This window comes from Streptomyces sp. NPDC031049, from assembly GCF_055571015.1.
Map to the genome: position 1 here is coordinate 244,926 of NZ_JBVIGC010000006.1, position 57,671 is coordinate 302,596.

Sequence of the window (57,671 nt, forward strand, 5' to 3'; positions counted from 1 at the left end):
CGACCTCGGGCCGCTGCGGGCCGCCCGGCGCGCGGACCTGCTCGCCCTCGGACTGACCGACCGGCGCAGCGGCTACCCCTTGCAGATGGTGGTGCGCGCCGCCGACGCGGGCTGGCGGGTCGCCGAGCACGACGTTGCGTATCTGGCGCGCACCGGGGCCTCCAAGGTGACCGGCACCTGGCGCGGCACCTGGCACGCGGTGCGGGACATGCGCCGGGTGCTGGCGGAGCCGCCCGCGGGGAGCACGCGGGAAGGAGCCGGGCGGTGACCGGGCCGGCCGGCCCGCCGGTGACGACGCTCCTCGTGATCGCGAAGGAGCCGCGGCCGGGCCGGGTGAAGACCCGGCTGACACCGCCGTTCACCCCCGAGGAGGCGGCGGCGCTCGCGGCGGCGGCCCTCGAGGACACCCTGGACGCCGTGGCGCGCACGCCCGCGCGACGCCGGGTGCTGGTCCTGGACGGGGCGCCCGGCCCCTGGCTGCCGGCCGGCTTCGACGTCGTGCCGCAGTGCGCGGGCGGCCTCGACGAGCGGCTGGCCGCCGCGTTCGCCGGCTGCGACGGCCCCGCGCTGCTGATCGGCATGGACACCCCGCAGGTCACACCCGAGCTGCTCACGGTCGACTTCGCGGACTGCGACGCCTGTCTGGGGCCCGCCGAGGACGGCGGGTTCTGGGCGCTGGGGCTGGCCGAACCGGACCCGGCGCGGCTGCGCGGCGTGCCGATGTCGACGCCCCGCACCGGTGCGGCGCAACGCGCCCGGCTGGCCGGGCTGCGGGTCGGGGAGCTGCCGCCGCTGCGGGACGTGGACACGGCGGCCGACGCCCGGCTGGTCGCCGCCCGGGCGCCCGGCGGCCGGTTCGCGGCACGGCTGGCCGAGATCACGGCGGCGCGCCGGTGAACGGGGTACGGCAGGCCACGGCACCCGTCGGCCGGCAACGCGGCCCCCGGCCCGCACCGGACACCGACGACCCGGCCCCGGACACCGCCCACCATCCCGCACCGCACGCCGACCCCGCACCGGACGCCAAAGACCGCACGACAGACACCCACGACCGCACGACCGCGGCCGGCCCTCCAGGGACCGGCACCCGCCCACCCCGACGGAACCCCGGCCGCCCGACCACGGCGGCCGAGGCGCCGGGGACCGGCACGGACCGGCGGGCCCCGGGCGGGGGCCGCCTCGGCCGGGAGCCAGCCGGCGCGCGGCTCGCCTGGTCCGCCGACGTGTACGACCGTGCGCTGCGCGCCGGACGGGGACCGCTGTTCCTGCGGCGGGCCGACGGATGGCTGCTGCCGCTGGACGTGGAGCGCTGGTGCGCGGAGGCGGACGACGCCGACCTGGAGGTGCTGCGGCGCTGCGAGGGCGCGGTGCTCGACGTCGGCTGCGGCCCGGGACGGCTGGTGGCGGCCCTGGGCGCACGGGGCCGTCGCGTCCTGGGCGTCGACGTCAGCGAGGCCGCCGTGGCCCGCACGATCCGCCTGGGCGGCCGGGCCCTGCGCCGCTCCGTCTTCGAACCGCTGCCCGGCGAGGGCGGCTGGGGCACCGCCCTGCTCATGGACGGAAACCTGGGCATCGGCGGCGACGTCGACGCCCTGCTCGCCCGGATGTCCCGGCTCCTGGCGCCCGGCGGCCTGCTGATCGCCGAGACGGTTCCGCATCCGGACGTCGACGAGCGGGTGCAGGTCCACGTCATCGACGCGCACGGCGCGGCCGGCAGCCCGTTCCCGTGGGCGCGGCTGGGCACGCCGGCCCTGCTGCGGCACGCGCGGCGCACGGGCTGGCGTGCCGAGGCTCAGTGGTCGGTCGCCGGACGCTGCTTCGCCGCCCTGCGCAGCCGCAGGACGAACAGCAGCGCCGAGCCGCCGAACAGGGCGGCGGTGACCAGCAGCCAGCGGGCGGCGAAGCCGCTCCCGGAGAGGCCCGCGACCCCTTCGTAGCGGTCCGCGACCCGCCCGCTGATCAGCGGGAACCACACGAGCAGCAGCAGCCCGGACAGGGCGGCCGGGACCCGGACGTACCCGATGTGGTCCCGGTGGCGGCCCAGCCCCCGGGCCAGGGCGCGGTCGGCCGCCGCGTACACCGGCACCAGCACCAGGTCGTGCACGAGGGCGGCGCCCACGAACCACAGCGCGACACCGAACCAGTCCCCGGCGAGCAGCCGCACGCCGGCGTACCCGGCGAGGGCGAACGAGCAGGCCGTCAGGAGCAGTTGCAGGGGGTTGCCGAGGGAAACGCGGACACGCATCACAGGTCTCCGAAGGTCATCCGGGCCACCCACTTGGTGTTCAGCACACCGGGTGCGGCGGGCACGATGATCCGCGCCGGGTAGCCGTGGTCCAGGGTCAGGTCCTCGCCGTTGACGGCGAGGGCGAGCAGCGAGCGCGGGTCGGCGACCTGGTTGGCCCGGAACGCGGCCCGGCGGAACGCCCCGCGCCGTTGCAGGGACTCCACGAGCAGGTCGGGCCGGTCGCCGCCGTCCACGTCGTATCCGGCGAGGTCCGCGAGGTCCCGCAGCCGTACGCCGCGCCACCACTGGTCGGAGGTCGACCAGCCCTCGACGCAGGCGATGGGCAGCGCGGCGCTGTGCAGGGGCAGCGCTCCCAGCTCGGCGCGGCTGAGGCGGACGGTGCCCGCCGGGCCGGTCAGGACCAGCCGCCAGGTGTCCGCCTCGGTCTCGCGGGCGTCGATCCCGACGTACGCGGCGGTCTTGTTGATCTGGAAGCCGCCCGGCCCGCTGCCCGGGTCCGCCCAGCCGTGCGGGGCGAGGAGGGCGGTGCGGCGCAGCGGGCCGTCGAAGCTGCGTCCGGCCGTGGTGGCGAACAGCAGCAGCGACGCGCCCCCGACCAGCCCGAAGGCCCCGCGCCGGGAGACGGTGGGCGGGTCGGGCCGCGGGGCCACCAGATCGTCGGTCTCCTCGCCCGTGCCCGCCCGCATCCGGCGCAGATTGCGCAGGGCCGTGGGCGTCTTCAGCGCGGCGTGGAGAACGAACGCGGCGAAGAACACCCAGGCGCCGTAGAAGTGCAGCGGGTAGAAGGAGCCGGGGAAGACGTAGTCGAGCTGGACGTTGAGGATGCCCGTCGCGAACTGGAAGAGCGCGCCGCCCACCACGAGCACCAGCGACAGCCGCTCCAGCGCGTGGGCCAGGGAGCGGGCCGGCGGCAGGGCGAACAGCCGGGGGACCACCGACCACAGCTTGGCCAGCAGCACCGGGACGAGCGTGATCCCGAGCGTGACGTGGACGCCCTGGGTGAGCCGGTACAGCCAGTGCGGCCCGGTCGGCCAGGAGAACAGGTAGAAGCCGAGGAGGCCCTTGTCCGGCGTCTTGTCGTTCACGGGTGACAGGTCGGGGTTGTAGGCGGCGTACGACAGCAGGCCCGTCACGAACAGCAGGGTGATGCCGCCGAGCAGGACGACACCGAGGACGGCGGTGAAGCGGGGGCCGCGCAGGGGGCTGCGCCAGAAGGCGGGCGAGAAGGGAGACCGTGCCATGGACCGACGGTAGGCACCCCAGCGCCCGGACGGGCGCCCCGAACGATGACGAAACGCTGACGTCCACGCACGTCGGGCGCCTGCGCCTGGCTGAACGGCCTAGCGTGCCGCACGTGAACCGCGCTCTCCTGAGGGACCTGTACGCCGTTGCCGCCGCCGCCGTCCTCGTACTGGCCGCCGTGCTGATCGGCACCGCCGTCCAGCGCCGCGACGGCACGCTGTTCGTCGGCTGGCCGCCCCTGGTGGGGCACTGGGAACCGCACGTCGGCCCCGGCACCCCGGCCGCCCTCGCGGTGGCCGTGGCGGTGGTGGCCTACGGCCCGGCGCTCGCGGCCCGGCTGCGCTGGCGCCCGCTGCTGGCGGCGGTCTGGGCGGCGGGGCTGGCCTGGACGTGGTCGCTGGCCCTGATCGACGGCTTCGAGCGGGGCGTGGTCGCCCGGCTCACCACCCGGCACGAATACCTCCAGGTCATCGACCGGTTCGCCGACATCCCGGCCGCGCTGCGGACCTTCACCGACCACATCCTGATCGACGCGCCGGACAACTGGCCCGCGCATGTCGCGGGGCATCCCCCGGGGGCCACCCTGTCCTTCGTGCTGCTGGACCGGGCCGGGCTCGGCGGCGGGGGCTGGGCGGGTGCCTGGTGCATCACGGCCGGGTCGACGGCGGCGGTGGCGATCCTCGTCACCGTCCGGGCGCTCGCCGACGAGACGCTCGCGCGGCGCGCCGCGCCGTTCCTGGTCCTGGCCCCGGCGGCGGTGTGGATGGGCGCGTCGCCCGACGCCTACTTCGCGGCGGTCACCGCGTGGGCGGTGGCGTTCCTCGCGCTGGCGGTGACGGGGCACCGGCCGGTGTGGACGGGTCTCGCCTCGGGTCTGCTGTTCGGCCTGACGGTCTATCTGTCCTACGGCCTGACGCTCTTCGCGGTGCCGGCCGCGGCCGTGCTGCTCCTCGGCCGGCGGCGGGTGCGGGCGCTGCCCTGGCTGCTGGCCGGCTTCGCCGTCCTGCCGGTGCTGTTCACGGCGCTCGGCTTCCACTGGTGGGAGGGGTACGACACGCTGGTCACCCGCTACCACCAGGGAGCCGGCGGCGTCCGCCCGTACGCCTACTGGGTGTGGGCGAACCTGGCGTGCACGGTGCTGCTGGTGGGCCCGGCGACGGTGGCCGGGCTGCGCCGGTCCGCCACGCTGCTGGGCCGGCCCGTCACTCCCCCACCCCGCCTGGTGCTGCTGGTGGCCGCCGCGCTGCTGGCCCTGCTGATCGCCGACCTGTCCGGGATGAGCAAGGCGGAGACGGAGCGGATCTGGCTGCCGTTCGCCCTGTGGCTGCTGCCGGCCTGCGCCTGGCTGCCCGGGGCGCGGGCGTGGCTGGCGGCGCAGGCGGCACTGGCGCTGCTGGTGAACCACCTGGTGCTCACCGGGTGGTGACCGCCCGGCGCGCGGCGGCCCGTGCCCGGCGGGACCACCCCGTCAGTCCCCGGCCTCGGCCGGCGTCAGCCGCAGCGAGACGGAGTTGATGCAGTAGCGCTCGTCGGTCGGCGTCGGGTAGCCCTCACCGCGGAACACGTGCCCCAGGTGGGAGCCGCAGCGGGCGCAGCGCACCTCGGTGCGGACCATGCCGTGGGACCGGTCCTCCAGCAGTTCCACGGCGTCGGAGTCCTTCGGGTCGAAGAAGCTCGGCCAGCCGCAGTGGGACTCGAACTTGGTCTGCGAGGTGAACAGCTCGGCGCCACAGGCACGGCAGGAGTAGACGCCCTCGGTCTTGGTGTCGGTGTACTCGCCGGTGAAGGCGGGCTCGGTGCCGGCCTGGCGCAGGACGGCGTACTCGGCCGGGGACAGCTCCGCGCGCCACTGCTCGTCCGGCTTCTCGACCTCGTACGGCATGGCCTTCAACCCCTCACTTCGACAGACGGTCCAGGATGCGCGGGCCCAGGTCGGTGACGTCGCCCGCGCCCATGGTGAGAACGAGATCACCGGCCTGCGCCATTCCCGCGATCACCTCGGGGACCTCCGCCTTGTCGTGCAGCGGCACGACGTCGGCGCCCGCGGCCCGGGCCGCCTCGATGATCAGGTCGCTGGTGACGCCGGGGACCGGGTCCTCGCGGGCCGGGTAGATGTCCAGGACCACGGAGGCGTCCGCCAGGGACAGGGCCTGGCCCATCTCCTTGCCGAGCTCCTGGGTGCGGGAGAACAGGTGCGGCTGGAAGACGACGAGGATACGGGCGTCGCCGGCCGCCGCGCGCATGGCCTCCAGGTCGGCGGTCATCTCGGTGGGGTGGTGGGCGTAGGAGTCGATCACCTGGACGCCGGCCGCCTCGCCCTTGAGCTGGAGGCGCCGCTTGACGCCGGTGTAGGCGCCCAGCGCCGGGGCCAGCTCGGCGGCGGGGACACCGAGGGCGGCCCCCGCCGCGAGGGCGGCCACGGCGTTGTGCGCGTAGTGGCGGCCGGGGACGGAGACGGTGAAGGTGAGCCGGGCACCGTCCAGGACCACGGTCACCTCGCTCTTCAGGCCCTGCGGGACGACGGAGAGGATGCGCACGTCGGCGTCCTCGGACTCGCCGTACGTCACCGTGCGCACCGACCCGGCAAGCCGCCGGGTCAGCTCCCGCGCGCCCTCCTGGTCGGCGGCGATCACCAGGGTGCCGCCGGGGACGATCTTCGCGGCGAACGTCTCGAAGGACTCGTAGATCTCGTCCATCGAGGCGTAGTTGGCGTGGTGGTCCAGCTCGACGTTGAGGACGACGGCGACCTCGGGGGCGTACTTGTGGAAGCTCCGGTCGCTCTCGTCCGCCTCGGCGACGAAGATCTCGCCGTCGCCGTGCAGGGCGTTGGAGCCGGGGGCGTCCAGGTCGCCGCCGATGGCGTACGAGGGGTTCAGGCCCAGCTCGGACAGGGAGACGGCGAGCATCGAGGTGGTCGTCGTCTTGCCGTGGGTGCCGGCCACCGCGATCGGGCGCAGGCCGTCCATCAGGGCGGCGAGGGCGTCGGAGCGGTGGACCACCGGGACGCCCCGCTCGGCCGCGCGGGCCAGCTCGGGGTTGTCCTGGCGGATCGCCGACGACACGACCACGCAGCTCGCGTCGTCGGCGAGGTGCTCCGCCGCGTGTCCGATGTGCACGGTGACGCCCAGCGCGCGCAGCGCCTCGGCGGTCGCGGAGTCCTTCGCGTCGCTGCCGGCCACCTTCGCGCCGCGCTGGGCGAGGATCTTGGCGATGCCCGACATTCCGGCGCCGCCGATCCCGATGAAGTGCGGTCGGTCCATGGCGGTGGGAAGGCCGGGTGCCATGCGCGTGTCTCCCTGTGCGTGCGGTGCGGGCGGTGGGTCCGCCGGCGCGGCGGACGTACAGCCGACCACCTTATGCCTTGCTGTGGGAGAACAGCTTCAGCACCGGGACGCCGACCTTGTGCCGGGCCCGGGAGGCCCAGTCCCGGTGGAAGAACTCCTCCACGTAGTGGGGGTCGGTCAGCACGATCACCTCGTCGGCGCCGACCTCCTCGACCAGGGTCTTCAGCGCGTCCAGGGGGTGGTCGTCGACCAGTCGGCCGGTGGCCTCGCTGCCGGCCGCGTGCAGGGCGGTGAGGGACACCTCCAGGGCTCTTTGCCCCACGCTCAGCGCCTCCTCGCCCTCGGGGGTCTCGCCCTCGCGGACGGCCTCGTCGAGTTCTCCGAGGGCCACGTCGTCGATGGCCCGCAGCAGGCGGTCGGCCTGTTCGCCGCGGGGCTGGAGCAGCAGATGGAAGGAGACCGGCTCGTCCCCGTGCAAGGTCGTGACGAACTCCACGTCGGCGGAGGTCATGGCCTTCTCGATCATCAGAACACTGGTGAACAACAGGCGCCCCTTCTGCTTCGAGGGCCCCCCGTGGGCCCACCTTCCGCATGGCCGAACCAGCCGTGCGGAAACCATCCTGCCCCGTGATCGCACGGGGACTGCCGGATTCAGTGTGCCCGGCGCGTGCTAAACGGAACGGAAGATTCCGCCGATTCCCGGAGGCGCGGTACCGCTCGTACAGGTGTCCGGTCTCGCGCCGTTCACGCCCTCGGTCCGGGGGTTCAGTCCCGTCGGTAGCGGCTGAAGAGGAAACCTTCCTCCTCCAACAGGGACGCCAGCGCGAAACGCCGCGGCACCGCGACCGACGGCCCGCCGGCGATCCGCTGGGCGTCACCCGCCGTGAGCATCGGCGAGACGGTCAGGCACAGCTCGTCCAGCACGCCCGCCGCGACGAACTGACCGAGCAGCCGGGGGCCGCCCTCGGTGAGCAGCCGGGTGTGGCCGAGCCCGGCCAGGGCCCGGACGGCACGCTCGGGGTCCACGCCGACCCCGTCGCCGGCGGTCACCACGCGGGCGCCCGCCCGCTCGGCGGCGGCGACCCGGTCCGGGGCCGCGGCGGCACCGGTGAGGATCAGGGTCGGCACCAGCGGCGACGTGAACAGCGGCAGGGTGAAGTCCAGCTCCAGGCCTGCGCTGACCACGGCGATCACCGGCGCCGGGCCCTGTCCGGCGGCCCGCCGCGCCTCGGCGAACTCGGCACGCGCGCGTGCCGGGCGGTACCCCTCCCGGCGCACCGTCTCGGCACCGACGACCACGACGTCCGCCAGTGCCCGCAGCGTGCCGAAGATCCGCATGTCGGCGGCGCTGGAGATGGGCTGCGAGCGGCCGTCGTGCTGCGCGGCGCCGTCGAGGCTGGCGACCATGTTGGCCCGCAGCCACGCGCCCGTGCCGCCCGGCTCGGGGTAGGCGTAGGCGTCGGCCAGCTCGGCGAGGCTCCACTCACGGTCGGTCACCGGATCGGGGCCCGAGTCGGCTGTCAGATGGGTCACAGGGAACAGGCGTCGCATGCCGTGCAGTGTTCCACGCGGGACGCCGCCCATCCCGTACGCCGTGAGCGGCCTGCTCCTGCCCCACCTGGGCCGTTGCCGGGCCGGCGGAACGGCCGGGGGCGGCGCGGCACGGCCCCGGCGACAGCCCGTCCCGGACCCGACGACGACTCGGACCCGACCGGGGGCCGGTCGGGGGCCGGTCGGGAGCCCGGCCGTGGCTCCGGGCCATCGGCCCCACCGGGGGCCCGGGTCATCGGCCCGGCCGGGTCATCGGCCCGACCGGGGCGGGGGCATCCGCCGACCGGGGCCCGGGCCACCGGCCCCACCGGGAGCCCGGGCCATCCGCCCGACCGGGGGCCCGGCGCGGACCCCGGCCAGGGCCCGGTCCGCGCCGGAGGAGCACCGGTCCGCCGCGCGGACCGCCCGGTCCGCGGAAGGCCCGCCCTTGTTGTGCCCGGCCCGTCGCCGGGGCGTCGCGTCCGTCGCCGGAACTTGCGGCGCGCACCGACGACGGCGGCCCGTCGCCCGAACGCCCGGTCCGCCACACCGCCACCCCGCCGCCCCGCCGACGCGCCGACCCACCGACCGTCCGGACCACCCATGCCACCCCTCACCAGGACCCGGCCCCACACCACCTACGCCCGCGCCCGTCGCCCCCCTGCCCGGCCGCCCGCACGCACCCTCACCCACCCCCACCAGGACCCGGCCGGTCGCCGTTCGCCGGTGGGGGGCCGAGGGCACCCCCCGGCAGGCCCTAACATGGGGAGGCGTGTCGTCCTCCTCCGCCGCCTCCGGTTCCGCCGCCACCGGGCCCAGCCCGATAACCGGCGCCGCCCCGCTGTCCCTGTGCGCCCGCGAGCCGCACGTACCCGCGGACCGGCTGGTGGCCGAGATGGTCCCGCCCCCGCGCTTCGACTCGGTCCGCTTCAGCACCTACATGCCGGACCCGAACCAGCCCAGCCAGAGCGAGGCCGTGCGGGTGCTGGAGGACTTCGCGGCGGGGCTGGACACGGCCCCCGCGAGCGGCGGCAGGCGCGGCCTGTTCGGCTTCGGCCGGAGCAAGGCGCCCAAGGCCCCCGCCGGCCCCCGCGGCGTCTATCTCGACGGCGGGTACGGCGTCGGCAAGACCCACCTGCTGGCCTCCCTGTGGCACGCCACCCCGGCCGACCCCGCCCGCAAGGCCTTCGGCACCTTCGTGGAGCTGACCAACCTGGTCGGCGCCCTCGGCTTCCAGCAGACCGTGCAGACCCTCTCCGGGCACCGGCTGCTGTGCATCGACGAGTTCGAGCTGGACGACCCCGGCGACACCGTCCTGGTGTCGACCCTGCTCGGACGCCTCGTGGACGCGGGCGTGGCGCTCGCCGCCACCTCCAACACGCTGCCCGGCAAGCTCGGCGAGGGCCGCTTCGCGGCGGCCGACTTCCTGCGGGAGATCCAAGGTCTGTCGGCCCACTTCCGCACCTTGCGCATCGACGGCGAGGACTACCGTCACCGAGGGCTGCCCGAGGCACCGGCGCCGCACTCCGACGCGCAGGTGACCCGGGCGGCGCAGGCCACCACGGGCGCCTCCCTGGACGCCTTCCCCGACCTGCTGGACCACCTCGCCCGCGTCCACCCCAGCCGCTACGGCGCCCTGACCGACGGCGTGCGGGCCGTGTGCCTCACCGGCGTACGCCCGGTGGAGGACCAGTCGACCGCCCTCAGGCTCGTGGTGCTCGCCGACCGGCTCTACGACCGCGAGGTGCCCGTCCTGGCCTCCGGTCTGCCCTTCGACCAGCTGTTCGGCGAGGACATGCTCAAGGGCGGCTACCGCAAGAAGTACTTCCGGGCCATCTCCCGCCTCACCGCGCTGGCCCGGGACGCGGCGCGCCTGGTCGATTCCTGACCACGCGCCTGGTCAAGTCCTGACGCGTTTCCCGCGCTCCCGCGGGAAACGGGCTCGACACCCCCGCGCGAGTGCAGAGTTCGCGCCACCGGAGGCACAATTTTCGGGCTCTCTTCGGCTCGTAACTCGTAGTTAACCCTGCAAACGCCGACGCCGGGTTACCGTATCTCTTGACCAAGCGTTGACCAAGCTTTGGTGTTCGCTTAACGTGCGCCACGCGTGCGCCGGACACGGAAAGCTGCTGAAGGAGCGACATGTTCGGAGGTACGGCGGTGCGGCGGACGAGATCACTCCTCGCCCCCGGCCCGGTCCACCCCCGCTCCCTTCACCGGCACCGGGTCCTTCGCACCCGCATATACACCGCGTAAATCCGTGGCCAACGTCGGCAGGTGCGGGGACCCGACCGGTCCCCCGCCCACGGACCCGTCCAGACCCTCGACGGACCGCGCCGACGGCACGTCAGGTCGATCGCTGCCGAGTGTCAGAGCAGCCCCCCACCTCTGTCCTGCCCATCCGACGCGCTCCCCACCGCGCGCCAGGAGGAAAACACCACGTCATGCAGCCCCTCATCGACAACGCCCGCTCGTTCGGACAGCGCCCTGAGGAGTTCGCCGGGTTCGCCGCGGGCCAGTCCCCCGACGTCCTGTTCATCACCTGTTCCGACTCCCGGGTCGTGCCTGCCCTGATCACCGGCGCCCGGCCCGGTGAACTCTTCGAACTGCGCACCGCCGGAAACGTCGTGCCGCCGTACGCCGCCGAGCGCCCGGCCGGCGAGGCGGCCACCATCGAGTACGCCGTGCAGGTGCTCGGCGTCGCCGACATCGTGGTCTGCGGCCACTCCCACTGCGGCGCCGTGGGCGCGATGGTGCGCGGCGACGACCTGTCCGCCGTCCCCGCGGTGCGCGACTGGCTCGCGTACGGCGCGGACCAGCCCAAGTGCTCCGACCCGGCCGACCCCACGGTCGCCGAGGCGGTGCAGAACCACGTGCTCGCGCAGATCCTCCGGCTGCGCTCCTACCCCTGCGTGGAGCGCCGCCTGACGGAGGGCCGGCTCCGGCTGCACGGCTGGTACTACGAGGTCCACACGGGCACCGTGCGCCAACACCGGGCGGACACCGACACGTTCGAGGTCCTGTGAGCGGCGCCGTGACCTCGATATCCAAACTCCCCCACCTGCGGCAGGACTTCGCCGCCTCCCTCGTCGTCTTCCTCGTCGCGGTCCCGCTGTGCGTGGGCGTGGCCGTGGCCTCCGGCGTCCCCGCGGAGCTGGGACTCGTCACCGGAATCGTCGGCGGCATCGTCACCGGCATGCTGCCCGGCAGCAGCCTCCAGGTCTCCGGGCCGGCCGCCGGTCTGACGGTGCTGGTATTCGAGGCGGTCGACACCTACGGCGTGCCCGCGCTCGGCGTGATCGTGCTGGCCGCGGGCCTGCTCCAGCTGGGCATGGGGGCGCTGAAGCTGGGGCGCTGGTTCCGGGCGATCTCCCTGTCGGTCGTCGAGGGCATGCTGGCCGGCATCGGCCTGGTGATCATCGCGGGCCAGTTGTACGCGGCGGCCGGTCTGGAGGCGCCGGCCTCCGGCATCGACAAGATCATCGGTCTGCCCGGCGCCTTCGCCGACATGCTGGGCAGCACCGACGCCCTGATCTCCCTCGCCGTCGGCGCGGGCACCGTCGCGGTGATGGTGCTGTGGACGAGACTCCCCGAGCGGGTGCGGACCGTGCCCGGCGCGCTGGCCGCCGTCGCCCTGGCGACACTGGTCACGGCCGCGTTCACGCTGCCGGTCGCGACCGTCGAGGTGAGCGGCCTGCTCCAGGCCGTGCAGCCGCCCGGCGGCGAGGCCTTCGGCGAGCTGGCGAGCATCGGCATCCTCGGCACCATCCTCGCGTTCACGCTCATCGCCTCCGCCGAGAGCCTGTTCAGCGCCGCTGCGGTCGACCGGATGCACGACGGCCCGCGCACCGAGTACAACAAGGAGCTGATGGCCCAGGGCGTGGGCAACACGGTGTGCGGCGCGCTCGGCGCCCTGCCGATGACCGCGGTCATCGTGCGCAGCTCCGCCAACGTCAACGCGGGCGCGCGGACCAAGGCCTCCCGGGTTCTGCACGGGGTGTGGCTGCTGCTGTTCGCCGCGCTGCTGCCGGCCGTGCTGGCCCTGATCCCGCTGCCCGCACTCGCCGGCATCCTGGTCCACGCCGGCTGGAAGCTGATCCCGTTCCGGCAGCTCGTGCCGCTGTGGCGGGCGCACCGGGGCGAGGCGCTGATCCTGGCGGTCACGGCCCTGTCGATCGTCGCCGTCAACATGTTCGAGGGCGTCCTGATCGGCATGGCCCTGTCGGTCGTCAAGACCGCCTGGGAGACCTCGCAGCTCAAGCTGGAGATCGTCGACAAGGGCGCCGGGCCCATCCAGGCCCATCTGTCGGGCAACGCGACCTTCCTGCGGCTGCCGAAAATAATGGAGAGCCTGGAGGCGCTGCCCAAGGACCGTCCGGTCGAGGTCGACCTGTCCGGGCTCCACCACCTGGACCACGCCTGCCGCACCGCGCTGGAGAGCTGGGCGGAACGGCACAGCGCCGTCGGCACGGACCCCGTGAAGGTCATGGACACCGGCCGGGCGGCGACACCCGCCTAGCCGCCCACGGCACCGGGACCGCCCGGCCGCACACGATCGGGCGCCTGGTCCGGGGCCGCGGGCATGGCCGCGGACCAGGCGCCTGGCCTATCGTGATATGAGGGATATCAGCGACATCGTGACGCGAGCGCACGAAACGGACCTCTGCGAAGGAGGTCGTCATGCTCGAGGAGCTCCTGACCGCGGCCGCCGGCGTCGGCACCGCCGGGGTGCTGTACGTCGCCTCGGCGGCGCGAATCGTCAAGCAGTACGAGCGCGGAGTGGTCCTCCGGCTCGGGCGGCTCGTCGGCGAGGTGCGGCAGCCCGGCTTCACCATGATCGTTCCGATCGTGGACCGGCTGCACAAGGTCAACATGCAGATCGTGACGATGCCGGTCCCCGCCCAGGAGGGCATCACCCGGGACAACGTGACCGTGCGCGTGGACGCGGTGGTGTACTTCAAGGTGGTCGACGCGGCCAGCGCGCTCATCCGGGTCGAGGACTACAAGTTCGCCGTCTCGCAGATGGCGCAGACGTCGCTGCGTTCGATCATCGGCAAGAGCGAGCTGGACGACCTGCTGTCCAACCGGGAGAAGCTGAACCAGGGTCTGGAGCTGATGATCGACAGCCCGGCCGTCGGCTGGGGCGTGCAGGTCGACCGCGTCGAGATCAAGGACGTGTCCCTGCCCGAGACGATGAAGCGGTCGATGGCCCGGCAGGCGGAGGCGGACCGGGAGCGGCGGGCCCGGGTGATCAACGCCGACGGCGAGCGGCAGGCCTCCAAGGTGCTCGCCGAGGCCGCCCGGGAGATGTCGGAGACCCCCGCCGCGCTCCAGCTGCGGCTGCTCCAGACGGTGGTGGCGGTGGCCGCCGAGAAGAACTCCACGCTCGTCCTGCCCTTCCCGGTGGAGCTGCTGCGGTTCCTGGAGAAGGCGCAGCCGGCACCCGAGCAGCCCGTGGACCGCACGGCCCGGACCCCGGAGCGGTCGGCGGGCACGTGACGCGTGTAGCACGCATGGTTCCCGCGGGCCTTGTCAGGTGATAGACACGGCGGGGTCACAGTTCCTGTCCGCCAGCAGGAAGGCTGCCCCATGCCCGAGTACGCGCTCGAGACCACGCCCGACACCGCGCCCGGGAGCACCGGCGCCACCACGACCGGGAGCACCGGCGCCACCCCGTCCGACGACGGCCGCGCGAGCAGACGTCAGCTCCTTGCCCGCACCGGCGCGTTGGGCGCCGGGATCGCCTTCGCCGGAAGCCTCTCCGAACTCTTCGCGGGCACCGCCGTCGCGCAGGACCGCCTCGGCCACGGCTCCGGCTACGGCCCGCTGGTCCCCGACCCGGACGGCCTGCTCGACCTGCCCCGGGGCTTCCGCTACCGCGTGCTGTCCCGCGAGGGCGACCGGCTCCGCTCCGGCGAGGGCCCGGTGCCGTCGAACCACGACGGCATGGCCGCCCTCCCCGCACGCGGTCACGGACGGCACGGCCGGGACCGCCGCGTCCACCTGGTCCGCAACCACGAGAACCGCACGGGCAGCCGGGTCCCCGTCCCGACCGTCGAGGGCCTGACCTACGACCCGGCCGGTGAGGGCGGCTGCACCGCCCTGACCCTGGACGCGCGCGACCACGTCCTGTCCGAGCGGGTCGCCATCGCCGGCACCGCCGTCAACTGCGCGGGTGGGCCCACCCCTTGGCACACGTGGCTGACCTGCGAGGAGACCGAGGACAAGGCCGGCACCAACGGCTACACCAAGGACCACGGCTTCATCTTCGAGGTCGACCCCGCCGACCCGCACCGCACCGGTGCCGTGCCGCTCACCGCCATGGGGCGCTTCCAGCACGAGGCGATCGCCGTCGACCCGCGCCGGGGTGTGGTGTACGAGACCGAGGACGCGTTCGAAAGGCCCTTCGGCCTGTTCTACCGGTTCCTGCCCGACAAGCCGCTGGGCGGCACGGGCTCGCTGCGCGCGGGGGGCCGGCTCCAGGCGATGCGGGTGCCCGGCGTGCCGGACCTGTCCTGCGTCCAGGAGACCGGGGCGGCCTTCGACGGCATCGAGTGGGTGGACGTACCCGACCCGCTGGCCAGGGAGACGGCCATCCGCCACCAGGACTTCGGGCGCGGGGGCATCACCCACGCGCAGAAGCTGGAGGGCTGCTACTGGGGCGGGCGCTGCGTGTACTTCGTGTCGTCCTTCGCCCGCAGCGCGGAGGGCTCGGCGGGCGACCACTACGGGCAGATCTGGCGGTACGACCCGGAGCGGCGCCGGCTGACGCTGGTGATCGTCTTCGGCCCGGACACCGACGTGCAGCTGCCCGGCGAGTCCCCGGACAACATCTGCCTGGCGGCCGGGGGCGGCCTGATGGTCTGCGAGGACGGCGGCGGCGCCCAGCACGTGTACGGCGTGACCCGGCGCGGCGAGGTGTACCCGATGGCCCGCGGCCGGCAGAACATCGGCACGCCCGAGGAACCGGAGTGGGGCGAGTTCGCCGGTGTCACCTTCTCCCCCGACGGCGACACCATGTACGTCAACTGCTACACGCCGGGGACGACCTTCGCGGTGACGGGCCCCTGGCGGAGGTAGTGGGGGCGTAGTCCGATCGGGCTGTCGGGGCCGGCCGGTCACTGAAGCCGCCCGGGTGGGGTACCCGGGGCCGCATGACGGAGAACGCGCACGTCAGCGGCTCGTACTGGCTCAGTACCGCACCGGGCGGCCCCCCGCGCCCGGCGCTCACCGACGACCTCGACGTCGATGTCGCCGTGATCGGCGGCGGCGTGGCCGGGCTGAGCACCGCTTACGAACTGGCCCGGGCAGGGCGCAGCGTGGCGGTGCTGGAGGCCGGGCGGATCGCCGCCGGCGTCACCGGGCACACCACGGCCAAGCTGAGCGTCCAGCACACGCTGATCTACGACCGGCTGCGCCGCACCCGCGACGCGGAGGCCGCCCGGCTGTACGCCCGTTCGCAGACGGAGGCGATCGAGCACGCCGCCGCCCTGGTGGCGGAGCTGGGCATCGACTGCGACTGGGAGACACGGGACTCCTACACCTACGTCCGCGACGCGGACCGGGTGGAGGAGGTGCGCGCCGAGGCGGCGGCCGCGCGGGAGGCGGGGCTGCCGGCCTCCTTCGTGACCGGGACGGGGCTGCCGTTCGACGTGGCGGGAGCGGTCCGGGTCACCGGGCAGGCGCAGTTCCATCCGCGCAAGTACCTGCTGGCGGTGGCCGAGGACCTTCAGGCGCGCGGCGGGCGGATCTTCGAGAACACCACGGTCCACGGCCTGGACGAGGGCGAGCCGTGCCGGGTGGCGACCGGCACCGGCGCGACGGTGACCGCCCGGGACGTGGTGGTCGCCACGCACTACCCGATCTTCGACCGGGCGCTGCTGTTCGCCCGTCTCTCCCCGCGCCGGGAACTGGTCGTGGCCGGCGCGATCGGCGCGGACCGCGACCCGGACGGCATGTACATCACGCCGGACGAGAACACCCGCTCGGTCCGTACGGCGCCCCTGACCGGCGACGGCGCCGACGGACAGCGGCTGCTGATCGTCACCGGGGAGCACTTCACGCCGGGCACGGTCGACACCCGGGAGCGGTTCGGCCGGCTGCGCGCCTGGGCCGGCGAGCACTTCCCCGGCGTCGACCTCACCCATTCCTGGGCCACGCAGGACATCGACCCGACGGACACGGTGCCGATGGTGGGGCCGCTGCACCCGGGCGCGAAGCACACCTACGTCGCCACCGGCTTCGGCGGATGGGGGCTGAGCGGCGGCATGATGGCGGGCCGGCTGCTCACCACGCAGATCACCGGCGGCAGCTGCGCGTGGAGCGGGCTGTACGACCCGCGCCGGCTGCGTACGGCGGTGCGCGAGGCCCCGCAGTTCCTGAAGACGCAGGCCGAGGTCGCCCGCCACTTCGTCGGCGACCGGCTGCGTCCCGTACCGCCCGTGGACGCCCTGCCGCCCGGTGAGGGCGCCGTCGTCCGGGCCGGCGGCGACCGGCTCGCCGTCTACCGGGACGACGCCGGCGCGCTGCACGCCGTCTCGGCCCGCTGCACCCACCTGGGCTGCCTGGTGGCGTTCAACGCGGCCGAGCGCGCCTGGGAGTGCCCCTGCCACGGCTCCCGTTTCGGCACGGACGGCACGGTGATCCAGGGCCCGGCGACGAAGCCGCTGGAGCGGCGGGACATCTGAGGCACCGGGCCGGACGGGTGACGCCCGGGTGCCATAACGGCACAAAGCACTCATAACGCCTGACACGCCCATACGTTCGTACGATGATCAGTCCTGCTCTCGTACGACGTGTGGCCGCCCTCTGTGTCCTGGGCGCCGCCCTCGCCGCCTGCGGCACCGCCCCGGCACCGCAGAAGGCGCAGCAGTCGCCCCGCCCGGCGCCGTCCCACTCCCCTTCCCCGTCCCGTCCGCCGACCCTCGCGCCCGGCCCCGCGGGTCTGACGCCGGTCTTCGCGCACGGGCCCCGCACCGGGCGGGACCGCACCGTCGCCCTGACCTTCGACGCCGACATGACCGCCGACCAGGGGCCGCGGGCGGCCGGCGGCGAGCGGTTCGACAATCCGGAGCTGATCGCGGCGCTGCGCGAACTGAAGGTGCCGGCGACGGTGTTCATGACCGGACGGTGGGCCGAGCAGTACCCGGAGCAGGCCCGGTCGATCGGCCGGGACCCGCTGTTCGAGGTCGCCAACCACTCCTACAGCCACTACGCCTTCACCGGTGACTGCTACGGGCTGCCGACCGTCTCCCGGGACCGGATGGCCGCCGACGTGGAGCGGGCCTACGCGGCGTTCCGCAAGGCGGGGGTGCCGGAGCCGATGCCGTACTTCCGCTTCCCCGGCGGCTGCTACGACCGCCCGGCGCTGAAGGAGCTGGCGGCGGCCGGTGTCACCGCCGTGCAGTGGGACGTGGTGGGCGGGGACGCGTTCGCCACGGACGCGGACGCGGTGGCCCGGCAGGTGCTGGACGGGGTGCGGCCGGGGTCGGTCGTGGTCCTGCACTGCACCCGCAGCGCCGCCCCGGCGACGGAGCGGGCGGTGCGGCAGGTCGTCCCCGAGCTGCGCCGGCAGGGGTACCGGTTCGTGAAGGTGTCCGAGCTGATCGGGGCCGCCGAAGGCCGGCGCTGAGCCGCCGGTGCGGGCCTACGCTGGACGTATGACCGACGAGGACTACTGCCTGATCGACGCGGCCAGGCCGCCGAAGGCCGCGGGCCCGCCGTACGCCGAGTGCGTGCTGTGCCGGGAGCCGACGGAGTACCCGGAGTCGTACAAGGGGATCACGCTCTGCCCGGCCTGCGAGTGGCGGGAGGCCGAACGCGGGGCCTGCGGCTGCTGACCGGCGGGGCGGACGCGCGGCCCGCGCGTGCCGGCCGGAGGGTGCACGCGCGGCCCGCGCCCGCCGGCCGGCAGGGCAGACTGGAGGGCATGAGCCCGGAGACCACCCCGCTGACGCACGACAGTCCCTTCCGCGCCGAGCCCGGCGACCGCGACCTGGCCCCGCAGTTCGTGCTGCCGCTGGTCGTCCGCATCGAGCGCGGCTCCCCGCCCGCCCGCACCGACGCGCTCCAGACCGCGGCCCGGGCGGTGCTGGTGATGCTCCAGGACGAGCGGTCCACCGGGGACGGCGAGTGGGCGCAGGCGATGCGGGACTGGCAGGACGCCCGGATCCGCAAGGTGGTGCGCCGGGCGCGCGGCGCGGAATGGCGCCGGGCCGAGGCGCTGCCCGGCATCACCGTCGCCGGTGAGACGGCCGAGGTCCGGGTCTTCCCGCCGGTCCCGCTGGACGGCTGGCCCAAGGACCTGGCCCGCCTCCAGGTCTCCGGCACGGACCTCGACGACCCGGAGCCGCCCGCGCCCGCCGACCCCGCCGGCCCCGTGCTGTGGCTCAATCCGGCCCTGGAGATGTCGGCGGGCAAGGCGATGGCCCAGGCGGGCCACGGCGCACAGCTTGCCTGGTGGGAGCTGCCCCCGCGGCAGCGCGCGGCCTGGCGCGACGCGGGCTTCCCGCTGGCGGTGCGCACGGCCGCCCCCGGCGCGTGGCAGGGCCTGACGGACAGTGGCCTCCCGGTGGTCCGCGACGCCGGTTACACGGAGATCGCCGCGGGCTCGTGCACGGTGGTCGCCGATCACCCGGCGCTGCGCTGAGGGCGGTCCGCCCCGGTGGCCGCCCGCGGCGTTCGTGACGCCGCCGGACCGCACCGTTGCCGGAGCGTTCACCTCCGCCGCGTATCCCTGGTGACAGGACCCGTCGGGGCACGAAGGGCGTGCGCACGGGGGATGGGGGAGGTCATGCAGCCACACGGAAAGGCCGCGCTCGTGGGGGCCGTGCTCGTCGGCGCGGTGGTGGTGACGGGGTGCACGAAACCCGACCGGAGCGAGATCGTCACCTGGACCGACCGGCACGGCCGGGCCTGCACCGGTGTGGCGGTGATCGACTCGGAGGACGGGGACCGCGAGGTCACCGGCATCGACTGCGACTACCCGCCGGAGGGCAGGCAGCCGGGCCTGGCGACCTCCGCCCCCTTGCCGGACTGACCGGCACCGATCGCCGGAGGGGCGGTTCGGGGCACCGGGCCGGCAACCTCAAATGTTGCTCTGAACGTGACCGCGACAAGATTGGGCCGCCCGGCTCCCGGCCATACCCCCCTCACGTCCGTGCACGGCGTGGCGAAGGAGGGGGAGGACCATGGAGCGACTGGGGACGGGGATCGGGTGGCGGCCGGAGATCTCGGACGTCGTGGAGCGGCTGCCCGGCATCGACTGGGTCGAGGTCGTCGCCGAGAACGTCTGCCCCGGGCACCTTCCCGACTCGCTGGTGCGGCTGCGCGAGCGCGGGGTCACCGTCGTGCCGCACGGCGTCTCCCTGGGCCTCGGGGACGCCGAACGGCCCGACCCGGCGCGGCTCGCGGCCCTCGCCGAGCGGGCCGAGGCGCTGGGCGCCCCGCTGGTCACCGAGCACATCGCGTTCGTCCGGGCGGGCGGCCCGCTGACCGCGTCGCCGCACCTGGAGGCGGGGCACCTGCTGCCGGTGCCGCGCACCCGGGACGCCCTCGACGTGCTCTGCGAGAACGTGCGCATCGCCCAGGACGCGCTGCCCGTGCCGCTCGCCGTGGAGAACATCGCCGCCCTGATCTCGTGGCCGGGCGAGGAGATGACGGAGGGACAGTTCCTGTACGACCTCGTCGACCGCACCGGCGTGCGGCTGCTGATCGACGTGGCCAATCTGCACACCAACCACGTCAACCGGGGCGAGGACCCCGCCGAGGCGCTGGCCGGACTGCCGCTGGAGGCCCTCGCCTACGTGCACGTCGCCGGCGGGTTCGAGCGGGACGGCGTCTGGCACGACAGCCACGCCCATCCCGTCCCCCCGGCCGTCCTGGACGTCCTCACCGACCTCGCCTCCCGGGTGGCGCCGCCGGGGGTGCTGCTGGAGCGCGACGAGGACTTCCCCGGGGCGGCCGAGCTGGAGGGGGAGCTGGACGCCGTGCGGGTCGCCGTGGAGAAGGGGCGGAGCGCGGCGGGTGCGGTGGGCGCCGGTGCGGCGCCCGAGGCGGAGCCGGAGTCCGGGGCGGAGGACGGGGGCGGAGGCGGTCGCGGCCGGGGGCGCGGTGGTCTCCGGCTGCTGCCGGACACCGGGCCCGCCCGGCAGCGGCTCGGGCTCGCGCAGACCGCACTGCTGTCCGCGCTCGTGGCCGGCACGCCCGTCCCCGAGGGGTTCGACCGCGTCCGGCTGGGCGTGCAGGCACGGGCGCTCGTCGCCAAGCGGGCGGGGGTGGTGGCCAAGGTGGCCCCCGAACTGCCGCGGATCCTCGGCGCGGAGTACCGGACCGCCTTTCACGCCTACGCCCGGAAGCGGCCGATGAGCGGCGGGTACCGGCGGGACGCGCTGGACTTCGCCCTCCACCTGCTGCGCTCCGGCGGGTTGGAGGACGACCGGGCGCGGCGGCGGGTGCACGAGTGGTGGCTGGAGCGGTCGGGCCCGGTGCCGCGGTCGCGGCAGCCGGTGGTGCGGCTGGCCCGGGCGACACGGCGGGCGCTGCTGCGGCGGTGACCTTCCCGGCGCACCCGGCCCAGGACCCGGCCCGCACGTCACCGCCGGCGGCACCGGCACCGACTCCGGCACCCACGGAACGTCACGGATGCACAACACCACGTCCCGGAATGTGAACAGGGCATGGCGCCGGTGAAAGCGCCTGGCATAGAAACACGGCATGTTCTGGGTACTGCTCCTGCTGCCGGCCTGGGCCGTAGCCGGTGTGGCGTGTCTGCGGCTGTGCCTGGCCGCCGTGCACGCGGCCGCCGTGGAGGCCCGCCCCGGCCGGACACGTGAGCTGACGCTCTACGAGGCCGCCTTCCTGTCCGGCGGGCCCCGGCGGGTCGCCGACCTCACGCTCGTCTCCATGGCGCACCAGCGGCGGCTGCTGCTGGCGCGCACCGGATGGGCGACCGTCGTCGACCCGTGCGGGCAGGACGAGATGGAGCGGACCGTGCTCGGGGCCATCGGGCCCGGGGGGCAGTCCAGGATCGCGCCGGTGCGGGCCGCGGCAGCGGCGGCGGACGCCGTGCGCGCGCTCGCCGACGGGCTGGTCGGGGCCGGTCTCGCGGTGCCGGACGGCGCCCGGAGCATAGCGGCCGGGGTCCGGCAGGTGCGGTACGCGGCGCTGGCCGTGTGCGCGCTGGGCGCGGTGGCGCTCACCCTGCCCGTCCCGGCGGACCTGCCCCGGCATCTGATCGCCGCGTGGTTCGCCCTGCCGCTGGCACTGACGCTGAGCTGTCTGGCCATCGCGCGGATGGAGGTGCACCCGTACTCGCCGTGGGCCTCCCCCGCCGGACAGCGGCTGCTCGGCGCCCTGGCCCGGCAGGCCGACGGGCGGCGCGGGGACGACCGTACGTTCCTGACCTCGGTCGCCGTACGAGGGATACAGGCGGTCGGCGAACCGGACCTGCGCGCGGCCTTCGCCCACCGCGAGCGGCAGCTGCGGGAGTTCCCGGACGGGGGCGGCCCGAGGGACCCGCGCGGCTGAACGCGCCGGGGGCGCACGGGGGCACCCGCGCCGACACCGGCCGACGGTGCTTGCCTTCCCTTCGCGGCGCGCCAAACATCCCATGCGTCGCCGCCGTGCCACGAAGGGATACGCGATGCGCGCTGCCGCCCTGTCCTCGGCCGCCGGGAGCCTGCTGCTCCTTTCGGGCCTCACCGCCGCCCCGGCCGGCGCCGTCCCGGACGCGCCCGGCGCGGACGTACCCGGCACGGACGTGCCCGGCACGGCCGAGCGGCGCGGCACGGCGGTGGCCGCACAGCGCGCGGCGGCGGCCGGCGTCGCGTTCGGCGACTGCCCGCGGGCGGAGGAGCTGCCGGGCGCCATCCGGTGCGGCACGGTGCGGGTCCCGCTGGACTACGCCCGCCCCGACGGCCGGCAGATCGAGCTGACGGTCAGCCGGGTGCCGGCCACGCGGAAGGACGCCGACGGCGGGCGGACGGTGCCCCGGCAGGGCGCCCTCGTGTACAACCCGGGCGGACCGGGCGCCTCGGGGCTGTACTTCCCGGTGATCGGCATGGTGCCGCAGTGGAAGCGGCTCGCGGCGGCCTACGACCTCGTCGGGTACGCCCCGCGCGGCGTGGCCCCGTCCTCGCCGCTGTCCTGCGTCGAGCCCGAGCGCTTCTTCAAGGGGCCGCGGCCGGCGCCGACGCAGCCGTCGGAGGCGTTCAAGCGGGAGCGGGTCGCCGAGGCCCGGGCGTACGCGCGCGGCTGCGCCGAGCGGGAGGGCGAGGCGCTGCGCCACTACCACTCACTCAACAACGCCCGGGACCTGGAGGTGCTGCGGGCGGCGCTCGGTGAGGACCGGCTGACGTTCATGGGGGCGTCGTACGGCACCTACTTCGGGGCGCTGTACGCCGAGATGTTCCCGTCGCGGGTGCGGCGGATGGTGTTCGACGCGGCGGTGAACCCGGACCCGGAGCAGATCTGGTACCGCAACAACCTCGACCAGTCGGCGGCGTTCGAGGACCGCTGGCGGGACTTCAAGAAATGGATCGCCGGCCACGACGGCGTGTACGGGCTCGGCGACACGGCACGGGAGGTGCAGAACAGCTACGAGCTGGCGAGCGCGCGGCTGGCGGCGGAACCGGCGGGCGGCACGGTGGGGCCGGCGCAGTTGCAGGGGCTGTTCCTGCGGGCGGGGTACTACGACGACTACTGGCCCGCCCGCGCCGAGGCGCTGTCGGCCTATCTGAAGGGCGATCCGCGGCAGCTGGTCGACCTGGCCGGGCCGCACCCCGAGGCGGCGGCCGAGGCGGAGAACTCGCACGCGGTCTACACGGCCGTCGAGTGCAACGACGCGCCGTGGCCGACGGACTTCGCGGTGTGGGACCGGGACAACACCCGGCTGGCGCGCCGGGCGCCGTTCGAGACCTGGGACAACGTGTGGACCAACCTGCCGTGCGCGTTCTGGCGGGCGCCCCGGCAGCGGCCCCTCGACGTGCGCACCGCGCCGGGTGAGCTGCCGCCGACGCTGATCCTGGCCGCCGAGGACGACGCGGCCACCCCGTACGAGGGGGCGCTGGAGCTGCGGCGGCGGCTGTCGGGCTCGGCGCTGGTGACCGAGCGGGACGCCGGGACGCACGGCATCGCGGGCGGCCCGAACGCGTGCGTCAACGGGCACCTGGAGGCGTATCTGCTGGAAGGCCGCCTCCCGGCGCAGGGCGCGGAGTGCGCCCCGCGCCCGGCACCCCGGCCGCGGCCGGCGGCGTGACCACGGCCGCGGGCCCGGCCGGGCCCGCGGCGCCCGCGGCCCCGCGCGTCAGGCCAGGCCGGCGATCAGCTCGCCGATGTCCTTGCGGCGCCCGGTGAAGAAGGGGACCTCCTCGCGGACGTGCATCCGGGCCTCCGAGGCGCGCAGGTGGCGCATGAGGTCGACGATGCGGTACAGCTCGTCGGCCTCGAAGGCGAGGATCCACTCGTAGTCGCCCAGGGAGAACGAGGCGACCGTGTTGGCGCGCACGTCCGGGTAGCCGCGGGCCATCTTGCCGTGGTCGGCGAGCATGCGGCGGCGGTCCTCGTCGGGCAGCAGGTACCAGTCGTAGCTGCGCACGAAGGGGTAGACGCTGATGTAGTCGCGCGGCGTCTCGTCGGCGAGGAAGGCCGGGATGTGCGAGCGGTTGAACTCGGCGGGGCGGTGCAGCGCCATGTTCGACCACACCGGCGTGAGGGCGCGGCCCAGCCGGGTGCGGCGGAAGAGGTTGTACGCCTCCTGGAGCTGGTCGCTGGTCTCGGCGTGCCACCAGATCATGAGGTCGGCGTCGGCCCGCAGACCGGACACGTCGTAGGTGCCGCGGACCGTGACGTCCTTCGCGGCGAGCTGGTCGAACAGCTCCTGCACCTCGTCGGCGTGGCCGGCCCGGTCCTCGGGGAGCACGTCCTTGAGCTTGAAGACGGACCAGAGCGTGTAGCGGATGACCTCGTTCAGGTCCTTGGCCAGCTTGCCCTTGTTCGGAATCCGCTCGGCGGCGGGGGTGGAGGCGTCGTCACTCATGGTCCCTATTCTCCCGCTCCGCCGTGCAGGCTCTGCACCGGGTGGGCGGTGAGCCGCCGCACCCCGCGCGGGTCGCCGCCGAGCTGGTCGGCCGCCGCGCGGGCGCTCGCGATGGACGCCGGGATGCCGACGCCGTCGTACGCCGCCCCGCAGACGGCGAGGCCGGGCAGCTCCGCCACGTGGGCGCGGACGCGGGCCACGCGCGCGTGGTGGCCGACCGGGTACTGGGGCAGGCCGTCCTGCCAGCGGGTGACGCGGGCGGCGACCGGCGCGGCGGTCAGGCCGGTGGCCTCCGCAAGGTCGTGCCGGGAGACGTCGATCAGGCCGGCGTCGTCGCGGCCGAGGATCTCCGTCTCGCCGTACCGTCCGACGGAGGTGCGCAGGACGACCAGGCCGGGGTCCTCGCGGTCGATCCAGCCCCACTTGCGGGAGGCGAACGTGGACGCCTTGATGGTGCGCCCGTCGACCGGCGGCACCAGGAAGCCGCTGCCCTCGGGGAGGGCGGCGGCGTCCGCGCGGCGGTAGGCGAGGGTGACGAGCGCCATGGAGGCGTACTCCACGGCGGCCAGCTCGGCCGCCGCGGCCGGCGCCTCGGCGCGCAGCAGGCGGGCGGCCGCCGGGGCGGGGACGGCGACGACGACCGCGTCGGCGTGCAGCTCGCGGCCGCCGGCGACGACGCGCCAGCCGGCGGGTGCCGTGCGGCGCAGCTCGGTGGCGGGCGTGCCGGTGAGGATCTCGCCGCCGCGCGCGCGGACCGCGTCGGCCACCGCCTGCGGCAGCGTGCCGACGCCGCCCTCCAGCCCCATGAAGACCGGGCCGGCGGCCTGCGGGGCCGTCGCCGTGCGCCCCTGGATCTCGCGGACGGCCTCCGTCAGGGAGGGGTGTCTGCGGGCGGCCTCGAAGAGCTGGGGGACGGCCGAGCGCATGGAGATGCGGTAGGCGTCGCCCGCGTACACCCCGCCCAGCAGCGGCTCGACCAGGCGGTCGACGACCTCCCGGCCCAGCCGGGCCGCCACGTACTCCCCGACCGCCACGTCGTCGCCGATGGGTGTGCGGGGCAGTCCGGCGTCGCGCTCGATGCGGGCGAGGCCCTCCTCGGACAGCACCCCGGACAGGGCGGCGGCGGTCCCGGGGACGCCCATGACGTGGCCCTTGGGCATGGGGCGCAGGGCGCCGCGGGTCCACAGCGCGGCCGTCGCGGTGGCCGGCGGCTGGAGCCGGCCGGCGAGACCGACCTCGCGGGCGAGGCCGACGGCCTCGGGGCGGCGGGCCAGCATCGACTCGGCGCCGAGGTCGACGCGGACGCCCGCGATCTCGCCGGGCAGCAGCTTGCCGCCGACGCGGTCCGACGCCTCCAGCACCGTCACCCGCGCACCGCGGTCCAGCAGCCGGTGAGCGGCGGCCAGTCCGGCGATGCCCGCTCCGATGACGACGACCTGCTCGGTGCCCGCAGGGGCCTGGCTTGCGCACATGTCCCCAGCCTCTCAGACCCCTCCGACAGCGGGCCCCGCGCCCCGTCGCGGCGGGCCGAGTCCGGACCGTGACCTCTTCGGAACCGTTCCGCGCCAACGCCGCGGGCGGTCCGGGCGTCGAAGGGACGTCAGCTGTCACACGACCCTCGGGGGACCGCATGCGCGCACGACCGTCCGTACGACCCGTTCCGGCCCTGGCCGCCGTTCTGCTGGCCGGGGCCCTCGCCCTCACCGGTTGCAGCGCCGGCGGCGACAGCGGCAGCGGTTCCGACAAGGCCGCCGCACAGGCCGACTCGCACGCCGGCGCGGACCGGGCCACCGGACACGGCGCCTCCGGCAGCGGCCCGGAGCAGGCCGGGCCGGCGGCGTCGGCGGGACCGGCGGGGTCGAAGGCGCCGCGGGCCTCGGCCGGGCACATCATCCGCACCGTCTCGCTCACCGTGCGGGTGAAGGACGTGCCCGAGGCGCTCGGTGAGGCCCGTACCTCCGTGGAGAACGCCGGCGGCTACGTCGGCGACGAGACGACCACCCGGGACGGGGAGGGCCACGAACGCACCCGGCTGGTGCTGCGGGTGCCCGTCGAGGAGTACGAGGAGGTCCTCGCCGCTCTGGAGGGCGCCGGGAAGCTCGTGGAACGCAAGGCGAAGGCCGAGGACGTCACCGACCAGGTCGTCGACGTGGAGAGCCGGATCGCCTCGCAGCGCGCCAGCGTGGCCCGGGTGCGCGAGCTGATGGACCGGGCCGACAAGCTCAGCGACGTGGTGACGCTGGAGGGCGAGCTGAGCAGCCGCCAGGCCGAGCTGGAGGCCCTGCTCGCCCGGCAGGCGTCCCTGAAGGACCGCACCGGCATGGCCACCATCACCCTCTCCCTGACCGAGGCGCCCGCGCGGGAGGCGGCCGAGGACGACGACCCGGGGTTCACGGACGCGCTGGCCGGGGGCTGGGACGCGTTCGTGACGATGCTGCGCTGGCTGGCGGTGGCGATCGGCGCGGTGCTGCCGTTCGCCGTGATGGCGGCGCTGCTGGTGCTGCTGTGGCTGAAGGCGGTACGGCCCCGGCTGCCGCGCCGGGAGCGGTCGCAGCCGCCGGCGCAGCCCCGACCGCAGCCGGCCGATCGGGACTGAACCCGTCCGGCCGCCGTAGCGTGTGCGCATGAGCATGAGCAGCGCGCGCGGTGCACGGGGGTCACGGGAACGCCTGGTGGTGATCGGCGGTGACGCCGCGGGGATGTCCGCGGCGTCGCAGGCGCGCCGGCTGAAGGGGCCGGACGAGCTGGAGATCGTGGCGTTCGAACGGGGCCACTTCACCTCGTTCTCGGCCTGCGGCATCCCCTACTGGGTGGGCGGCGACGTGCCCGACCGGGACCAGCTGATCGCCCGCACCCCCGAGGAGCACCGCGCCCGGGACATCGACCTGCGGATGCGGACCGAGGTCACGGAGATCGACGTGGCCGGGCGGCGGGTACGCGCGCGTGACGTCGATTCCGGGGCGGAGTCCTGGACGTCGTACGACAAGCTCGTGATCGCGACGGGGGCGCGGCCGATCCGCCCGGACCTGCCGGGCATCGACGCCCCCGGCGTGCACGGTGTGCAGACCCTGGACGACGGGCAGGCCCTGCTCGACTCGCTGGCCCGCACGCGTGGCCGGCGGGCCGTCGTCGTCGGCGCCGGCTACATCGGCGTGGAGATGGCGGAGGCGCTCATCAACCGCGGGTACGAGGTGACGGTCGTCAACCGCGGCCGGGAACCGATGTCCACGCTGGACGCGGACATGGGCCGCCTGGTGCACGAGGCCATGGAGGGCCTGGGCATCACCATGGTGAACGACGCGCCGGTCACCAAGGTGCTGACCGGCGACGACGGCCGGGTCCGTGCGGTGGCCACGGACGACGCCGAGTACCCCGCGGACGTCGTCGTGCTCGGCATCGGCGTGCGCCCGGAGACGTCGCTCGCCGCGGCGGCGGGGCTGCCGCTCGGCGAGCACGGCGGGCTGCTGACCGACCGGGCCATGCGGGTGCGCGGGCACGAGGACATCTGGGCCGGCGGGGACTGCGTGGAGGTGCTCGACCTGGTCTCCGGGCAGCAGCGGCACATTCCGCTGGGCACCCACGCCAACAAGCACGGCCAGGTCGTCGGCACCAACGCCGGCGGCGGATACGCCACGTTCCCCGGGGTGGTCGGCACGGCGGTCAGCAAGGTGTGCGACCTGGAGATCGCCCGCACCGGGCTCCGGGAGAAGGACGCGCGACGGGTGGGCCTGCGGTTCGTGACGGCCACCATCGAGTCGACCAGCCGCGCGGGCTACTACCCGAACGCCTCCCCCATGACCGTCAAGATGCTCGCCGAGCGGCGCACCGGCCGGCTGCTCGGGGTCCAGATCGTGGGCCGGGAGGGCGCGGGGAAGCGGGTGGACGTCGCGGCGGTGGCGCTCACCGCCGGCCTGACGGTGGAACAGATGACGGCGCTGGACCTGGGCTACGCCCCGCCGTTCTCCCCCGTGTGGGACCCGGTCCTGGTGGCGGCCCGCAAGGCGGCCAAGGCGGTGGAACGGGAGTCCTGACCGGGCGCGAGGGACGACGCGCCCGCCCTCCACGAGGGAACGGGCCACGGCCCGACGGCCCCTGCGGCACCGCGCCGCACGGCATCGGGGGACCCCGGGGAGGCCGGTCGGGTGCGGGTCGTCCAGGAGACCACCGGCCACGCGCGGCCCGCTCCCGGTGCGGCCCGCCCGCCCACGATCCGCGCGTGCGTCGTCATGCCGTTCCGTTGATCCGGTCGATGGCCTGCCGTGCCTGTTCCGCCGGCGGCCGGGACGGCAGCGACGACACCGGCGCCGGGGCGGGGACGGCCGGCGGCTGCTCCCCCGCCGGCTTGGCGTGCGCGGCGGCGGCCCGCGCACTGCGCAGCCGGTGGCTCACCGCCTCGTCCAGCGTCACCGGCCGCTGCCGCTGCGCGGCGAGCCGCCCGGCCTCCTGGCCGAGCCGGGCGACGTCCTCCCAGGGCAGGCGCACCACGAGGGCGATCTCGGCTTCCCCGTCGGGCAGGGCGTGCATCGCGGGAGCTACTCGGTCGTTCATCGCCTGTTCCTCACGTCGTCCCCGCGACGCGCCTTCCCCGTGCCGCGGGCGGTTGCGGATTCATACGCAACGGGGCCCGCCGGCGTTCAGCCGTCGCCGCACTCCTGGCGCCCGCGCGGTGAGCGGTCACCTGCCGAGACCGCCGACCAGGATGCGAGAAATTCCGCCGCCGTCTCATACCGGGCCGTACCGGCGACGAACACCAGTCAGGAACAGGAGCGCGCACGGCGGCACCCGAGGGAGTGCAGATGACGGGACAGCAGCTCCAGGTGGCGGCCCACGGCCCGGCGGACCACCCCTCTTCCCCCGACGGACCCGCGACCGCCACCGACCCCGGTACGGCACGGACACTGGCCCAGCTGCTCGCGGACGTCGCCCACGTGGAGGAGGTACCTCTCGACAGTCACTTCTTCACCGACCTGGGGGCCGACTCCCTGGTCATGGCGCACTTCTGCGCCCGGGTCAGAAAGCGGCCGGGGCTGCCGTCGGTGTCGATGCGCGACGTCTACCGGCATCCGACCATCGCCGCCCTGACGGCCGCGCTGACGGACGGCACCGGCCCGGCCGCCGGGCCCGCGGCGCCGAGGCCCGCCGGGGGCTCCGGCGCGTCCGAGAGCCCCGGTCCGTCCGAGGGCCCCGGTCCGTCCGAGGGCCCCGGTCCCTCCGGGGGCTCCAGTGCGTCCGAGAGCCCCGCAGCCTCCGCCGCCCGGCGAATGACCCGAGCCGAGACCTCCGACGACGGGCCGGCGTCCGCCCCCGCGCGCCCGGCCGGCGGCCGGCCCCGCATCCTGCTGTGCGGCACTCTGCAAGTGCTGGGCTTCCTCGGCTACGCCGTCCTCGTCGCCTTCATCGCCGCCCGCGGCTACGACTGGATCTCCGCCGCGCAGGGCCTGCTCGACGCCTACCTGCGCTCCGTGGTGTTCGGCGCCGCGCTGTTCGCCGTGCTGTGCGCCCTGCCCGTGCTCGCCAAGTGGCTGCTCATCGGCCGGTGGACGCCGCGGCGGTTCCCCGTATGGAGCCCGGCCTACCTACGGTTCTGGCTGGTCAAGACGCTGATCCGGTCCAGTCCGCTGGTCCTGTTCACCGGCTCACCGCTGTACCCGCTCTACCTCAGGGCCCTGGGCGCGCGGATCGGGCGGGGCGTGACGATCCTGTCCCGCAGCGCGCCCGTCTGCGCCGACCTGCTGACCATCGGCGCCGGGACGGTCGTACGCAAGGACTCGCTGATCAACTGCTACCACGCCCGCGCCGGGGTGATCGAGACCGGTCCGGTCACCCTGGGCCGCGACGCGGTCGTCAGTGAGGCGACGGTCCTGGACATCGGCACCCGCATGGGCGACGGCGCCCAGCTCGGCCACGCGTCGTCCCTGCACACCGGCCAGGCGGTCCCCGACGGCGAGCGCTGGCACGGGTCGCCGGCCCAGCCCGCCGACGCCGAGTTCCAGCCGGTGCCGCCCGCCCGCTGCGGCACCCTGCGGCGGGCCGGCCACGGAACGCTGCTGCTGCTCACCATCGTGCTGGTGTACGTGCCGCTGGCCGTCGGCTGCCTGGACGTGCTGCTCTCCCGGATGCTGGAGGGGTCCGGCGTGGGCGCGGCGGCATCGGCCGGCTCCGTGCTGTACGGCGGCGTCCTGGTGGTGACGTCCGTGACCTTCTTCGGCGGGCTGCTCGCCGTCCTCGCCGTGCTCGCCACCGTCCCCCGCCTGCTGGGCAGGTTCCTCGTCCCGGACCGCGTCTATCCGCTCTTCGGCTTCCACCACGCCGTGCACCGGGCGATCCTGCTGCTCACCAACCGGCGGTCGCTCACCCGCCTGTTCGGCGACAGCACCTGCATCGTCCCCTACCTGCGCTGGATCGGTTACCGGCTGACCCCCGTGGAGCAGACAGGCTCCAACTTCGGCACCCAGGTCAAGCACGAGAGCCCGTTCCTGAGCACGGTCGGCACCGGCACCATGGTCGCGGACGGCCTGTCCCTGATGAACGCCGACTACTCCAGCACCTCCTTCCGGGTGTCACGGACCGCCATCGGCGCGCGCAACTTCCTCGGGAACCGGGTCGCCTACCCCTCGCGCGGCCGGACGGGGGACAACTGCCTGCTGGCGACCAAGGTGATGGTTCCCGTCGACGGGCCGGTCCGGCACGACGTCGGGCTGCTGGGCTCCCCCTGCTTCGAGATCCCCCGGTCCGTCCAGCGGGACCGCACCTTCGACGCGCTCAAGGACGGCGACGGGCTGCGCCGGCGGCTGGCGGCCAAGAACCGGCACAACGCGCGGACGATGGCGTGGCACCTGCTCGCGGGCTGGCTGTACTTCTCCTGCGTCGCGCTGCTCTTCGCGTCCGCCGCGAGCCTGTACCCGCGGTGGGGCACGGTGGCGATAGCGCTGGCCAACGTCGTCGTCCTGCCGTTCAGCCTCCTGTACTTCGTCCTGGTCGAGCGGGCGGTCACGGCGCTGCGTCCCCCGGGGCCGCTGTTCTGCTCGATCTACGACCGGCGCTTCTGGGTCCGGGAGCGGTACTGGAAGGTCCCGTCGGAGACGTATCTGCACATCCTCGACGGCACCCCGTTCAAGCCCGTCGTCTGGCGCCTGCTCGGCGTCCGGATCGGCGCCCGCGTCTTCGACGACGGATGCAGCCTGACCGAGCGCCCCATGGTCGCCGTCGGGGACGGCTGCACGCTCAACGCCGGCAGTGTCCTCCAGTGCCACTCGCAGGAGGACGGCGCCTTCAAGTCGGACCGCATCGCGATCGGCGCCGGCTGCACCCTGGGCGTCGGCGCGTTCGTGCACTACGGCGTGACGGTCGGCGACGGGGCCGAACTGGCGGCGGACTCCTTCCTGATGAAGGGCGAGTCCGTCGCCGAGCACTCCCGCTGGACGGGGAACCCCGCCCACCCCGCCTCCGACGACGACGCAGCCGTGCCCCGGACCACATCCGCCGACGACCGGGCCGCACTCCGGACCACATCCGACGACGACCGCGGAGGTGTGCGATGACGACGACGGCGGCGACCGCGGCCGGCGGCCAGGTCTCCGGACCCGGCGCCCACCCCACCGAGGGCGGCTTCACGACCGTACCGCGCTGGGCCCCCGCCCCCGTCGCGGGCACCGCGGCCCACGTCGCTCCCGTCCCCGGCGGCCTGGCGGCGGCGCTGCGCCGGCGGGCCCGCGAACTCGGCGTGCCGCTCGGCGCGCTTCTCCTGGCCGCGCACGTGAAGGTGCTCGCGGCACTGTCCGGGGACACGGCGGTCCGCACCGGCTACCTCCCGCCGGGCGGCACGGCACCGCTGCCGCTGGAGCTGGCGGCCGGGCCCGGCACCTGGCGCCGGCTGGTGCTGGCGGCCCGGGACGCGGAAGCGAGGACGCTCGCCTCGCACGGCTTCCTCCCCGCATCGTCCTCAGCCCTCGCCTCCGCCCCGCCCTCCCCGCCGGCGACGGGCTCCCCGGTGGCCGGACCGTCGCCGACCGGCCCGGAGGTCGTCTTCGACCCGGCCGGGACCGAGCCCGCACTGCCCGCGGAAGGCACCGTGCTCGGCGTGGCGGCGGGCGGCGCGGACGGACGGCCCGTGCTGCGGCTGCGCCACCGGACCGACCTGCTGGACTCGGGCTGCGCCGCCCGCATCGCCGGCTACCACCTCGCCGCGCTCGAACGGATCGCCGCCGACCCCGACGCCGAGCACCACCGGTGCAGCCTGCTGTCGGCCGCCGAACTCCGGTTCCAGCTGGAGGAGCTGGCCGGTCCCGTGCGCGAGCTGCCGGACCGCCGGTGCCATGAACTGTTCGAGGAGCGGGTGCGCCGGCACCCCGACGCCGTCGCCGTCGTCCACGGCGACCGGCAGTGGACGTACGCGGAACTGAACGGACGGGCCAACCGGCTGGCGCGGGCCCTGCTGGCCGCGGGACTCGGCCCCGAGGACACGGTCGCCGTGGTCACCGAACGCGACCTGGACTGGGCGGCGTCCGTCCTCGCCGTCCTCAAGGCGGGCGGCGCCTACCTGCCCGTCGACCCGCACTATCCGCCCGCCCGCATGGCCCGGATGCTCACCCGCGCCGGCTGCTCGCTCGTCCTGACCGAACCGGGCAGCACCGCCCACCTCGACCGGGCGCTCGGCTCGCTGCCCGGGGTCCGCCGGCTGCTGGTCCCCGAGGCCGCCGGCCGGTGGACCGACGGAACCGACCTCGGCCTCGCCGTGCCGGCCCACCGGCTCGCGTACGTCTTCTTCACCTCCGGCTCCACCGGCGAGCCGAAGGGCGCGATGTGCGAACACGCCGGACTGCTCAACCACCTGTGCGCCAAGATCGACGACCTGGGCATCGGCGAGGGCACCGTCGTCGCGCAGACCGCCTCGCAGTGCTTCGACATCTCGCTGTGGCAACTGCTCGCCGGTCTGCTGACCGGGGGCCGGACGCTGCTGGTCGGGCAGGACGCGGTGCTGGACGCCGACCGGTTCCTGGACACGATCGCCGCCGGGCGGGTCAACGTGCTCCAGGTGGTGCCGTCGTACCTCGACGTCATCCTGTCCGCGCTGGAGCGCGCCCCCCGCGAACTGCCGGACCTGCGGTGCGTGTCGGTCACCGGCGAGGCGCTGAAACGGGAGCTGGCCCAGCGGTGGTTCGACACCGGGCCGGGGGTCCGGCTGGTCAACGCCTACGGGCTGACCGAGACGTCCGACGACACCAATCACGAGGTGCTGGACCGGGCGCCCGCCGACGGCCGGGTCCCGGTCGGCCGTCCCGTGGCCAACGTCCGGGTCCATGTCGTCGACGACCACCTGATGCCGGTCCCGCTCGGCGCTCCGGGCGCCATCGTCTTCGCCGGCGTCTGCGTCGGCCGCGGGTACGTGAACGACCCCGAGCGCACCCGCCTGGCCTACCCGGCCGACCCGTTCCGGCCGGGCGGCCGGCTCTACCGGGGCGGCGACTTCGGCCGCTGGCTGCCGGACGGCAGGCTGGAGTACCTCGGCCGCCGGGACGCGCAGGTGAAGATCCGCGGGTTCCGGGTGGAGCTCGGGGAGGTCGAGAACACCCTGCTGCGGGTGCCCGGTGTCCGCGACGGCGCCGTCGTGACGACGGGCGGGGACGGCCGGGGCCGGCAACTGGCCGCCTTCTGCACCGGCGAGGACACCCTCACCGGCGAGGCGGTGCGCGAGCGGCTCGGCGAGCTGCTCCCGGCGTACATGGTCCCGGCGTTCTGCCACCGGCTGGACCAGCTGCCGCTGACGGCCAACGGCAAGACCGACACCAAGGCCCTGGCGGCGCTGGCCGGGACGCTCGGCTCCGCCGCGGGCCCCGGGCCCGGCCCCGGCGACGGGGACCGGGGAGCGCCGCGGACGCCGGCCGAACGCCGGCTCGCGGCGGCCTGGTCGGCGGTGCTCGGCACGGAGCCGGCGCGGATCGGCCGGCACGACGACTTCTTCGGCCTGGGCGGCACCTCGCTGTCGGCGGTGCGGCTCGCGGTGGCGCTGGACCGGGTGATCTCCCTGCGGGACCTCACCGCCCACCCGGTCCTCGCCGACCTGGCCCGGCTGATCGACGCCCGGACCGGCCCCGGGTCCGACGCCGCGCCACCGGGCGGGCCGTGAACGCCCGCATCGGAGGGACACGAGAGGAGCACCACATGCTGTCCGCACTGTTCCGCAGGCACCCGGCCCCCGCCGAGCCGGCCCCGCCCGCCGACGGCACCCCGCCGGCGCTGACGGACGATCCGCCGGTGTGGCGGACCGAGGGCGTCACCGACCCGGCGGCCTGGGCGGCCGGGCAGCGGGACACCCTGCGCCGCCTGGTCGCCGAACACGGCGCGCTCACCGTCCGGGGCCTGGCCCTGCGCACTCCCGCCGACGTCGAGGCGGTCCTGCACCGGGTGGCCGACCGTCCGGTGACCGAGCGGGAGGCGTTCGCCGAGCGCGTCCGGCACGCGGAGGGCGTCTACTCGTCGTCGGCCTGGCCGCCCAACCAGCTCATGTGCATGCACCACGAGCTGAGTTACGCCGTCGAGTGCCCGGGCCTGCTGCTGTTCGCCTGCCTGGTGCCCCCCGACGAGGGCGGCGCCACCGCCCTGGCCGACTCGGCCGCGGTGCTCCGGGCGCTGCCGGCCGAGCCGGCCGCCCGGTTCGAGCGGGAGGGGTGGCTGCTCACCCGGACCTACAACGGCGAGATCGGCGCCACGCCCGCCCAGGCGTTCGGCACCGACGACCGCGCCGCCGTGGAGGCGTACTGCCGCTCCCACGCCATCGACTTCTCCTGGCAGCCGGACGGCTCCCTGCGCACCCGTCAGCACCGGCGCGCGGTCGTGCGGCACCCGGTCTCCGGGCGGCGCTGCTGGTTCAACCAGATCGCGTTCCTCAACGAGTGGACGATGGCGCCGGAGGTGCGGGAGTTCCTCGTCGACGAGTACGGCCCCGACGGCCTGCCCTTCAACACCCGCTACGGCAACGGCGACCCGGTGCCCCGGGACGTCGTGGAGCAGATCAACAAGGCCTACGAGGCGCACACCGTGCGCCGGCCCTGGCAGGCCGGGGACCTGCTGCTGGTGGACAACATCGCGACCGCGCACAGCCGGGAGGCCTACCAGGGGCCGCGGGAGGTGGTGGTGGCGATGGCCGACCCGGTCCGCCTCGATGTGCCCGCCTCCGGGCCGCCGGACGGGAGGGCAGCGACATGACCACGGTGCACCCCGCCCCCGCACCGGCCGGCGCCAGAACCCCCGCCATGCCGTCCTTCTCCGTGATCCCCGGCGCCCAGGTCCAGGAGGTGCTCCGGGGCCGCGAGCGGTCGGTGGTCGAGGTCGTGGAGGCGACGTACCGCCTGCACGGGGCCGGCCGCACGGTCAACCCGCCGTCGTCGTTCCTGCGCTTCCCCGACCGGCCGTCCTCGCGGATCATCGCCCTGCCCGCCTCGCTCGGCGACGAGAGCGCCGAGGACCGGGTGGACGGCCTGAAGTGGATCTCCAGTTTCCCCGGGAACGTGGCGTCGGGCATCCCCCGGGCGTCGGCCGTGCTGATCCTCAACGACCCGGTCACCGGCTACCCGTTCGCCTGTCTGGAGAGCTCCATCATCAGCGCCACCCGGACCGCCGCGTCCGCCGCCGCGGCGGCCGACCGGCTCAGCAGGGGGCGCCCGCGCCCCACCCGGCTGGGGTTCGTCGGGGCCGGCCTGATCGCCCGGTACATCCACACGTATCTGGCGGGCACCGGCTGGTCCTTCGACGAGGTCGGCGTGCACGACCTCTCCCCCGACAGCGCGGCTGGCTTCCGCACGTACCTGGAGCGGTCCGGGGCCGCCGCGGACGTCACCGTCCACGGCAGCGCCGAGGGGCTGATCACCCGCAGCGACCTGATCGTCTTCGCCACCGTCGCCGACCGGCCGCACATCGCCGAGCCGGCGTGGTTCGGCCACGCCCCGGTGGTGCTGCACGTGTCCCTGCGGGACCTCGCGCCGCAGGTGCTGCTGGCCGCCACCAACATCGTGGACGACGTCGACCACTGCCTGCGCGCCGCCACCTCACCGGACCTCACCGAACGCCTCACCGGCAACCGCGACTTCGTGCACGGCACGCTCGACGACGTGCTGGCCGGCCGGGTCACGGTGCCGGCCGGCCGGCCCGTGGTGTTCTCGCCGTTCGGCCTGGGGGTGCTCGACCTCGCGGTCGGCAAGTACGTCTACGACCAGGTGGCCCGCTCCGGCGGCCTGCGGATCATCGACAACTTCTTCCACGAGACCCGCCGGTACGGGTGAGGGTGTCCCCCGCCCGCCGCCCGTCCGGCGTCCTCAGCGACGAGGAGACCATCGTGCCAGTCATCTCCGTTCCCCAGGCGTTCAACGAGGAGGACCTGTACGTCGACCTCGAGCCGATGACCGGGCAGCGGCTCTTCCTCAAGTGCGAGGGCTTCAACTTCGCCGGCTCGATCAAACTCAAGGCCGCGACCGAGATGGTGGAGTCGGCCGAGCGGCGCGGGGTGCTGACCCCGGACTCGGTCCTGGTGGAGTCCTCCTCGGGCAACCTCGGCGTGGCGCTGAGCATGATCGCGGCGAGCAAGGGCTACCGCTTCGTGTGCGTGACCGACTCCCGCTGCAACCTCGCCACCCGGCTGATGATGGAGGCGCTGGGCGGCCAGGTGCACGTCGTCTCCGACGAGCACGTCGAAGGCGGGTTCCTCGGGGCGCGGCTGGCGTATCTGCGCGGCCTGTGCGCCGCGGACCACCGGTACGTGTGGCTGAGCCAGTACCACAACCCCGACAACTGGCGGGCGCACTACCACCGGACCGCGCCGGCCATCGCCCGGTTCTTCCCGCGGCTGGACGTGCTGTTCATCGGGGTCGGCACCACCGGCACCCTGATGGGCTGCGCGCGCTGGTTCCGGTCCTGGGACCGGCCGGTGCGGATCGTGGCCGTGGACAGCGCCGGCTCCGCGATCTTCGGCGGTCCGCCGGGCCGGCGGATGATCCCCGGCCTCGGCATGAGCGTCCGTCCGCCGCTGCTCGACGAGGCCTACGTGGACGAGGCGGTACGGGTGGAGGAGGCGGACACCGTCCGCACCTGCCGGGAACTGGCCCGGCGGGGCTTCCTCTTCGGCGGATCGACCGGCACGGTGGTCAGCGGCGCGATGAGCTGGCTGGCCCGGCACGGGCGGCCCGGCCTCACCCCGGTGGCGATCGCCCCGGACCTCGGGGAGCGCTACCTCGACACCATCTACCAGGCCAACTGGGTGCAGGCCCTCTACGGCAGCGACGCGCTCGGCCCGCCCGAGTCCCGCGACGACCCCCGCGGCGGCCGCCCGGCCCACCCCGTCGACCGGCTGATCCGCTGACGCGCCGCCACGCCCGGCGCTCCCCGGCGCGCCCCGGCGCGCCCCGGCCGCGTCATCCTGGCAGCGAGAGGTAGACGAGGGGTTCGCCGGTGGGCCGGGAGGAGCCGCCGGCGGGTTCGACGGTGATGCAGACGGCGGTGGCCCCGCCGATCGGTCCCTCCAGCACCCGCATCCGACGGCCGCTCTCGGAGGGCAGCAGTCCGGCGGGCCGGTACCGTCCCGACTCGGCGTACCACAGCTCGTAGACCCGGCCGCCGGTGAGCCGGGGCAGGCCCGCCGCGGCGAGCGCCACCCTGTCCCGGGCCCGGGACGCGATCACACCGGCCGTCGCGCCACCGGGCAGTTCCCCGGTGCTGACGGCGGCGTCCGGTGCGGTCAGCACACCGCTGACCGCCCGGTTCTCGGCGCGGGCGTCGGCGGCCCGGGCCCGGGCGGTGCCGGCCTGGGAGTGCTGCCACCAGGCGACGCCGCCGAGGGCGGCCGCCGCCGCCAGGGATGCCGCCAGGGCCGGCCGCAGCAGGCGCCCCCGCCGGCGGTGCCGCCGGGACAGGGCGGCGACGGGGCGGTCCTGCCGCACGGTGGCGATCTGTTCCAGCACCCGGCGGCGCACCTCCGCGGACGGTGCGAGCGTGTCGGCCACGACCAGCCGGCTGGCCGCCGTCGACAACCGGTCGGCCTCGCGCCGGCACTCCGCGCAGGCGGCCAGATGGTTCTCGAAGGCGGCCTCCTCGTCGGCGGGCAGGGCGTGCAGCACGTACGCGCCGACGTCGAGGTGGGCGTCGGTGTGGTTCACGACTCGGCGTCCAGACACTTGTGGAGGCGTTCCAGTCCCTGGCGCATCCGCGACTTGATGGTCCCGGCGGGAACGGACAGGGAGTCGGCCACCTCCGCATAGGTCAGCCCCTCGTAGTAGGCCAGCACCAGCGGCAGCCGCAGGTCCGCGTCGAGCCGCGACACGCAGCGGAACAGCAGGCGCCGTTCCTCCCGCTCCTCGACCTCCTCGACCACCGCGTCGAAGGACCGCCCCGGCTCCAGGACTCCGGCGCGCAGCTCACGGGCCCGGCCGGCGGCGACCGACCGCACCCGGTCCACCGCCCGGCGGTGCGCCAGGGTGAGCACCCAGTTCCGGGCGGCTCCCCGCTCCGGGCGGAAGCGGTCGGCGGTGCGCCACACCTCCACCATCACGTCCTGGGTCACCTCCTCGGCCTGGGCCTCGTCCCTCAGCACCCGGCAGGCCAGCCCCATGACCGAGTGCGCCAGGGCGTCGTACACCCCGGCGAAGGCCTCCTCGTCGCCGTCGGCGGCGCGGCTGAGCAGCGCGTCCACACGGGCGTCGTCCGAGGCACCCACCGGGCGCGCGGGCGCGCGGCTGGTCATCCCCGTGTGGGCTCCACGATCCATCACCACTCCTCGGACTCGGCTCGACCCTGCCCCCGCCCCGGGGCGTGCGCACCCCGTCCGGAGCCGTCCGCCTGACGGATTCACCTGCCTGCCGCAGGATGCGGGCGCCACCGTCCCGAGGGACGGGGCCTGTCGGCGGTCCGGGACCGGGGGCCTGTCAGCGGGCCGGGGCGGGGGCCTGCCGACGGTCCGGGTCCGGGACCTGTCGGCGGTCCGGGACCGGGGTCTGTCGGCGGCCCGGGAGCGCGGCTAGCCTGGCACCGGTCGTTGCTGACACGTGTCAGCGCCTGCGGCCACCCAGCCTGAAGCCCCGGCGGAAAGGGCCCCGATGAAACTGAACGTCCATGAACGCGGCACCGGCGACCGCACCGCCCTGCTCGTCCACGGCGGCATGGCCGACCACCGCACCTGGCACGCGGTGGAGGACCGTCTGGCCGGTCTCGGCTACCGCGTCCTCGCCCCCGACCTGCGCGGCCACGGACGCAGTCCGCGCGGCACGTACCGTCCCGAGGCCCTCGCCGACGACCTGGCCGAGAACCTGCCGGCGGGCGCCGACCTGGCGATCGGGCACTCGCTCGGCGGGCTGGCCCTCTCGCTCGCGGTGACGCGGCTGCGCCCGGCCCGGGCGGTCTACTCCGATCCCGGCTTCCTGCTGGCCAACGTCCCGGCGGGATCGTACGAGGCCATGCGCCGCATGGTCGCCACGGCCACCGAGGAGTCGGTGCGGGCGACGAACCCGCGCTGGTCCGACGCGGACGTGGCCGCGGAGCTGGCCGGATTCTCGCTGTTCGACCCCGAGTTCCTCACCGCCCTGGCGGAGTTCGAGCCGGACTACCTGCCGGACCGCGCCGTCGTGCCCTCGCTCGTCCAGCTCGCCGACCCCAGCCTGTGCCTGACGGCGGCGGACGCGGCCCGGCTGGCGGAGGCCGGCTTCGAGGTCCGGACGGTGCCGGGGGCCGGCCACTGCGTCCACCGCGACGACCTCGCGGGCTTCCTCGCCTCGCTCGACGGCTGGATCTGAGCGGCGGCCGGGCGGGCCGCGCCCCGGCCAGGGTCCGCGCCCGCCAGGGGCGCGGGACGGGTCAGCGGGCCGTCTGTTCGTGGACGTACTGCACCAGGCGGGTCAGCGCGTCCGGGTCGGTGGCGGGCAGCACGCCGTGGCCGAGGTTGAAGACGTGGCCCTCCAGGTCCGCCGCCGCGTCCAGGACCTCGCGGGTCTTGGCCTCCACGGCCTCGGGCGTGGCGAACAGGACGGCCGGGTCGAGGTTGCCCTGGAGCGCCTTGCCGGGGCCGACGCGGCGGGCGGCCTCGTCCAGCGGGACCCGCCAGTCGACGCCGACGACGTCCGCGCCGGCCTCGCCGAGCAGGCCGAGCAGCTCGCCGGTGCCGACGCCGAAGTGGATGCGCGGCACGCCGTACTCCGCGACGGCCTGGAAGACCTTCGCCGAGGCGGGCATCACCGAGCGGCGGTAGTCGGCCGGCGACAGGGCGCCGACCCAGGAGTCGAAGAGCTGGACGGCGGCGGCGCCCGCCTCGATCTGCACCTTCAGGAACGCGGCCGTGATCTCGGCGAGCCGGTCCAGCAGGTCGGACCAGAGCTGCGGGTCGCCGTACATCAGCGCCTTGGTGTGCTCGTGGTTGCGGGACGGGCCGCCCTCCACGAGGTAGCTGGCGAGGGTGAACGGCGCTCCGGCGAAGCCGATCAGCGGGGTGCCGCCCAGCTCGCGGGTGAGCAGGCCGATCGCCTCGGTGACGTAGGAGACGTCCTCGGGGGTCAGGTCGCGCAGCTGCGCCAGGTCCGCGCGGGTGCGGACGGGGCGCTCGACGACCGGGCCGACACCGGGCTTGATGTCGAGGTCGACGCCGATGGCCTTGAGCGGGACGACGATGTCGCTGAAGTAGATCGCCGCGTCCACGCCGTGCCGGCGCACGGGCTGGAGGGTGATCTCGGTGACCAGATCCGGCCGCATGCAGGACTCGAGCATCGGGATGCCCTCGCGCACCTTGCGGTACTCCGGCAGCGAGCGCCCGGCCTGCCGCATGAACCACACGGGCGTGTGCGGCACCGGCTCACGCCGGCACGCCTTCAGGAAGGCGGAGTCGTACGTGGCGGTCGGCTGCTTGCCCGCGGGGCTCTGGTTGGCACTCACGACGGCAAGTCTCGCATGTCCGGCCGACGCTCCCGGCCATGGGCCACCGGACCCGGGGCGCGGGCCGCGCGGACCTGGATCCCGGGGTGCGCGGACCCGGATCCCGGGGCGCGCGGAGCCGGATCCCGGGGCGCGCGGAGCCGGAGCAACCGTCGGCCGGAACAGCCGCCGGCCGGGACGGCCGCGTCGCCGCGGAGGCGCCGCCGCAGGGGCGAGCGGGCGTCGTCGCGGGGGCGTGCGCCGCGCCCCGGGGCCCGCCCGCGCCCCGTGCGCGCGCCGTGCTCTCGGGGCGTGCACCGCGTGATCCGGACATCGTGTGCGCACGCGGGTGTCCCTCCCTGCACCCGGGCGCCGTTCCGCTTAACCTTCCCCGCATGGCTGCGGCTCAGGGACGACTGTCGGACGGCGCTGGCGGAATGGACGAGGCGAAGGGGGCGGAGGAGGGCGTCCCGCATGCGGGAAACACGGTCCCACCACCGTTCCGGGCCGCCGTCGAGGCGCTGAGATCCGCGCGGCTGCGGCCGCAGATCGAGGTGGAGCCGACGCGCGCGCCCCAGCGACTGGCGCCCCACGCCTACGCGCTGGAGGCCACGGTCGTCGACGGCGACCAGGATCTGGCCGACGGTCGCCTGGTCCTGCTGCACGACCCCGCCGGACACGACGCCTGGCACGGCACCTTCCGGCTGGTGACGCTGGTGCGCGCGGAGCTGGAGCCGGAGATGGCCGCCGACCCGCTGCTGCCGGACGTGTGCTGGACCTGGCTGACCGGCGCGTTGCAGGCACGCGGCCTGACCTACGGCGAACCCAGCGGCACGGTCACCCGCGCCAGCTCGCACTACTTCGGCGGCCTCTCCGCCCGCCCCGCCGCCTCGCAGATCGAGATCCGTGCCTCCTGGACGCCCCGCGAGGGACTCGGCGGGGTCCCGGACACCGCCGCGCACCTGACGGCCTGGTGCGATCTGCTGGCCCAGGTCGCCGGGCTGCCGCCGGCCGGTCCGGGCGACGCCTCGGTGGTGACGCTCCCGCAGCGGCGCGGACCGCAGTCGCCCTGACCGCTCCCCCACCCCCCCTTCTCGAGCGACCTCCGGGCACCCCCGTGCCCGGAGCGGGATCCGTCACTTTGTCGATACGGCCACTTTCAGACGGATTACGACACCGTAACGACGCAGAGCGAAACCGTTCGGTCTTCGAATGATCGATCGCGTGTCCGAATTGCTCGGATTGTTACTCACCAGATCGTGATCATTCTCTAAAGGCGGGCGGGTTCGGTGCCGAAGACGACTGTGACCTTGAAAGCACGGTTCGTCCCGGCTTCTTCCCCACGAGCCGGCCCCGTCCCCGCACCCCAGGAGGCCTGGTGTCCGTTCTTCTCGAGCAGCCCGCAAGCCTGGTCGCCTACCGCCCGAACAAGCCGACCGCCATGGTGGTCGTGGCCGATCCGCGCGTCCGCTCCACCGTCACCCGCCACCTGTGGGCGCTCGGTGTGCGCGACGTCATCGAAGCCTCGTCCATCGCGGAGGCTCGTCCCCGCATCGGCAACCCCCGCGACATCTGCGTCGCCGACGTCCACCTGCCCGACGGCTCCGGGCTCACGCTCCTGTCCGAGACCCGCGCCGCGGGCTGGCCCAACGGGCTCGCCCTGTCCGCCGCCGACGACATCGGCGCCGTGCGCAACGCCCTCGCCGGCGGCGTCAAGGGCTACGTCGTCACCGGCACCCGTACCAACCTCGGGCTCCCCACCCGCCCGGGTGCCGCCCCCATCGGCGCCGCCGCCGCCCGGCTGCACCGCCGGCCCCCGGGCGCCCCGAGCCACCCGGGCGGCTACCGCGAGCTGTCCGGCCGCGAGGTGGAGGTGCTCAGGCTGGTGGCGGAGGGCCAGTCGAACAAGGCGATCGGCGTCTCGATGGGCCTGTCCGCCCTCACCGTCAAGAGCCACCTGGCCCGCATCGCCCGCAAGCTCGGCACCGGGGACCGTGCCGGGATGGTGGCCGTGGCGCTGCGGACCGGCATCATCCACTGACCCGCACCCCCGGCCTCCGGGCCTCCTCTCCCCTTCCCCGCCTCCCCCCACCCGCTCCGCCGCCCGTTCCCGCCCTTCCCCGGCTCCCCGGCTCCGCCCCGGTCCCGCCCGGTTCCCGTTCACTGCCGTGAACGGCACGACCACCGGTCCGCTGGTGGGCTGCCGCCGGCCGATCCAGGGCCCCGATTCACCGACCTGACTGGTTTACGACCCCACAGCGCCCGTCGACGGAACGTTCCGTCGACGGGCGCTGTCCACACACGGATACTCTTGACAGGTGACCGACGCCCACGAAACCGCAGCAGACCGTTCACTGCGAACCACCGGAGGCGCCCCTCCGGACGAGGCCGGATCTTCTGCTACGGAGGCGCCGATCCCCTTGCTCGAGCCCCGCGAGGGCATCCCCGCGGTGATCGCCGACCCCGCCGCCCTCGCCGAGGTGACCGCCGCCTTCGCCGCCGGCTCCGGCCCCGTCGCCGTCGACGCCGAACGCGCCTCCGGCTACCGCTACGGCCAGCGCGCCTATCTCGTCCAGCTGCGCCGCGAGGGCGCCGGGAGCGCGCTGATCGACCCGGTGGCGTGCCCCGACCTGTCCGCGCTGGGCGAGGCCCTCTCCGACACCGAGTGGGTGCTGCACGCGGCCACCCAGGACCTGCCCTGCCTGCGCGAGATAGGGATGGTCCCCCGCCGGCTGTTCGACACCGAGCTGGCCGGGCGGCTCGCCGGGTTCCCCCGGGTCGGCCTCGGCGCGATGGTCGAGGGCGTCCTCGGCTACGTCCTGGAGAAGGGCCACTCCGCCGTCGACTGGTCCACCCGTCCGCTGCCCGAGCCGTGGCTGCGCTACGCCGCCCTGGACGTCGAACTGCTCGTGGACCTGCGCGACGCGCTGGAGAAGGAGCTGGAGCGGCAGGGCAAGCTGGAGTGGGCCCGGCAGGAGTTCGACGCCATCGCCTCGGCACCGCCGCCGGAGCCCCGCAAGGACCCGTGGCGGCGTACGTCCGGAATGCACAAGGTGCGCCGGCGCCGGCAGCTCGCCGTCGTGCGCGAGCTGTGGCAGACCCGGGACCGCATCGCCCGGCGCCGGGACGTCTCCCCGGGCAAGGTGCTGCCGGACGCGGCGATCGTCGAGGCGGCGCTGTCGATGCCGGCCGATGTGCACGCCCTGGCCGCGCTGAACGGGTTCGGGCGGGTCAACCGGCGTCAGCTGGAGCAGTGGCAGGCGTCGGTGGACCGGGCGAAGGCGCTGTCGGAATCGCAGCTGCCGCAGCCGGGGCAGCCGGTGACCGGGCCGCCGCCGCCGCGGGCCTGGGCCGACAAGGACCCGGCCGCCGCGGCCCGGCTGAGCGCGGCGCGCGCCGGTGTGTCGGCGCTGGCCGAGCGGCTGAACCTGCCGCAGGAGAACCTGATCACGCCGGACACGGTGCGGCGCGTGTGCTGGGAGCCGCCGGCGGTGGTGAGCGACGAGGCCGTGGCGGCGGCCCTCGCCGGGTACGGGGCGCGGCCGTGGCAGGTGGAGCAGGTGACGCCGCTGCTTGTCGCTGCGCTGGCTTCGGGGGGCGGGGCGGAATAGCGTCCGCCGGCTTCCTGCGCGGGGGCGGCTGTCGGGTCCCAGCGCGGGGGCGACTGTCGGATCGCAGCGGGGGGGGGGGCGGCTGTCGGGCCCCTTTGCGGGAGCGTCTGCCGGGTTTTCGCCGTGGGCGAGTGCGGGTGGTGGCGGGCCGAGCGCGCAGTTCCCCGCGCCCCTTCGGGGCGCTTCGGGTGGCCGGCAGGGTGTGGTGACCCTTTTGGCGGTGTGACGTTCGCCGCTCCAGGGCGCGAGACTGGGCAGCTACGTTACCCACAAGTAGCATGGGGCTGAGCGCGCGCTCAGTACATGCGTGCCGCAGCAGTGCCATCCCGCACCCTGGAGGAGAGCCATCGTGCCTCGTACCGTCAGGGACGTCGTCTTCGTCGACGGCGTCCGCACCCCGTTCGGCAAGGCGGGCCCGAAGGGCATCTACCACGAGACCCGCGCCGACGACCTCGTCGTGAAGGCGATCCGGGAGCTGCTGCGCCGCAACCCCGGTCTCGACCCGAAGAAGATCGACGAGGTCGCCATCGCCGCGACCACCCAGATCGGCGACCAGGGCCTGACCATCGGCCGTACCGCCGGCATCCTCGCGGGCCTGCCGCAGTCCGTGCCCGGTTACTCCATCGACCGCATGTGCGCCGGCGCCATGACCGCCGTGACCACGGTGGCCGGCTCCGTCGCCTTCGGCGCCTACGACATCGCCGTCGCCGGCGGTGTCGAGCACATGGGCCGCCACCCGATGGGCGAGGGCGTGGACCCGAACCCGCGCTTCGTCAGCGAGAAGCTGGTCGACGAGTCCGCCCTGTTCATGGGCATGACCGCGGAGAACCTGCACGACCGCTACCCGCACATCACCAAGCTGCGCGCCGACGAGTACGCGGTGCGTTCGCAGGAGAAGGCCGCCAAGGCCTACGCCAACGGCAAGATCCAGGCCGACCTGGTGCCGATCTCGGTGCGCCGCACCAACCCCGAGGGCGGCGAGACCGGCTGGGGCCTGGTCACCGCCGACGAGCCGATGCGCCCGGGGACCACCCTGGAGAACCTGGCCGGGCTGAAGACGCCGTTCCGTGTGCACGGCCGGGTCACGGCCGGCAACGCCGCCGGTCTGAACGACGGCGCCACGGCCTCCCTGATCGCCTCCGAGGAGTTCGCGCGGGAGAACGACCTCCCCGTGAAGATGCGGCTGGTCTCCTACTCCTTCGCGGGCGTGGAGCCCGAGGTCATGGGCTACGGCCCGATCCCGGCCACGGAGAAGGCGCTGGCCCAGGCCGGCCTGTCCATCTCCGACATCGGCCTGTTCGAGATCAACGAGGCCTTCGCCGTCCAGGTCCTGGCCTTCCTCGACCACTACGGCATCGCCGACGACGACGAGCGCGTCAACCAGTACGGCGGCGCCATCGCCTTCGGCCACCCGCTGGCCTCCTCCGGCGTCCGCCTGATGACGCAGCTGGCCCGCCAGTTCGAGGAGCAGCCGCACGTCCGCTACGGCCTGACCACCATGTGCGTCGGCTTCGGCATGGGCGCGACCGTCATCTGGGAGAACCCGCACTTCGAGGGGGACAAGTGAGCACCACCGCCGAACTGTTGAAGGGTGCGGCCGAGCTGTTCCCGGACGAGGTCGTCACCACGGCGCACGTGCGCCACTTCGACCTCCCCCAGGGGGCGGGCCGTTTCGCCCTGATCACCCTGGACAACGGACACGACCACACCAAGCCGACCACCTTCGGCCCGCAGTCGCTGGCGAACCTGAACACCGCCATCGACCAGGTCGAGAGGGAGGCCGCCGACGGCGAGATCGTCGGCGTCGGCATCACCGGCAAGCCGTTCATCTTCGCCGTCGGCGCCGACCTCAAGGGCGTCGAGCTGCTGAAGGAGCACAAGGACGCGCTCGCCATCGGCAAGGGCGGCCACGACGTCTTCAAGCGACTGGCGCAGCTGGCCGTGCCGACGTTCGCCTACTACAACGGTGCCGCGATGGGTGGCGGCGTCGAGGTCGGCCTGCACTGCACCTACCGCACGGTCTCCGCGGCCGTCCCGGCGTTCTCGCTGCCCGAGGTCTTCCTCGGCCTGGTCCCCGGCTGGGGCGGCTGCACGCTGCTGCCGAACCTGATCGGCGCCGACAAGGCCGTGACGGTGATCATCGAGAACAGCCTCAACCAGAACAAGCAGCTCAAGGGCAAGCAGGTCTACGAGCTCGGGATCGCCGACGCGATCTTCGAGGGCGCGGACTTCCTGGAGCAGTCGCTGATCTGGACCGCATCCGTCCTCAAGGGCGAGATCGAGGTCGAGCGTCCGGTGATCGACCGCGGCGAGGCCTGGGACCAGGCCGTCGAGCGCGGCCGGTTCATCGCCGACTCCAAGGTGCACGGCGCCGCCCCGGCCGCCTACCGCGCCCTGGACATCGTCGCCGCCGCCAAGAACGGCGACCTCCAGCAGGGCTACGACGCCGAGGACCGGGCCCTCGCCGACCTGATCATGGGCGGTGAACTGCGTGCCGGCATCTACGCCTTCAACCTGGTGCAGAAGCGCGGCAAGCGTCCGGCGGGCGCCCCGGACAAGAACCTGGCGCGGCCGGTCACCAAGGTCGGCGTGGTCGGTGCGGGCCTGATGGCCTCGCAGCTCGCCCTGCTGTTCCTGCGCCGCCTGGAGGTCCCGGTCGTCCTCACGGACATCGACCAGGAGCGCATCGACAAGGGCGTCGGCTACGTCCACGCCGAGATCGACAAGCTGCTCGGCAAGGGCCGCATCAACCAGGACAAGGCCAACCGCCTCAAGGCCCTGGTGACCGGTGTCCTGGACAAGGCCGAGGGCTTCGCGGACGCGGACTTCGTCATCGAGGCCGTGTTCGAGGAGATGGGCGTCAAGCAGCAGGTGTTCGCGGAGGTCGAGGCCGTCGCCCCGGCGCACGCGGTCCTCGCCACGAACACCTCCTCCCTGTCGGTGTCGGAGATGGCCTCGAAGCTGAAGCACCCCGAGCGGGTCGTCGGCTTCCACTTCTTCAACCCGGTCGCGGTACTGCCGCTGCTGGAGATCGTCCGCGGCGAGACGACCGACGACGCGTCGCTGGCCACGGCGTTCGCCGTCGCCAAGAAGCTGAAGAAGACGGCCGTGCTGGTCAAGGACGCCCCGGCGTTCGTCGTGAACCGCATCCTGACCCGCTTCATGGGCGAGATCCAGAACGTCATCGACGAGGGCACGCCGGTGGCCGTGGCGGAGAAGGCGGTCGAGCCGCTGGGCCTGCCGATGTCCCCGCTGGTGCTGCTGGAGCTGGTCGGCCCGGCGATCGGCCTGCACGTCTCCGAGACGCTCAACAAGGCGTTCCCGGACCGCTTCACGGTCTCCCCGAACCTCAAGGCGGTCGTCGAGGCGGGCAAGCGCGGCTTCTACGTCTACGACAGCGGCAAGCCCGAGCTGGACCCGGAGGTCGCCGCGCTGCTGAAGCAGGGCGACACCGTCCTCACCGAGGAGCAGGTCCGCGCCCGGGTCCTGGACGCGGTGGCCCAGGAGATCGGCCTGATGCTCGACGAGGGCGTCGTCGCCGAGGCCCAGGACATCGACCTGTGCCTGATCACCGGCGCCGGCTGGCCCTTCCACCTGGGCGGCATCACGCCGTACCTGGACCGGGAGGGCGTCTCGGAGCGGGTGAACGGCAAGCGGTTCCTGGAGCAGGGAGTGGCGAGCGTCCCCGCGTGACGCCGGTCAGCACACCGACGAGGAGGGCCCCGTGCGCGGGGCCCTCCTTGCTGTGCGGGGCGTCAGTAGCCGAACGGCTGCGCCGGGGCCGGCGCGTGGCTCACGGCGAACGGAACGAGCGCCGCGGGTGACTCGGCCCCGAGAGAGTCCACGGCGATCACTTCCACCGTGTGCATGCCCTCCTGCCACGGCCAGCCCGGGTCCCAGGACCACTGCCCGTCCGCCGTGACCGGGCAGGTGCCCAGCAGCTGACCGCCCGCACGGAAGCCGACCTGGGCCGCCCCGGCAGCCAGACCCGTGAACCGCACGACGGAGCCCGCGACCTGCGCGTAGGGCTCGGGGGTGTGGACTTCCGGTGCCTGCAACGGCCGCCCCGGGACCTGGTGGGCCGGGTGCCCGGACTGCTCGGGAATCCGGTGGGCCTGGTGCCCGGGGTGTTCCGGGGCCCGCGCCGCCGTACCCCCGGCCCGGACCGTGAAGGCCACCTCCACCCGGCCCGAGTGGAAACCGGCCGGGTCCACCGCGAAGATCTTGACCGAGTGCTTGCCACGAGCCCACGGCTTCGGCGGCTCCCAGTGCCAGGTGCCGTCGGGGGCCACCTGCGGGGACGCGACGAACTTGCCGTTCTTCCACATGCTCACCCGCACCGCTCCCGGGGCCGTGCCGGTGAACCGCAGGTCCGTGGCGGCGACTTCGGTGCCCGGGCGCGGCGTCCCGACCACGGGCGGCGGGAAGTGGTCCGGGCTCTGGACCTTCGACGTGGCCGCCAGATAGGCGTCGACGGCCGACCGGTCGGCGTCGAAGTCCTCCGGTGCGTGGCGCACGAACCCCAGGCGTGGGGCGTAGCCGTCGGCCAGCAGGTTCAGCAGTCCGACCAGTGCCGGCACGTTCCGGCGCGTCACCGTGGCATGGCCGGTGATCGTCGGCGACTCGCTGTGCAGGTAGTTGAAGTTCTCGTAGCCCTGGAACAGACCGAGAAACGGTTCGACCTGCAAGGAGTAGTGCTCGTCCTGCGGCGAGGAGAGCAGATAGATGTTGGCGTTCCGGTTCGCCCCGGCTCGGACCAGGTCGGGGATGAGCGCGTCCAGCATGCGGGCGTGGTGGGCCGGCGCCCCCTCGCCGAGCATGTAGGCGGCGACCTTCGGGTGCCGCTTCTCCAGGACGTCGCCGATGAGGAACTGCGGGACGATCGCCACGATGTTCCGGTAGCCGTGGGTCAGCCCGAAGTAGAGCGCCGCGCTGCCGCCCTTGGACCCGCCCCACAGGGTGACCTGGTCCGGTGTCAGCCCCAGCGCCCGCATGAAGTGGGCGATGAGCATCTGCACCGAGTCGGCCAGGCCGAAGTCCATGTCGCGGCAGAGGTAGAAGGCGTTCATCCCGTCGAAGCGGTCACGGATCCACAGGATGTTGGCGCGCACGTCGTCGAAGACGCCGTTGGACCAGCCGTAGTCCTCGGGTGCCGAGAAGTTGGCGAACACCACGACGAGGTGGCGGTTGCCGCTCTTGGCGTGCGAGAACCGGTACTCGACCGGAAACGCGCCGGACGCTTCGATGCCGTTGAACAGCTTCCGCCCGCTCGACGGTGATGTGGACATGCGGAACTCCAGACTCAGGACGACTCGACGAGGTCGGCGAAGCGGGCGCGTTGGCGTGGGATCGGCCGATCGGACATGATGTCGTGATGTTCCGGGCTTCCGATCGCCCTGGGGGCGCGGGCCCAGGGGGCACCCTGCTCGCCGCGGCCCTGGTCGTCGCGCTGTCGGCGCTGCTGGCCTTCGTGCCCGCCTCCCGGAGCACCCTGGAGCCGGCGCGGTCCCCCGCCGGGGAGAACACCCTGACCGTGGCCACCTGGAACCTGTGCGGCGTGGAGCGCTGGGGCTGCACCGGCGGCCAGAGCGCCAAGGCCGCGGCGGTGCGGCGGCTCGCCCGTGCCGGCGCGCAGGTGCTGTTCCTCCAGGAGGCGTGCGCCCGCGTCGTCGCATCGGTACGGCAGGCGCTGGGGCCGTCCTGGAGCCTCTCCTTCCGGCCGTACACCTGGCACGACCGTTCGGGACGCTCCCGTACGGTGCGGTGCGACGGACCGGACCGGGGGGCGGCCGGCCTGGCGATCCTCTCGGCGCGTCCGCTCTCCGAGGTGGACGAGGTCGTCTCGCCGCAGCCCGCGGCGGGGCTGCGCAGGGGCATTCTCTGCGCGACGGTCGCGGCCTGGGACGTCCGGGTCTGCAACGCCCACCTGAGCCTGCCGGACGGCGATCCGGCAGGCCCCGGCCGGGAATACCGCGGCGGCCAGCTGCGGGCCCTGACGGCACACGTGCCGGCGCGGCGCACCGTGTTCGGTGGGGACTTCAACCTCAGGCCGCCCGGCGCGGGCGGCCGGGCCGACCGGTTGTGGCCGGACACCGCCTACCGCACCCACCGGGAGTGCGACCAGACCTCGGACACCGACCGGTCGGCGCGCCCCACCCATGAGTCCGGCACCAAGCTCGACTACCTGTTCACCGGGCTGCGGGTGACGGGCTGCCGGGTGGAGGACACCGGGGTCTCCGACCACCGGGCCCTGGTGATGCGCGTGGACGGGCGCCCGGGCACCGACTGAGGCGAGTGCGCCGGCCGAGGGCACGGGCGTCACACGATCACGCCCTGGTACGTCCGGTGCTCCTGAGCCCGCACGGCGTCGTCATGGGCCTTGTCGGGCTGTCCGGGCACGGCGCCGACGAAGGGTCCGGCCTCCTCCTGGTACGCGGACGGGCGCTGCGGGGTGAACCACGGCCCGGCGACCGGGATCGGGGTCATCGGCCGCCCGGCGTGTCCGGTGCCGACGGAGCCGACGGCCGGGGCCTGGGCCTGTTCGGGGGCGAGGTCGCCGCCCGCGACCAGCATCCGGTCGGCGAGGCGCGCCGCGGCGTAGCCGTCGTCCAGGTCGCAGAACTCGCGCTGGAACCAGCGGTAGCGCTCGGCGTAGAGGTGCTGGATCCGGTCGATGTCGCGGATGGCCGTCACCAGTTCCCCGGACGTGGCGAGCAGGGGGCCGGGAGCGCTGCTCTGGAAGTCGAAGTAGAAGCCGCGCAGGGTGTCCCGGTAGTGGTCCAGGTCGTAGGTGAAGAAGAGGATGGGCCGCCCGGTGTTGACGTAGTCGAACATCAGGGACGAGTAGTCCGTGATCATCACGTCCGTGATCAGGGAGAGGTCGGCCATGTCCGGGTAGTCGGAGACGTCGAAGACGAAGCCGTCGCCGGCGCCGGGGACGGGGTCGACCACGTTGGGGTGGCGGCGCACGAGGAGGACGTGGTCGTGGCCGAGCCGGGCCCGGGCGTCCGCGAGGTCGACGCGGAAGTCCAGCTTGTACTTGCCCGGCGCGTAGAACTGGTCGTCGCGCCAGGTCGGGGCGTAGAGCACGACCCGCTTGCCGTCCGGCAGGCCGATGCGCCGGCGGATCTGCTGTTCGCGCCGCTCCGTACCGGGGCGACGCAGGACGTCGTTGCGCGGGTAGCCGCACTCGACCATCTCTCCGGGGAAGCCGAAGGCGCGCTGGAGGATCGGGGTGGAGAAGCTGTTGGGCGAGACCAGCAGGTCCCAGTTCTGCACCTCCTTCTCCACGCGCTCCAGGTAACGCTGGTCGGCGAAGTGGATGGCCTCGATGTCGTGGCCGATCTTCTTCAGCGGGGTGCCGTGCCAGGTCTGCACCACGACCTGGCCGTCCCGCTTCTGGAACCAGTCGGGCAGGTGGTTGTTGGCGACCACGTAGCGGCTGGTGGCGAGGGCCTCGTACCACTCGGGCGACCACATGCGCACGGGCTTCGCGGTGGGCGGCACCTGGACCTGGTCGTCGCGGACCACCCACAGGTGCTCGAGGTCGGTGCGGCGCCGGACGAGTTCCTCGTGCAGGGCGCGGGGGCTGTCGGAGTACTGGGTGCCCTTGAAGGCGTCGAAGAGGACGGCGTCGCGCACGGGTCTGCGGCGGGCCGCGGGGTAGTCCTTGGTGCGCAGCAGCTTCTGCCGGTAGGGGCCGCGCGCGTGGTCGGGCATCGCCGAGTGGACGAGGAGGGAGAGCCGGTCGTAGGCCTCGGCCTGGAGTTCGTAGCGGCGCTCGTTCTCCTCGTACTCCTGCGGGAACGTTTCGACAAGATCCTGTTCGATCTTCAGCATCAGGTCCTCGAGGCGGTCCTCGCGGGCCACCGACGAGTGGTCCTGGCGGCGCAGGAAGAAGTCCCAGCGGCCGGCGGCCAGCGGGATCTCCCCGGCCAGGGTCCGCATGGCGGCCGGGGTCAGGACGGAGCGGAACGCTTCGCCGTCCCAGACCAGCGGCACGGCGCGCTCGGCGCCGTGCGCCCGTGAACGCACGACGAGGTGGGCGTCCCGGTACTCCTGGTCGGAGAGCCGGTCGACGGCCAGGTAGCGGCCCTGGATCTCCAGCGAGCCGTCCTGGTGCCAGGCGAAGCGGGTGGTGGTGGGCAGGGTGGCTCGTTCGAAGAGCACGAGGTAGCCCGAGCCGTTGCGGTGGACGACGACCTCCCGGTCCCCCTCCGGGGTCTGGAGGGAGCCGGGCATGCGGTAGTGCCCGTCCTCGGTCCCCTCGGCCATGACCGGGTAGATCGGCGCCTTGCGGCCCTCGACGTGGAGCGTGGTCTTCCAGCCGTTGCTGCCCATGTTCCAGGACTGCGGGATCTCGGCGTCCGCGGCGGCGTCGGCCCGGAACCCGGGGACGAGGGCGCGCAGCGGCACCTTGGTGGAGAAGGTGCACCAGCCCTCACCGCCGGGCGTGAAGTGCACCCGGGCGTCGTGCCGGCCGGCTCCGCTCATGCTGGTGACGCGGAACCTGCCCCACTCGGGAACCTTGGGTCCGAGGTGGACGCCGCGCAGTTCCAGCTGGTCGCCGACGACGCGGTGGCCGGTGATCCGGCAGCGGACGATCTCGACCCGGAGCTTGAGCTTGCCCTGGAGGAAGACCGGCAGGACGCGGGTGTTCTTGTCGACGTACTTGTAGGGCGGGTTGGCGGCGGTGCCGGCGCCGCCCCGGTCGATGCCCCGGTAGCGGAACAGACCGCGGCTGAGCACGCCCGCCGCGACGTCCCAGGTGCCCTCGACCCACTGGCCCTTGCGCTTGAGGCGCGTGGTGTCGATGCGGGCCTCGAAGCCGGCCCAGTCGTAGCAGTACCGGCTCTGTTGCGAGTTCTCGGTGGCCTGCGGGGCGTAGACGGTCTTCGCGGTGGTGATCACCATGCGTCCCTGCTTCTTGTTCCGCAGGGCGATCGCCTTGACCGACATGTGCTTCTTGTGCACGTTGATGTAGCGGACGTAGGCGGTTCCGGTGAGGGTGAGCAGGTCGCCGTTGGCGCTCCAGCGCGCGCCGGACAGCGAGCCGTGCAGGGAGAACTCCTTGTCGAGCCGGTAGGCCTTCTTGTCCAGGCCCACCTCCCGGTCCCCGAGGTAGGGGTACTTGAGGTAGCGGTGGAACCGGCGCTGTACGGGCATCGGCCCGCCCTTGCGCTCGAACTCGATGACCTCCAGCAGTTCGGGGAGCCGGCGCTCGCGCACCAGCAGCCACTTGACGCGGGCGGCGGCGGGGAGTTCGTCGATGATGGTGAGGTCGGTCTCGTCGAGGAACTCGTTGGCCCACTCCATGAAGGCGTGGCGGTACTCCTCGTCGGCGTCCGGCAGCACCTTCAGGTGCAGCATGAGGTCGGACTTCAGGCAGGCCAGGTCGTACTTGCGCTTGCTCTCCCCGTACTGGCGCGAGCGCCGGTCGGCGAGGAAGCGGCTCACCGACTGCACGGCGGCGACGCGGTCGCGCAGGTTGGACAGTTCGCTGTGGCGCTGGGTGATCGAAGGGGCCGCCCCGCCGTCCCTGCGGCGCCAGTAGTAGACGATGTCCGTCAGGACGTCGACCTTCTCGGCCCGGAAGTGGGCGTACATGTTGACCCACGAGTCCTCGTACATCACGCCTTCGGGGAAGCTGATCTGGTGGTGGTCCCAGAAGGAGCGCCGGAAGAGCTTGTTCCAGACCGTGCGGTCGTAGATCAGCGCCTCGAACTTCGTGATGTGGGTGCCCTTGCGGTTCTTCTGCATCGGGCCGCGGTGCAGCGGCGACTGCCACTTCTTGGTGGAGTTCATCATCTGCACGTTGCCCGAGACGAAGTCCGCGTCGGATTCCTCCAGGGTGCGGACCAGCAGTTCGTAGGCGTATTCGGGCAGGACGTCGTCGCCGTCGACGAAGGCGAGGAACTCGGCGGCGGGGTGCGTGTTGCGCAGTCCGGCGTTGCGCGCGTGTCCGGGCCCGTGCGCCTGCTGGCGGACGAGCCGGAAACGGGGGTCGGCCGTGCAGTAGTCGGCGGCGATGCGGACGGAGCCGTCGGTGGAGCCGTCGTCGACGAGGATGACCTCGAAGTCACGGAACGACTGGCGCGCGATCGACTCCAGGCACTCGGCGAGATAGGCCTCGACGTCCTGGAAGGGCACGACAACGCTCAGGCGCGGATGAACCACCAATTCGTACTCCTACCAAGACATTTCGCCCACCGGGCACCAACACTCCGCCCCTGGGGACGCCCCACCCCTACTGGTGCACCAGCGGCCCCCTTGCCGCCTTGGTTTCACCTGTCACCTGAGCCCGCCGTGAAAGCCCCCCTTCACCCAGGGCACAAGTTCGCCACATCTTATGTCACTCTTAAGGTTGGTCAAGTGGCGTTGATGTGGCGTACGTCGCTGTAACACGCTATGGTCGCCCGTTCTTCATCTGTGTCTCGGCCAGTGCCTATAGTTCTCCCACTGACGTGACCGCATCAGTGGGCCGGTCTCCCCCCACCCGGGCCCTGCCACTCCGCAGCGCGGAGCCCGTGAGGAGAGGAACCGAACACCCATGACGCACAGCGCCACCACGGAGCCCCGGCGTGCCCGCCGGGCCGAGTCCGGCGGCGGTCGCCGGCGCGCGCGGAAGGGCCGGCGACGCTGGGGGCGGGTCGTCCTGCTGAGCCTGCTGGTGCCGCTGCTCGCGGCGGGCGGCACCGGCTACTGGCTCTACCGCGGCCTCGACGGGAACATCGACGGCGTGGACCTCGACGAGGCGCTCGGTGACGACCGTCCGGAGAAGCTGCCGACGTCGGGGCAGAACCTCCTGGTCCTGGGCTCCGACTCGCGCGCCGGCGACAACGGCTCGCTGGGCACCGGCAAGGTCTCGGGCGCCCGGTCGGACACCGCGCTGGTGGTGCACATACCCGAGGGCCGCGACCAGGCCGTCGCCGTGAGCATCCCGCGCGACACGCTCGTCTCCCGCCCGGAGTGCACGGCCTCGGACGGCACGGCCCACCCGGCGGCCGACCGCGTGATGTTCAACTCCGTCTACTCACTGGCCGGTCCGGCCTGCGTGGTCAAGACCGTGGAGAAGATGTCCGGCGTCCGCATGGACCACTACATGGAGATCGACTTCGCGGGCTTCAAGGGGCTGGTCGACGCCATAGGCGGCGTCACCGTCACCGTCGACGAGCCCATCCGGGACAGCGCGAGCGGACTGGACCTGAGCGCCGGCACCCACCGGCTGAACGGGACCGAGTCGCTGGCGTTCGTCCGCACCCGGCACGGGGTGGGCGACGGCAGCGACCTGGGGCGCATCGGGCTTCAGCAGCAGTTCATGATCGCCCTGCTGAGCGAGATCAAGCGGCAGGACCTGCTCGGCAGCCCCACCAAGACGTACAAGATCGCCGACACCCTGACCTCGGCGCTGACCACCGACTCCGAGCTGGCCTCGCTCACCAGCCTCGCCGACTTCGCGCGCAGCATGAACGGCGTCGACCCGGCGAACATGGAGACCATCATGCTGCCGGTGGCGTACGACAAGGCCGACCCCAACCGGGTGGTGGCCGCCGAACCGCAGGCGACCGAGCTGTGGAAGGCGATCCGCTCGGACGGCCCGATCCCCGAGTCCGCCAAGAAGTCCCCGGCGACCGGGGGCTGACCGCGCCGCGTCAGGCGGGCACGCTCCCGCCCGCCGGCGTGACGCGGACGGCGTCCCCGGCCGGGCGCGCGGCGCCGGGTCCGTCCGGCCGGGCCGCGGGTCAGTGCCCCAGCGTGTGCCACCGGGTCAGGGCCAGGCCCGAGCCGGGTTCCTGGCGGGCGACCTTCGGCACGCCGTCGGGGCCGATCAGCGCCATCACCACCCGGCCGCGGCCGTCCCGGGCCAGGGCGGGAGCGCCCTGGCAGGGTTCGCCGAGCGCGTACCACCAGAAGCCGCCGGCCTCGTTCTCCGTACCGCCCATGCCGAGCACGGCGGAGCCGTCCGGGTCGCGGTAGGCGAGGACGACGCAGTCGAAGCCGTCCACGGGCGCGCGCAGGGAGGCGTACGGGTGCCCGGCCGGAGAACCGCCCAGCGCGACGGGCCACCCGCCCGCCCGCCAGGCCGAAGCGCCGCCGCTGCCGGCGTCGGTCCAGAAGAACGTGGCGCGGTCGGGGCCGGTCTCCACGGCGGTCACGGTGCCCGGTGCCGGACGCAGCGCGAAGCCGCGGGGTCCGGTGAAGTCACCGCCCGGCTCCAGTTGCCGCCAGACGAGCACACCGCTCCCGACCGCCGCGCAGACCTCCAGCCGGCCGCCGGACAGCGAGACGGGGGCGGGCATCTCGTCCAGGCCGCCACCGCCCAGGTCCTCCCAGGCCCGCCAGGCACCGTTGGGCGCCTCTCGGCGCAGCGCCAGGCCGTGTCCCGCGGTGCGGACGAAAACGTGCACGGTGCCGTCCGGCGCGACCGCTCCGACCGGCGGGCCCACCTCACGCCCCTGCTCCCGGTCCCGGTGCGGGCCGCCGAGCGAGCGCCAGTCGGTGAAGGCCAGACCCGTCTGGTACTGGATGGCGTGCACGATGTCCACGGCAGGCGCGCCGTCGGCCGCCGCACGTTCCCGGCGGCCGAAGAAGTGGACGTAGCGGTCCGCACCCTGAGCGACCGTCACATGGGTCAGCCCCGCGACAGGCACGAAGTGCGGCCCGCTCCACCCGGGACCGCCCACGGTGGTCTCCGTCCAGCGCAGCAGCCCGCCCTCGGTGGGGGCGTAGAGGCTGAGCCTGCCGTCCGTGCCCGCCGTGAGCCAGTCGCCGCGGGCCGTCCCGGACGCGATCCGGACGTGCCCGGCGTCCGCTCCGGCCGGGGCGTCAGCGCGCACGGG

The 57,671-nt window shown here is 74.2% G+C and carries 46 protein-coding genes and 1 pseudogene (1 of these 47 only partly in view); 32 read left to right on the plus strand and 15 right to left on the minus strand.

Annotated features, from left to right (window positions below):
• From ACZ45Q_RS12990 to ACZ45Q_RS13000, 3 genes and pseudogenes are all read left to right on the plus strand, one after another.
• Positions 1-268: the end of a glycosyltransferase family 2 protein gene (locus ACZ45Q_RS12990; RefSeq protein WP_468259158.1), read on the plus strand. The gene continues 515 nt to the left of window position 1, outside the view; 268 of the gene's 783 nt are visible here — the last part of the coding sequence; its start codon lies off the left edge, out of view; its stop codon occupies positions 266-268.
• A 20-nt stretch (positions 269-288) separates the two neighbouring features.
• The gene (locus tag ACZ45Q_RS12995) at positions 289-897 is read left to right on the plus strand and encodes a TIGR04282 family arsenosugar biosynthesis glycosyltransferase (RefSeq protein ID WP_468259508.1); all 609 of its coding nucleotides are present in this window, start codon (positions 289-291) and stop codon (positions 895-897) included.
• Between the two features lie 503 nt (positions 898-1,400).
• Positions 1,401-1,601 (plus strand): annotated as a pseudogene (locus tag ACZ45Q_RS13000) (SAM-dependent methyltransferase); the annotation flags it as partial.
• A gap of 191 nt (positions 1,602-1,792) precedes the next feature.
• Here ACZ45Q_RS13000 and ACZ45Q_RS13005 read toward each other — a convergent pair.
• Positions 1,793-2,245: a hypothetical protein gene (locus ACZ45Q_RS13005; RefSeq protein ID WP_468259160.1), complete on the minus strand. Its 453-nt coding sequence runs from the start codon at positions 2,243-2,245 to the stop codon at positions 1,793-1,795.
• Positions 2,245-3,489 (minus strand): molybdopterin-dependent oxidoreductase, encoded by a 1,245-nt coding sequence (locus ACZ45Q_RS13010; RefSeq protein ID WP_468259163.1) that lies wholly within the window; start codon positions 3,487-3,489, stop codon positions 2,245-2,247. Before ACZ45Q_RS13010 ends, ACZ45Q_RS13005 begins: the two co-directional genes overlap by 1 nt.
• Before the next feature lie 113 nt (positions 3,490-3,602).
• Between ACZ45Q_RS13010 and ACZ45Q_RS13015 the strand changes: the two genes are divergently transcribed.
• The gene (locus tag ACZ45Q_RS13015; protein WP_468259166.1) at positions 3,603-4,916 is read left to right on the plus strand and encodes a hypothetical protein; all 1,314 of its coding nucleotides are present in this window, start codon (positions 3,603-3,605) and stop codon (positions 4,914-4,916) included.
• Positions 4,917-4,958: 42 nt separating this feature from the next.
• On the opposite strand, the gene msrB is transcribed toward ACZ45Q_RS13015, so the two are convergent.
• The 4 genes from msrB to ACZ45Q_RS13035 form a co-directional block, all read right to left on the minus strand.
• On the minus strand, positions 4,959-5,372 hold the full coding sequence (gene msrB / locus ACZ45Q_RS13020; protein WP_468259168.1) for a peptide-methionine (R)-S-oxide reductase MsrB: 414 nt from the start codon (positions 5,370-5,372) through the stop codon (positions 4,959-4,961).
• Between the two features lie 13 nt (positions 5,373-5,385).
• The gene (murC, locus tag ACZ45Q_RS13025) at positions 5,386-6,774 is read right to left on the minus strand and encodes a UDP-N-acetylmuramate--L-alanine ligase (protein ID WP_468259171.1); all 1,389 of its coding nucleotides are present in this window, start codon (positions 6,772-6,774) and stop codon (positions 5,386-5,388) included.
• Between the two features lie 70 nt (positions 6,775-6,844).
• The gene (locus ACZ45Q_RS13030) at positions 6,845-7,318 is read right to left on the minus strand and encodes an indole-3-glycerol phosphate synthase (RefSeq protein WP_468259173.1); all 474 of its coding nucleotides are present in this window, start codon (positions 7,316-7,318) and stop codon (positions 6,845-6,847) included.
• A gap of 221 nt (positions 7,319-7,539) precedes the next feature.
• Positions 7,540-8,325: a pyrimidine reductase family protein gene (locus tag ACZ45Q_RS13035; protein WP_468259176.1), complete on the minus strand. Its 786-nt coding sequence runs from the start codon at positions 8,323-8,325 to the stop codon at positions 7,540-7,542.
• A gap of 751 nt (positions 8,326-9,076) precedes the next feature.
• On the opposite strand from ACZ45Q_RS13035, the gene zapE reads away from it, so the two are divergent.
• The 13 genes from zapE to ACZ45Q_RS13100 all read left to right on the plus strand — a co-directional run bounded on the left by zapE (position 9,077) and on the right by ACZ45Q_RS13100 (position 23,560).
• Entirely contained in the window at positions 9,077-10,192 is a 1,116-nt protein-coding gene (zapE, locus tag ACZ45Q_RS13040) for a cell division protein ZapE (RefSeq protein ID WP_468259178.1), read from the plus strand.
• Between the two features lie 556 nt (positions 10,193-10,748).
• Positions 10,749-11,330 (plus strand): carbonic anhydrase, encoded by a 582-nt coding sequence (locus tag ACZ45Q_RS13045; protein ID WP_468259181.1) that lies wholly within the window; start codon positions 10,749-10,751, stop codon positions 11,328-11,330.
• Positions 11,331-11,338: 8 nt separating this feature from the next.
• Positions 11,339-12,823, plus strand: a complete 1,485-nt coding sequence (locus tag ACZ45Q_RS13050; protein ID WP_468259184.1) for a SulP family inorganic anion transporter — start codon at positions 11,339-11,341, stop codon at positions 12,821-12,823.
• Between the two features lie 161 nt (positions 12,824-12,984).
• On the plus strand, positions 12,985-13,803 hold the full coding sequence (locus ACZ45Q_RS13055; RefSeq protein WP_468259186.1) for a slipin family protein: 819 nt from the start codon (positions 12,985-12,987) through the stop codon (positions 13,801-13,803).
• Between the two features lie 90 nt (positions 13,804-13,893).
• The gene (locus tag ACZ45Q_RS13060) at positions 13,894-15,384 is read left to right on the plus strand and encodes a PhoX family protein (protein ID WP_468259188.1); all 1,491 of its coding nucleotides are present in this window, start codon (positions 13,894-13,896) and stop codon (positions 15,382-15,384) included.
• Between the two features lie 74 nt (positions 15,385-15,458).
• Positions 15,459-16,991: an FAD-dependent oxidoreductase gene (locus tag ACZ45Q_RS13065; protein ID WP_468259191.1), complete on the plus strand. Its 1,533-nt coding sequence runs from the start codon at positions 15,459-15,461 to the stop codon at positions 16,989-16,991.
• Between the two features lie 83 nt (positions 16,992-17,074).
• A complete protein-coding gene (locus tag ACZ45Q_RS13070; protein ID WP_468259193.1) occupies positions 17,075-17,935 on the plus strand; it encodes a polysaccharide deacetylase family protein in 861 nt (286 codons plus the stop codon).
• A 28-nt stretch (positions 17,936-17,963) separates the two neighbouring features.
• Positions 17,964-18,143: a hypothetical protein gene (locus tag ACZ45Q_RS13075; protein ID WP_468259196.1), complete on the plus strand. Its 180-nt coding sequence runs from the start codon at positions 17,964-17,966 to the stop codon at positions 18,141-18,143.
• Between the two features lie 89 nt (positions 18,144-18,232).
• Entirely contained in the window at positions 18,233-18,952 is a 720-nt protein-coding gene (locus ACZ45Q_RS13080) for a peptidyl-tRNA hydrolase (protein WP_468259199.1), read from the plus strand.
• A gap of 144 nt (positions 18,953-19,096) precedes the next feature.
• The gene (locus tag ACZ45Q_RS13085; protein ID WP_468259202.1) at positions 19,097-19,342 is read left to right on the plus strand and encodes a hypothetical protein; all 246 of its coding nucleotides are present in this window, start codon (positions 19,097-19,099) and stop codon (positions 19,340-19,342) included.
• 151 nt (positions 19,343-19,493) lie between these two features.
• Positions 19,494-20,858, plus strand: coding sequence for an MbnB/TglH/ChrH family RiPP precursor modification enzyme (locus tag ACZ45Q_RS13090; protein WP_468259205.1), 1,365 nt, complete (start codon positions 19,494-19,496; stop codon positions 20,856-20,858).
• Positions 20,859-21,018: 160 nt separating this feature from the next.
• Positions 21,019-21,831, plus strand: a complete 813-nt coding sequence (locus tag ACZ45Q_RS13095; protein WP_468259207.1) for a TIGR04222 domain-containing membrane protein — start codon at positions 21,019-21,021, stop codon at positions 21,829-21,831.
• 115 nt (positions 21,832-21,946) lie between these two features.
• Positions 21,947-23,560 (plus strand): alpha/beta hydrolase, encoded by a 1,614-nt coding sequence (locus tag ACZ45Q_RS13100; RefSeq protein ID WP_468259209.1) that lies wholly within the window; start codon positions 21,947-21,949, stop codon positions 23,558-23,560.
• Positions 23,561-23,608: 48 nt separating this feature from the next.
• Here the strand turns inward: ACZ45Q_RS13100 and hemQ are convergent, their stop codons facing one another.
• Together hemQ and hemG are read right to left on the minus strand one after the other, a co-directional pair.
• Entirely contained in the window at positions 23,609-24,340 is a 732-nt protein-coding gene (gene hemQ / locus ACZ45Q_RS13105; protein ID WP_468259211.1) for a hydrogen peroxide-dependent heme synthase, read from the minus strand.
• 5 nt (positions 24,341-24,345) lie between these two features.
• On the minus strand, positions 24,346-25,812 hold the full coding sequence (gene hemG, locus ACZ45Q_RS13110; RefSeq protein WP_468259214.1) for a protoporphyrinogen oxidase: 1,467 nt from the start codon (positions 25,810-25,812) through the stop codon (positions 24,346-24,348).
• Between the two features lie 158 nt (positions 25,813-25,970).
• Here hemG and ACZ45Q_RS13115 point away from each other — a divergent pair, with 158 nt between their 5' ends.
• Together ACZ45Q_RS13115 and ACZ45Q_RS13120 are read left to right on the plus strand one after the other, a co-directional pair.
• Entirely contained in the window at positions 25,971-26,936 is a 966-nt protein-coding gene (locus ACZ45Q_RS13115; RefSeq protein ID WP_468259217.1) for a DUF4349 domain-containing protein, read from the plus strand.
• Between the two features lie 28 nt (positions 26,937-26,964).
• Positions 26,965-28,371, plus strand: coding sequence for an FAD-dependent oxidoreductase (locus ACZ45Q_RS13120; RefSeq protein WP_468259220.1), 1,407 nt, complete (start codon positions 26,965-26,967; stop codon positions 28,369-28,371).
• 193 nt (positions 28,372-28,564) lie between these two features.
• Here ACZ45Q_RS13120 and ACZ45Q_RS13125 read toward each other — a convergent pair whose 3' ends face one another.
• Entirely contained in the window at positions 28,565-28,888 is a 324-nt protein-coding gene (locus ACZ45Q_RS13125) for a hypothetical protein (protein WP_468259223.1), read from the minus strand.
• Positions 28,889-29,136: 248 nt separating this feature from the next.
• Between ACZ45Q_RS13125 and ACZ45Q_RS13130 the strand changes: the two genes are divergently transcribed.
• From ACZ45Q_RS13130 to sbnA, 5 genes are read left to right on the plus strand one after another with little or no spacing between them, the layout of a single operon-like run.
• Positions 29,137-31,881, plus strand: a complete 2,745-nt coding sequence (locus ACZ45Q_RS13130; RefSeq protein WP_468259226.1) for a Pls/PosA family non-ribosomal peptide synthetase — start codon at positions 29,137-29,139, stop codon at positions 31,879-31,881.
• On the plus strand, positions 31,878-34,466 hold the full coding sequence (locus ACZ45Q_RS13135) for a non-ribosomal peptide synthetase (protein WP_468259229.1): 2,589 nt from the start codon (positions 31,878-31,880) through the stop codon (positions 34,464-34,466). The genes ACZ45Q_RS13130 and ACZ45Q_RS13135 overlap by 4 nt, the downstream gene beginning before the upstream one ends.
• A gap of 35 nt (positions 34,467-34,501) precedes the next feature.
• On the plus strand, positions 34,502-35,545 hold the full coding sequence (locus tag ACZ45Q_RS13140) for a TauD/TfdA family dioxygenase (protein ID WP_468259232.1): 1,044 nt from the start codon (positions 34,502-34,504) through the stop codon (positions 35,543-35,545).
• Positions 35,542-36,618 carry a 2,3-diaminopropionate biosynthesis protein SbnB gene (gene sbnB, locus ACZ45Q_RS13145; RefSeq protein WP_468259235.1) on the plus strand — a complete coding sequence of 359 codons (1,077 nt, stop codon included), beginning with the start codon at positions 35,542-35,544 and terminating at the stop codon, positions 36,616-36,618. Before ACZ45Q_RS13140 ends, sbnB begins: the two co-directional genes overlap by 4 nt.
• A gap of 53 nt (positions 36,619-36,671) precedes the next feature.
• Entirely contained in the window at positions 36,672-37,691 is a 1,020-nt protein-coding gene (sbnA, locus tag ACZ45Q_RS13150; RefSeq protein WP_468259238.1) for a 2,3-diaminopropionate biosynthesis protein SbnA, read from the plus strand.
• A 52-nt stretch (positions 37,692-37,743) separates the two neighbouring features.
• On the opposite strand, the gene ACZ45Q_RS13155 is transcribed toward sbnA, so the two are convergent.
• Together ACZ45Q_RS13155 and sigK are read right to left on the minus strand one after the other, a co-directional pair.
• Positions 37,744-38,484, minus strand: a complete 741-nt coding sequence (locus ACZ45Q_RS13155) for an anti-sigma factor (protein ID WP_468259241.1) — start codon at positions 38,482-38,484, stop codon at positions 37,744-37,746.
• Entirely contained in the window at positions 38,481-39,068 is a 588-nt protein-coding gene (gene sigK / locus ACZ45Q_RS13160) for an ECF RNA polymerase sigma factor SigK (RefSeq protein ID WP_468259510.1), read from the minus strand. The genes ACZ45Q_RS13155 and sigK overlap by 4 nt, the downstream gene beginning before the upstream one ends.
• Before the next feature lie 352 nt (positions 39,069-39,420).
• Between sigK and ACZ45Q_RS13165 the strand changes: the two genes are divergently transcribed.
• The gene (locus tag ACZ45Q_RS13165; protein ID WP_468259245.1) at positions 39,421-40,113 is read left to right on the plus strand and encodes an alpha/beta fold hydrolase; all 693 of its coding nucleotides are present in this window, start codon (positions 39,421-39,423) and stop codon (positions 40,111-40,113) included.
• Positions 40,114-40,174: 61 nt separating this feature from the next.
• On the opposite strand, the gene hemE is transcribed toward ACZ45Q_RS13165, so the two are convergent.
• Complete coding sequence (hemE, locus tag ACZ45Q_RS13170) at positions 40,175-41,242, minus strand: uroporphyrinogen decarboxylase (protein WP_468259248.1); 1,068 nt, start codon at positions 41,240-41,242, stop codon at positions 40,175-40,177.
• Between the two features lie 374 nt (positions 41,243-41,616).
• Here hemE and ACZ45Q_RS13175 point away from each other — a divergent pair, with 374 nt between their 5' ends.
• The 5 genes from ACZ45Q_RS13175 to ACZ45Q_RS13195 all read left to right on the plus strand — a co-directional run bounded on the left by ACZ45Q_RS13175 (position 41,617) and on the right by ACZ45Q_RS13195 (position 48,525).
• Positions 41,617-42,294, plus strand: coding sequence for a DUF3000 domain-containing protein (locus ACZ45Q_RS13175; RefSeq protein ID WP_468259251.1), 678 nt, complete (start codon positions 41,617-41,619; stop codon positions 42,292-42,294).
• A gap of 305 nt (positions 42,295-42,599) precedes the next feature.
• The gene (locus tag ACZ45Q_RS13180) at positions 42,600-43,262 is read left to right on the plus strand and encodes a response regulator transcription factor (RefSeq protein WP_332883095.1); all 663 of its coding nucleotides are present in this window, start codon (positions 42,600-42,602) and stop codon (positions 43,260-43,262) included.
• Positions 43,263-43,539: 277 nt separating this feature from the next.
• Positions 43,540-44,832, plus strand: a complete 1,293-nt coding sequence (locus ACZ45Q_RS13185; RefSeq protein ID WP_468259254.1) for a ribonuclease D — start codon at positions 43,540-43,542, stop codon at positions 44,830-44,832.
• A 349-nt stretch (positions 44,833-45,181) separates the two neighbouring features.
• Positions 45,182-46,399: a thiolase family protein gene (locus ACZ45Q_RS13190; RefSeq protein WP_468259256.1), complete on the plus strand. Its 1,218-nt coding sequence runs from the start codon at positions 45,182-45,184 to the stop codon at positions 46,397-46,399.
• Positions 46,396-48,525, plus strand: coding sequence for a 3-hydroxyacyl-CoA dehydrogenase NAD-binding domain-containing protein (locus ACZ45Q_RS13195; RefSeq protein ID WP_468259259.1), 2,130 nt, complete (start codon positions 46,396-46,398; stop codon positions 48,523-48,525). Before ACZ45Q_RS13190 ends, ACZ45Q_RS13195 begins: the two co-directional genes overlap by 4 nt.
• Positions 48,526-48,587: 62 nt before the next feature.
• Here ACZ45Q_RS13195 and ACZ45Q_RS13200 read toward each other — a convergent pair whose 3' ends face one another.
• Entirely contained in the window at positions 48,588-50,120 is a 1,533-nt protein-coding gene (locus ACZ45Q_RS13200) for a hypothetical protein (protein ID WP_468259262.1), read from the minus strand.
• A gap of 86 nt (positions 50,121-50,206) precedes the next feature.
• Here ACZ45Q_RS13200 and ACZ45Q_RS13205 point away from each other — a divergent pair, with 86 nt between their 5' ends.
• Complete coding sequence (locus tag ACZ45Q_RS13205; protein ID WP_468259265.1) at positions 50,207-51,121, plus strand: endonuclease/exonuclease/phosphatase family protein; 915 nt, start codon at positions 50,207-50,209, stop codon at positions 51,119-51,121.
• Positions 51,122-51,150: 29 nt separating this feature from the next.
• Here the strand turns inward: ACZ45Q_RS13205 and ACZ45Q_RS13210 are convergent, their stop codons facing one another.
• On the minus strand, positions 51,151-55,008 hold the full coding sequence (locus tag ACZ45Q_RS13210; protein WP_468259268.1) for a bifunctional glycosyltransferase/CDP-glycerol:glycerophosphate glycerophosphotransferase: 3,858 nt from the start codon (positions 55,006-55,008) through the stop codon (positions 51,151-51,153).
• 373 nt (positions 55,009-55,381) lie between these two features.
• On the opposite strand from ACZ45Q_RS13210, the gene ACZ45Q_RS13215 reads away from it, so the two are divergent.
• Positions 55,382-56,473, plus strand: a complete 1,092-nt coding sequence (locus ACZ45Q_RS13215) for an LCP family protein (protein WP_468259270.1) — start codon at positions 55,382-55,384, stop codon at positions 56,471-56,473.
• A gap of 100 nt (positions 56,474-56,573) precedes the next feature.
• Here ACZ45Q_RS13215 and ACZ45Q_RS13220 read toward each other — a convergent pair whose 3' ends face one another.
• Entirely contained in the window at positions 56,574-57,668 is a 1,095-nt protein-coding gene (locus ACZ45Q_RS13220; RefSeq protein WP_468259273.1) for a PLL family lectin, read from the minus strand.
• Between the last annotated feature and the right edge of the window lie 3 nt (positions 57,669-57,671).

Excerpts from the sequence above, each read along its gene's own strand:
- ACZ45Q_RS13070 (WP_468259193.1), top strand. The coding sequence starts at position 17,075 with ATGATCAGTCCTGCTCTCGTACGACGTGTGGCCGCCCTCTGTGTCCTG.
- ACZ45Q_RS13205 (WP_468259265.1), top strand. The coding sequence starts at position 50,207 with ATGTTCCGGGCTTCCGATCGCCCTGGGGGCGCGGGCCCAGGGGGCACC.
- ACZ45Q_RS13135 (WP_468259229.1), top strand. The coding sequence starts at position 31,878 with ATGACGACGACGGCGGCGACCGCGGCCGGCGGCCAGGTCTCCGGACCC.
- ACZ45Q_RS13130 (WP_468259226.1), top strand. The coding sequence starts at position 29,137 with ATGACGGGACAGCAGCTCCAGGTGGCGGCCCACGGCCCGGCGGACCAC.
- ACZ45Q_RS13175 (WP_468259251.1), top strand. The coding sequence starts at position 41,617 with ATGGCTGCGGCTCAGGGACGACTGTCGGACGGCGCTGGCGGAATGGAC.
- ACZ45Q_RS13115 (WP_468259217.1), top strand. The coding sequence starts at position 25,971 with ATGCGCGCACGACCGTCCGTACGACCCGTTCCGGCCCTGGCCGCCGTT.
- sigK (WP_468259510.1), bottom strand. The coding sequence starts at position 39,068 with ATGACCAGCCGCGCGCCCGCGCGCCCGGTGGGTGCCTCGGACGACGCC.
- ACZ45Q_RS13090 (WP_468259205.1), top strand. The coding sequence starts at position 19,494 with ATGGAGCGACTGGGGACGGGGATCGGGTGGCGGCCGGAGATCTCGGAC.
- hemG (WP_468259214.1), bottom strand. The coding sequence starts at position 25,812 with ATGTGCGCAAGCCAGGCCCCTGCGGGCACCGAGCAGGTCGTCGTCATC.
- ACZ45Q_RS13215 (WP_468259270.1), top strand. The coding sequence starts at position 55,382 with ATGACGCACAGCGCCACCACGGAGCCCCGGCGTGCCCGCCGGGCCGAG.
- ACZ45Q_RS13075 (WP_468259196.1), top strand. The coding sequence starts at position 17,964 with ATGACCGACGAGGACTACTGCCTGATCGACGCGGCCAGGCCGCCGAAG.
- hemQ (WP_468259211.1), bottom strand. The coding sequence starts at position 24,340 with ATGAGTGACGACGCCTCCACCCCCGCCGCCGAGCGGATTCCGAACAAG.
- ACZ45Q_RS13060 (WP_468259188.1), top strand. The coding sequence starts at position 13,894 with ATGCCCGAGTACGCGCTCGAGACCACGCCCGACACCGCGCCCGGGAGC.
- ACZ45Q_RS13085 (WP_468259202.1), top strand. The coding sequence starts at position 19,097 with ATGCAGCCACACGGAAAGGCCGCGCTCGTGGGGGCCGTGCTCGTCGGC.
- ACZ45Q_RS13035 (WP_468259176.1), bottom strand. The coding sequence starts at position 8,325 with ATGCGACGCCTGTTCCCTGTGACCCATCTGACAGCCGACTCGGGCCCC.
- ACZ45Q_RS13095 (WP_468259207.1), top strand. The coding sequence starts at position 21,019 with ATGTTCTGGGTACTGCTCCTGCTGCCGGCCTGGGCCGTAGCCGGTGTG.
- ACZ45Q_RS13120 (WP_468259220.1), top strand. The coding sequence starts at position 26,965 with ATGAGCATGAGCAGCGCGCGCGGTGCACGGGGGTCACGGGAACGCCTG.
- ACZ45Q_RS13080 (WP_468259199.1), top strand. The coding sequence starts at position 18,233 with ATGAGCCCGGAGACCACCCCGCTGACGCACGACAGTCCCTTCCGCGCC.
- ACZ45Q_RS13005 (WP_468259160.1), bottom strand. The coding sequence starts at position 2,245 with ATGCGTGTCCGCGTTTCCCTCGGCAACCCCCTGCAACTGCTCCTGACG.
- ACZ45Q_RS13045 (WP_468259181.1), top strand. The coding sequence starts at position 10,749 with ATGCAGCCCCTCATCGACAACGCCCGCTCGTTCGGACAGCGCCCTGAG.
- murC (WP_468259171.1), bottom strand. The coding sequence starts at position 6,774 with ATGGCACCCGGCCTTCCCACCGCCATGGACCGACCGCACTTCATCGGG.
- msrB (WP_468259168.1), bottom strand. The coding sequence starts at position 5,372 with ATGCCGTACGAGGTCGAGAAGCCGGACGAGCAGTGGCGCGCGGAGCTG.
- ACZ45Q_RS13125 (WP_468259223.1), bottom strand. The coding sequence starts at position 28,888 with ATGAACGACCGAGTAGCTCCCGCGATGCACGCCCTGCCCGACGGGGAA.
- ACZ45Q_RS13055 (WP_468259186.1), top strand. The coding sequence starts at position 12,985 with ATGCTCGAGGAGCTCCTGACCGCGGCCGCCGGCGTCGGCACCGCCGGG.
- ACZ45Q_RS13065 (WP_468259191.1), top strand. The coding sequence starts at position 15,459 with ATGACGGAGAACGCGCACGTCAGCGGCTCGTACTGGCTCAGTACCGCA.
- ACZ45Q_RS13100 (WP_468259209.1), top strand. The coding sequence starts at position 21,947 with ATGCGCGCTGCCGCCCTGTCCTCGGCCGCCGGGAGCCTGCTGCTCCTT.
- ACZ45Q_RS13010 (WP_468259163.1), bottom strand. The coding sequence starts at position 3,489 with ATGGCACGGTCTCCCTTCTCGCCCGCCTTCTGGCGCAGCCCCCTGCGC.
- ACZ45Q_RS13165 (WP_468259245.1), top strand. The coding sequence starts at position 39,421 with ATGAAACTGAACGTCCATGAACGCGGCACCGGCGACCGCACCGCCCTG.
- ACZ45Q_RS13140 (WP_468259232.1), top strand. The coding sequence starts at position 34,502 with ATGCTGTCCGCACTGTTCCGCAGGCACCCGGCCCCCGCCGAGCCGGCC.
- sbnB (WP_468259235.1), top strand. The coding sequence starts at position 35,542 with ATGACCACGGTGCACCCCGCCCCCGCACCGGCCGGCGCCAGAACCCCC.
- ACZ45Q_RS13200 (WP_468259262.1), bottom strand. The coding sequence starts at position 50,120 with ATGTCCACATCACCGTCGAGCGGGCGGAAGCTGTTCAACGGCATCGAA.